The organism is Streptomyces pimonensis (assembly GCF_041380215.1).
GTDB lineage: Bacteria > Actinomycetota > Actinomycetes > Streptomycetales > Streptomycetaceae > Streptomyces > Streptomyces pimonensis.
Genome location: NZ_JAHWZY010000008.1, coordinates 167,656 through 225,326 on the forward strand (window position 1 = coordinate 167,656; position 57,671 = coordinate 225,326).

Genomic DNA, 57,671 nt, shown 5'->3' on the forward strand with positions numbered 1-57,671 from the left:
GTTGATGCAGTACCGCTGGTCCGTGGGCGTCGGGTACCCCTCACCCTCGAACACGTGCCCGAGGTGGGAGCCGCAGCGGGCACAGCGGACCTCGGTGCGCACCATGCCGTGCGAGCGGTCCTCGACCAGCTCCACGGCGTCGGTGTCCTTCGGGTCGTAGAAGGACGGCCAGCCGCAGTGCGACTCGAACTTGGTGGTCGAGGTGAACAGCTCGGCGCCACAGGCGCGACAGGAGTAGACGCCCTGGGTCCTGGTGTCGGTGTACTCGCCGGTGAAGGCGGGTTCCGTGGCCGCCTGGCGCAGGACGGCGTACTCGGACGGGGACAGCTCCGCGCGCCACTGCTCGTCCGGTTTCTCCACGTCGTACGGCATGAAACTCGAGCCCCTTACTTCGACAGACGGTCCAGGATGAGCGGGCCGAGGTCGGTGACGTCGCCCGCTCCCATGGTGAGAACGAGATCACCGGGCTTCGCCATTCCCGCGACCGTCTCGGGGATCTCCGCCTCGTCGTGCACGGCGGCGACGTCCGCGCCGGCCGACCGGGCCGCCTCGACGATCAGCTCGCTGGTGACGCCGGGGATCGGGTCCTCGCGGGCCGGGTAGATGTCCAGCACCACCGAGGCGTCGGCCAGGGACAGGGACCGGCCCATCTCCTCGCCCAGCTCGCGGGTGCGGGAGAACAGGTGCGGCTGGAAGACGACGAGGATGCGGGCGTCACCGGCGGCGGCGCGCATGGCCTCCAGGTCGGCGGTCATCTCGGTCGGGTGGTGCGCGTAGGAGTCGACGACCTGCACGCCGGCGGCCTCGCCCTTGAGCTGGAGGCGCCGCTTCACCCCGGTGTACGCGGCCAGCGCCGGGGCCAGCTCGGCAGCCGGGATGCCGAGCGCCACGCCGGCGGCGAGCGCGGCGACCGCGTTGTGCGCGTAGTGCCGGCCGGGGACCGACACGGTGAAGGTGAGGGGGGCGCCGTCGAGTTCGACGGTCACCTCGCTCCTCAGCCCTTGCGGGACGACCGACAGCACCCGCACGTCGGCGTCGTCCGACTCCCCGTACGTCACGGTCCGCACCGAGCCGTCCAGCCGCCGGGTCAGCTCGCGGGCGCCCTCGTGGTCCGCGGAGATCACCAGGGTGCCACCGGGCACGATCCGGCCGACGAACGTCTCGAAGGACTCGTGGATCTCCTCCATGGACGCGTAGTTGGCGTGGTGGTCCAGCTCCACGTTGAGGATGATCGCGACCTCGGGCGCGTACTTGTGGAAGCTGCGGTCCGACTCGTCGGCCTCGGCCACGAAGATCTCGCCCGTGCCGTGCAGCGCGTTGGAGCCGGGGGCGTCCAGGTCGCCGCCGATGGCGTACGACGGCTCGCGGCCCAGCGCGGTGAGGGAGACGGCCAGCATGGAGGTGGTGGTGGTCTTGCCGTGGGTGCCGGCCACCGCGATCGGGCGCAGACCGTCCATCAGGGCGGCGAGGGCGTCGGAGCGGTGCACCACCGGGACACCCAGCTCGGCCGCCCGGACCAGCTCGGGGTTGTCCTCGCGGATCGCGGAGGAGACGACGACGCAGCTGGCGTCGTCGGCGAGGTGTCCGGCGGCGTGGCCGATGTGCACGGTGGCGCCGAGGGCGCGCAGGGCGTCGGCGGTGGCGGAGTCCCTGGCGTCGCTGCCGGCCACCTTCGCGCCGCGCTGGGCGAGGATCTTGGCGATGCCCGACATCCCGGCGCCGCCGATGCCGATGAAGTGCGGTCGGTCCATGGCGGTAGGAAGGCCGGGTGCCATGCGTGTTCTCCCAGTGGTGCGACGAGCGGGACGACGGTCTTCGCGCCCTCGCGGGGGAGCCGGGAGAGCGCCGCCCCAGCCTATGCCTTGCTGTGGGAGAAGAGTTTCAGCACCGGCACACCGACCTTGTGCCGGGCCCGGGAGGCCCAGTCGCGGTGGAAGAACTCCTCCACGTAGTGCGGGTCGGTCAGGACGATCACCTCGTCCGCCCCGACCTCCTCCACCACGGTCTTCAGCGCGTCCAGCGGGTGGTCCTCGACGAGGCGGCCGTCCGCCGTGTCGCCGGTGGCGCGCAGGGCCTGCAGGGACACCTCCAGGGCCCGCTCCCCCATGCTCCTGGCCTCCTCGCCCTCGGGCGTCTCGTGCTCGCGGACGGCCTCGTCGAGTTCGCCGAGCGCGACGTCGTCGATGGCTCTCAGCAGCCGGTCGGCCTGTTCGCCGCGCGGCTGGAGCAGCACGTGGAAGGAGACCGGCTCGTCGCCGTGCAAGGTGGTGACGAACTCCACGTCGGCGGACGTCAGGGCCTTCTCGATCATCAGTACGCTGGTGAACACCAGGCTCCCCTTCTCCTCGGAGGACCCGAGGGCCCCCTCTGCTCCGTGGACCGGGCCCGGCCCTGCGGAAACCATCCTGCCCCGTGTGCGCACGGGTACCGCCGGATTCAGTGTCGCCTCTTCCCGCATCGGCCGGACGCACGCGTTCCGCCGATCGCCGCACCGGCGGTCACCGTCCGGCGCCCCGGCCGCGACCGGTCAGGACCGCTGGTACCGGGTGAACAGGAAGCCGTCCTCCTCCAACATCGACTTCAGCGCGAAACGCCGCGGAAGTGTTACGGACGGTCCACCGGCGATGCGCTGCGCGTCACCGGCGGTGAGCGTCGGCGAGACGGTCAGGCAGAGCTCGTCCAGCACCCCGGCCGCCACCAGCTGGCCCAGCAGCCGCGGCCCGCCCTCGGTGAGCAGCCGGGTGTGTCCGAGGTCCGCGAGGGCCCGCACCGCCCGCACGGGGTCCACCGCCTCCCCCTCCCCGGCGGCGACCACCCGGGCGCCCGCCCGCTCGGCGGCCGCCACGCGGTCCGGGGCGGCCCCGGCGCCGGTCAGCAGCAGCGTGGGCGCCAGGGGGGAGGTGAACAGCGGCAGCGAGAAGTCCAGGTCCAGGCTCGCCGTCACCACCGCGATCACGGGCGCGGGCCCCTGGCCGGCCGCCTCCCGCGCGGCCGCGAACTCCGCGCGTGCGCGCGACGGGCGGTAGCCCTCCTGCCGTACCGTCTGCGCGCCGACGACCACGACGTCGGCGAGCGCCCGCAGGGTACCGAAGATCCGCATGTCGGCCGGGCAGGAGATGGGCTGCGAGCGGCCGTCGTGCTGGGCGGCCCCGTCGAGGGTGGACACCATGTTGGCGCGCAGCCACGGCTCCCGCCCTCGCGGCCCCGGCTCGGGGTAGGCGTACGCGGCGGCGAGCTCGGCGAGGCTCCACTCGCGGGCGTCGGTCACGTCGGTCACGGGGAACAGGCGTCGCATGCCGAGCAGTGTTCCACGGCCCGTAGCATGGTGAATCGTGTCGTCCTCCTCCCCAGCCCCCCGTCCCGGTCCGATATCCGGCGCGGCCCCGCTGTCGCTGTGCGCCCGTGAGCCGCACGTGCCCGCGGACCGGCTCGTAGCCGAGATGGTGCCGCCGCCGCGGTTCGACTCGGTCCGCTTCTCCACCTACGTCCCGGACCCGGACCAGCCGAGCCAGACCGAGGCCGTGCGCGTCCTCGAGGGCTTCGCGGCCGGTCTCGACGCGGCGGCGGGCGGCTCGGGCCGGCGCAGGCTGTTCGGCTTCGGCACGGCGCGGAAGAAGGCCCCGGCGGGCCCGCGCGGCGTCTACCTCGACGGCGGCTACGGCGTCGGCAAGACCCACCTGCTGGCCTCCCTGTGGCACGCCACCCCGGCCGAGCCCTCCCGCAAGGCGTTCGGCACCTTCGTGGAGCTGACCAACCTGGTCGGCGCCCTCGGCTTCCAGCAGACCGTGAAGACCCTCTCCGGGCACCGCCTGCTGTGCATCGACGAGTTCGAGCTGGACGACCCGGGCGACACCGTGCTCGTCTCCACCCTGCTCGGAAAGCTGGTCGAGGCCGGCGTGGCGCTCGCCGCCACCTCGAACACGCTGCCGGGCAAGCTCGGCGAGGGCCGGTTCGCGGCGGCGGACTTCCTGCGCGAGATCCAGGGCCTGTCGGCCCACTTCCGCGCCCTGCGCATCGACGGCGAGGACTACCGCCACCGGGGCCTGCCCGAGGCGCCGGCGCCGTACTCCGACGAGCTGGTGACACGGACGGCGCACGCGATCGGGGGCGCCTCGCTCGACGCCTTCCCCGACCTGCTGGACCATCTCGCGCGGGTCCACCCCAGCCGCTACGGCGCCCTGACCGACGGACTCCGCGCGGTGTGCCTCACCGGTGTGCGCCCGGTGCCGGACCAGTCGACCGCGCTCCGGCTCGTCGTCCTCGCGGACCGGCTCTACGACCGTGAGGTGCCGGTACTCGCGTCGGGGCTGCCGTTCGACCGGCTGTTCGGCGAGGAGATGCTGAAGGGCGGCTACCGCAAGAAGTACTTCCGGGCGATCTCGCGGCTCACCGCGCTGGCCCGCGACGCGGGACGGCTCACCGGGAACCGGTGAGCCCCACGTCGAACATCCGGTCGGATCACCCCTGATCAAGGGCGGGTTCACGCCAACACACCCTTTCTTTTCAGGCTCTCTCCGCCATGAAACACCGAGTTAACCCTGCAAAGGACTTTGCAGGGTTAATGTGCTTCTTGACCAACCGTTGACCAGGCTTTGGCGTGCGGGTGAGGTGCGAACCACTTTACGAAGCACGCATGTTCCAAGGTCCGGCGACCGCGGCCCCACCCCCGGCCCCTTGTCGTCGCTTTACCTTCGCTTCACCCCTTCGCCCCCCTTCGCCCTTCACACTCGCGCATACATCCCGTGAAGCAAGGGCCATGGGTCAGCGGAGTCCGACCTTTGTCATGCCCGTCCGACGCGTCCCCACGCGCGCCAGGAGGTACAGCCAGATGCAACCCCTCATCGACAACGCCCGTACGTTCGGACAGCGCCCTGAGGAGTTCGCCCACCTCGCCGAGGGCCAGTCCCCCGACGTCCTGTTCATCACCTGCTCCGACTCCAGGGTCGTACCGGCCCTGATCACGGGCGCCCGGCCCGGCGAGCTCTTCGAGCTGCGCACCGCGGGCAACGTCGTCCCGCCGTACGCATCCGGGCGCCCCACCGGCGAAGCCGCCACCATCGAGTACGCCGTGGGGGTCCTCGGCGTCACGGACATCGTGGTCTGCGGCCACTCCCACTGCGGGGCCGTCGGCGCGCTGGTGCGCGGCGACGACCTGGACGCCGTACCCGCCGTGCGCGACTGGCTGGCGCACGCCGCCGACGAGCCCGAGTGCACCGACCCCGGCGACCCGACGGTCGCCGAAGCCGTGCAGAACCACGTGCTGACGCAGTTGCTGCGGCTGCGCTCCTACCCGTGCGTCGAACAGCGCCTCGAGGCCGGCGAACTCCAGCTGCACGGCTGGTACTACGAGATCCATACCGGAACCGTGCACGAACATCACGCCGAGTCCGACACGTTCAAGGCGCTCTGAGGGACCGATGACCATGCTGTCGAAGTTCCCTTACCTGAGGCAGGACTTCCTCGCCTCCATCGTCGTCTTCCTGGTCGCCGTGCCGCTGTGCGTCGGCGTGGCGGTCGCCTCCGGCGTCCCGGCCGAGGTGGGCCTGGTCACCGGTATCGTGGGCGGAATCGTCACCGGGCTCATGCCCGGCAGCAGCCTGCAGGTGTCCGGCCCGGCGGCCGGCCTGACCGTGCTGGTCTTCGAGGCCGTCAGCGAGTTCGGCGTGGGCACGCTCGGCGTGATCGTGCTCATCGCCGGTCTGCTCCAGCTCGCCATGGGCTTCGTCGGGATCGGCCGCTGGTTCAGGGCGATCTCCGTCTCCGTCGTCGAGGGCATGCTCTGCGGCATCGGCCTGGTGATCATCGCCGGCCAGCTCTACGCGGCGGCGGGCCTGAAGGCGCCGGAGACCGGCATCGGCAAGATCGTCGGGCTGCCCGGTGCGTTCGCCGACGCGCTCGGCAGCACACGGGCCCTGGTCTCCCTCGCGATCGGCGCGGGCACCATTGCCGTCATCGTGCTGTGGAAGAAGATACCGAAGGGGGCGCAGGCCGTACCCGGCGCCCTCGCGGCGGTGATCCTGACCACGGCCGCCTCCCTGGCCTTCAGCCTGCCGGTCACCACCGTGCAGGTGGAGGGTCTGCTCGGTGTCATCCAGCCGCCGGGGGCCGAGGCGTTCGGCGAGCTGCTCAGTCCGGCCATCTGGGGCACCATCATCGCGTTCGCGCTGATCGCCTCGGCGGAGAGCCTGTTCAGCGCGGCGGCCGTGGACCGGCTGCATGACGGTCCGCGCACCGAGTACGACAAGGAGATGATCGCGCAGGGCACCGGTAACACGGTGTGCGGTCTGCTCGGCGCGCTGCCGATGACCGCGGTGATCGTGCGCAGCTCCGCCAACGTCGGCGCGGGCGCGAAGACCAAGGCCTCACGTGTGATGCACGGCGTGTGGCTGCTGCTGTTCGCCGCGCTGCTGCCGGCCGCGCTGGCGCTGATCCCGCTGCCCACGCTGGCCGGCATCCTCGTGCACGCGGGCTGGAAGCTCGTCCCGTTCCGCGCCGTCGTCACGCTGTGGCGGGGGCACCGGGGCGAGGCGCTGATCCTCGTGGTCACCGCCGTGTCGATCGTCGTGGTGAACATGTTCGAGGGTGTGCTGATCGGTCTGGCCCTGTCGGTCGTCAAGACGGCCTGGGAAGCCTCGCAGGTGAAGCTGGAGGTCATAGACAAGGGCGCGGGCCCCATCCAGGTGTACCTCTCGGGCAACGCGACCTTCCTGCGTCTCCCGAAGATCCTGGACACCCTGGAGTCCCTCCCCCAGAACCGCCCCGTGGAACTGGACCTCACCGGCCTCCACCACGTGGACCACGCCTGCCACACGGCCCTGAAGAACTGGTCCGAACGGCACAGCACCCCGGGCACCCCCCCGGTGAAACTCACGGAGACGCCGGTCGCGACACATTAGGAGCGCGGCTCCCTGGGCGCGGGGCCGTGCCGGCACACGGCTCCGCCGCGGGAGCGCGGACGGAGGTCCGGGGGCGGGACGGGAAGGGGCGGCGGGGCGATACCACCCCACCCGGCCCGGCCCGTCCCCGCCCTCCGCCCGGGTACGGCCCCCGCACCGAGCACCGGGCACATCGCCACAGGAGCAGACACACCAGGTCTCCGACCGGGAGGCCGGCATGGTCGAGGAGTTCCTCACCGCCACCACAACCGCCGGCGGCACGGTCTGCCTCGGGCGTCACGCGCCGGGGGAGGTCTACGCGATGGCGCGCGGTCGTCAGAGCATCGGGACGGCCGGGAACCCGGAGTGGGACGAGTCCGCCGGGGTCACCTTCTCCCCGGACGGCCGCACCACGTACGTCACCTGCTGCACGCCCGGCACGACGTCCGCCGTGCCGGGCCCCTGCCGCGGCCAGACGTGACACGGACAGCTCACCCCGGACACAGCGACGGAGTACGTCGCGCCGCGTCGCGTCGGCCGGGGCGTGGAGCAGCCGGTCCACGGTTTCGTCGGTCCCGCCCGTCCCACCGTTCCTTTCTGCAACCATGTGGTGGTACGTCAGTCCCGCGCCGTCCGCCGCGCAAGCGGTCCACCCGGACGGTGAACCGGCCGCACCGGGGTACCCGGCGCCGTATGACGGAGAAGCAGCAAGCAGGTGGTTCGTACTGGCTCCAGACCGCGCCGGGCGGTCGGCACGCCCCCCTGGCCGAGGACCTCGACGTCGACGTGGCCGTGATCGGCGGGGGCATCGCCGGTCTGTGCACGGCCCGGGAGCTGGCGCGGGCGGGCAGGAGCGTCGCGGTACTGGAGGCCGGGCGGGTCGCGGCCGGCGTCACCGGGCACACCACGGCCAAGATCTCCGCCCTGCACACGCTGGTCTACGACAAGCTGCGCCGTACCCGGGGCGCCGAGGGCGCGCGTCTGTACGCCCGTTCGCAGTCCGAGGCGATCGAGCACACCGCCCGGGTCGTGGAGGAGCTCGGCGTCGACTGCGAGTGGGAGCGCCGCAGCTCGTACACCTACGTCCGGGACGCGGACCGGGTGGAGGAGCTGCGCGCGGAGGCCCGGGCGGCGCGGGAGGCCGGGCTGCCGGCCTCCTTCGTGACGGAGACCGGCCTGCCGTTCCCGGTGGCGGGCGCCGTCGAGGTGAGGGACCAGGCGCAGTTCCATCCGCGCAAGTACCTGCTGGCCCTCGCGGACGACATCGTCGCGCACGGCGGGCGCATCCACGAGGACACCACCGTCCTCGGTCTGGAGGAGGGCACGCCGAACCGGCTGTCCACGGCGGCCGGGGCGACGGTGACGGCCCGGGACGTCGTGGTCGCCACCCACTACCCGGTCTTCGACCGGGCGCTGCTGTTCACCCGCCTCTCCCCGCGCCGCGAACTGGTCGTCGCCGGGCCGGTCCCGGCCGGTCAGGATCCGGGCGGGATGTACATCACCCCGGAGGAGAACACGCGCTCGGTGCGCACGGCTCCCTACGGCGAGGACGGCACCCGCCGCTTCCTCGTGATCACCGGTGAGCACTTCACGCCGGGCACGGGCGACACGCGGGCCCGCTTCGACCGCCTCTCCGCCTGGGCCCGCGCGCACTTCCCCGGTGTGGAACTCACCCACTCCTGGGCCACCCAGGACAACGACCCCACCGACACCGTGCCGCTGGTCGGTCCGCTGCACCCGGGCGCCCGGCACACCTACGTCGCCACCGGTTTCGGCGGCTGGGGCATGAGCGGCGGCATGATGGCGGGCCTGCTGCTCACCGCGCAGATCACCGGCGGGGAGTGCGCGTGGAGCGAGCTGTACGACCCTCGCCGGCTGGCCTCCGCCGTGCGTGAGGCGCCGTCCTTCCTCAAGCACCAGGCGCAGGTGGCCAGGCACTTCGTCGGCGACCGGCTGCGCCCGGCGCCGCCCGCCGAGGCGCTGCCGCCGGGCGAGGGCGCCGTGGTCCGCACGGAGGGCGGCCGGCTCGCGGTCTACCGCGACGAGGACGGCACCCTGCACGCCGTCTCCGCACGGTGCACCCACATGGGCTGCCTGGTGGACTTCAACGCCGCCGAACGCGCCTGGGAGTGCCCCTGCCACGGCTCCCGCTTCGACACGGACGGCAAGGTCATCCAGGGCCCGGCGACACGACCGCTGGAACGGCGCGACATCTGAGCGGCGGGGGCGGGCACCCACCCGGGTGACGCGGGGGCCGGTTCTCCGGCGCAACGGCAGGAAAGCCGGAACGGCGATCATATTGTCGTACGGTGATCACTCTCGTACGCCGAGCAGCCGCCGTATGCGTGCTGGCCACCTCGCTCGCCGCCTGCGCCACCACCCGCCCCGCCCCGCAGGCGCCCCGCCCCGCGCCCTCCGCGCCCTCCATGCCCTCGGCCCCTGCCACCCTCGTCGCGGGCCCCTCCGGCCTGACCCCGGTCTTCCACCACGGCCCGCGCACCGGTGACCGGACGGTCGCCCTCACCTTCGACGCCGACATGACCGCCGACCAGGGTCCGAGAGCGGCGGCCGGCGAGCGCTTCGACCACCCGCGGCTCATCGCCGCCCTGCGCACGCTGAAGGTGCCGGCCACGGTGTTCGTGACGGGCCGCTGGGCCGAGGAGTACCCGGACCAGGTCCGCTCCCTCGGCCGGGACCCGCTCTTCGAGGTCGCCAACCACTCCTACAGCCACTACGCGTTCACCGGTGACTGCTACGGCCTGCCGACCGTCTCCGCCGACCGGATGCGGGCGGACGTGGAACGGGCGTACGCGGTGTTCCGGAAGGTGGGCGTGCCCGATCCGAAGCCGTACTTCCGCTTCCCCGGCGGCTGCTACGACCGTACGGCGCTCAAGGCGCTGACCCCGGCCGGGGTGACGGCCGTGCAGTGGGACGTGGTGGGCGGCGACGCGTTCGCCACGGACGCGGAGGCGGTGGCCCGGCAGGTGCTGGACGGCGTGCGTCCCGGCTCGGTGGTCGTCCTGCACTGCACCCGCAGCGCGGCCCCGACCACGGAACGGGCCGTACGGAGAATCGTCCCGGAGCTGCGCCGCCGGGGCTACCGCTTCGTGCAGGTGTCCGACATGATCGCGGCGGTGAACGGCCGGGGCTGAGCCGCCCTACGCTGGAGTCATGAGCGACACCGACAACGACTACTGCCTGATCGACGTCGCCCGGCCGCCCCAGGCCGACGGCCCGCCGTACGCGGCGTGCGTGCTCTGCCGGGAGCCGACGGAGCACCCGGAGTCGTACAAGGGCGTCACGCTGTGCCCGGTCTGCGAGTGGCGGGAGGCCGAGCGCACCTCCTGCTCCGGCTGACGGCGCCCCCGCGCGGGTTGGCAGACTGTCCCCCGTGGACAACGACCGAACCCCTTCCGCCGACAGCCCCTTCCGCCCCGACCCGGGCGCCCGCGACGCGGCACCCCAGTACGTCCTGCCCCTGGTGGTCCGCATCGAGCGGGCGGCGCCCCCGGCCCGTACGGACGCCCTGGAGACGGCGGCCCGCGCGGTGCTGGTGATGCTGGCCGACGAGCGTTCGGCCGGCGAGGGCGAGTGGGCGCGGGCGATGCGCGACTGGCAGGACGCCCGCATCCGCAAGGTGGTGCGCCGGGCACGCGGCGCGGAGTGGCGCCGCGCGGAGGCCCTCCCCGGCATCACGGTCACCGGCAGGTCGGCGGAGGTCCGGGTCTTCCCGCCCGTTCCCCTGGACGGCTGGCCCAAGGACCTGGCCCGTCTCCAGGTCTCCGGCACGGACCTGGACGACCTCGCCCCCGTCCCCCCGGCGGACCCGGCGGCCCCCGTCCTGTGGCTGAACCCCGCCCTCGGCATGTCGGCCGGCAAGGCCATGGCCCAGACGGGCCACGCCGCCCAACTGGCCTGGTGGGACCTCCCGGACGAGGCCCGCGCCGCCTGGCGGGCCACCGGCTTCCCCCTGGCGGTCCGCACCGCCGACCCGTCCCACTGGCCCGCCCTGACGGCCGGCGGCCTCCCCACGGTCCGCGACGCGGGCTTCACGGAGATCGCCCCGGGCTCCTGCACGGTGGTGGCGGACCACCCGGCGCTGCGGTGACGGGGACGGATGACGTGCGACCGAGCCGATCACCGGTCGGCTCATGGGGCGCCGCCTGCGCGGCTTCCCCGAACCGCTGCCCCGCCACACCGGACACGCCTTCGACGAAACCGACGGGACAACCGTCGAATCCGGCGTTCAGGACACCGACGACGAAGCTCCCGACGGCCGGTACTCGTACCCCCTCGTCGGCACGGACGCCACCTCGTGGGTCTCCCTCGCCCGGGCCGTCGGCGGCCGGGAAGCGTCCGTGCGCGTCCCGGGCGCCGGGACGCCGGAGCTCCGCACCGACACGCTCCTGTCCGCCTTCGCCGCCGTCCGGTCACCGTCCCGTCCGGCCCCATCCGCATCCGGCCTCACCCGCCTGCCTCCTCCCGCCCCACCGCCGGGCCCCCAGCGCTCCCCCGCCGACCACCGCCGTTCCCACCACCACGCCGGCCGCGATCACCCGTCCCGCCCCGGACTCCAGCACGGGCGCCGGAAACACCGCGGCGGCCGTCACCACCCCGGCCCCCGCACACGCGGCGGCGGCCTCCCCCCACACCCGCGCGGCCCCGCGTCCCCGTCTCCACGGCCATGTCTCACTCGTCACCAGGTACGCGACCAGCAGCACCACCACACCGGCCGCCTCCCACCACGCCGGATCCCCGAACGCCGCGATCACCACCACACCGCCCGCCAGCACGGTCGTCCGGTGCCGCAGCAGGGCGTGGGACCAGCGCGCCGACTCCAGCGACGGCCGCCGGTCCAGCGCCGGCGCCGCCCACGCCGCGAAGACGACCGCGCATCCGAACAGCACCGTCCCGCCCACCGCCGCCCACGGCCGCCACGCCGCCACGACGGCCGCCACCCCGAGCACCCGCACCGGCACGGTCCCGGCCCAGTACCGCGCGTACTCCCGGAGGGCCACCCGCGCGTCGGGCGGCGTCGCCCCGCTCACCCCCGCCCCCCGATCCGCCCCGACAGCAACGGCGCCAACGCCAGGTCCAACGACTCGCCCACGACGTGCCGCAACACCGGCACTCCGCTGTCCCGCAGGGCGAACCGCATCGCGTCCCGGTCCGCGTGCCACAACCGCAGCCCCAACTCGCCGACCGTGTCCCCGGGCTCGATATGCGGATCCCCGCTCGGGATCTCCACGACGACCGGTCGGCGGTCCCGTCCCTGAAGGTCCCGCAGCACCTTCAGCACCCGTGCGTCGCTCAGCGGAGTGAACACGTACACCAGGGCTCCCTGCGGCAGCGCGGGCGGCGGCACCCGCTCGAGTCCGGGCCCGTCGAACCGCCGGTCCTTGCGGACGTCGAGGACGCTCTCGACGATGCGGTGGAACGCCGCGTCCCCGGTCCCCGGCGCCAGCCACCGCGTGGTGCCCCCGGTCGAGACGACCCCCACCCGGTCGTGAGTGCGCAGATAGGCGCGGGCGAGCCCGGTGGCGGCCCGCACCGTCTCGTCCAGGGACGAGACCCCGGTCGCCGGATCGACGACGTCCCCGAACGCGTCGAGCAGCATCACCGTGTCGGCGGCCCGCTCGGCCGCGAACCGGTGCAGTTGCACGGCCCCGCGCCGGGTCGTCGACGGCCAGTGGATGCGCCGCTGCCGTTCCCCGGGCACCCACGGCCCCACCCCGACGACCTCGACACCCTCTCCGGCCTGCGAGGAGGCGTGCTCGCCGAGTCGCTGCGGCAGCCGTACCGGGATCGGCGTGAACCGGGCCTGCGCGGCGTCCGGGAACACCGACACCTCGGTCGCCTCGACCCGCACGGTGCGGCGCACGGTGCCCCCTGCGTCGTACACGTCGAGGTCCACCGGGCCGAGCGACCAGCGCCCCCAGCGCAACGCGGTGTGGCGCAGCGTCACCGTGGACGGGCCGACGACGACCTCGTCGAGCCGCAGGCCCGGGCCGAGGGTGACGCCGGGGTCGAGGCGGACGGCGCCGCCGTCGTGGGCCACCGAGATGCGGAGGGTGACGGTGTCGCCCTCGAAGCAGCGTTTCGGTTCGACGCCCACCGACGTCTCGACGCGACGGACGGACGTACGTGGCAGCGCGAGCGCCAGCAGCACCAGCGGCGCCGCGGCGAGCGCGAGCAGCCACGCCCGGCCGGTGAGCAGGGCGGCGGACAGGGCGACGACGGCGACGGTCAGCAGGCGCAGTGTCCGCTCGCCGGGGCGCGGTCCGCCGGGCGGCGGGGGCGGTGGCTGTGCCGGAGAGGTGCGCCCCTCCAGGGCGCGGACCACCGCGGCGCTCGGCCGCGGCGCGGGTACGGGCGGGGTCACGACCGCAGGGCGGCCGTACGCCGCGTGGACGGCGTGCCGACGCTGTCGACGATCTCCCGCAGCACGTCGTCCGCGGACATCTCGCGCACCCACAACTCCGGCCTCAACGACACCCGGTGGGCCAGAGCGGGCACCGCGAGGTGCTTGAGGTCCTCCGGAACGACATAGTCCCGGCCGTCCAGCACGGCCCGTGCGCGCGCGAGTTGCACCAGGGCGAGACCACCGCGCGGCGAGGCGCCGATGCTGATCTGGGGGTGGTCGCGGGTCGCGCCGACGAGTGCGACGGCGTACTCCAGCAGGTCGTCGTCGATCTCCACGCGCTCCACGACGGCCCGCCACGCCACGACGTCGGCCGGTCCCGCGAGCGCGTCGAGCACGGCCTCGGGCGCGGCCCGGTCGATCCGGGCCCGCAGCATCGCCAGCTCCTCCGAGGCGGCCAGATAACCCATCCGCACCCGCAGCTGGAACCGGTCGAGCTGGGCCTCGGGCAGGGAGTAGGTGCCCTCGTACTCGACCGGGTTGGCGGTCGCGATCACCAGGAACGGGTCGGCGAGCGGCCGGGTCTCGCCGTCCACGGTCACCTGCGACTCGGCCATCGCCTCGAGCAGTGCGGCCTGTGTCTTGGGCGGCGTCCGGTTGATCTCGTCGGCGAGCAGGAGGTGCGTGAAGACCGGGCCGGGATGGAACACCATCTCGCCGGTGCGCCGGTCGTACAGCGGCGTTCCGGTGACGTCCGACGGAAGCAGGTCGGGGGTGAACTGGATCCGGCGGAAGTCCAGGCCGAGCGTGGTGGCGAAGGACCGTGCGAGCAGCGTCTTGCCGAGCCCCGGCAGGTCCTCCACGAGGACGTGTCCGCCGGCCAGCACGGCCAGCATCACGAGTTCGAGGGCGTCCGACTTGCCGACGACGGCACGGCCGATCTCGCGCAGTACGGCACCGGCCTGCTCACCGACCTGCTCCGCGGTGCGGGGCGGGGGCGTGGAGGGACTCGTCACGTGGTCTCTTCCTTACGGGTGCGGAGGGTGCGTGTGCGGGGTGCGCCGAGTGCCTCGAGCCGGTCGACGAGACGGCACAGCACGTCCAGGGGGACGTCGCCGTCGGGTCCGGTCAGGGGCGGTTCGTGCCCCAGCCACGGCCACAGCTCGGGTCCGATCAACTCGGCGGCGCGTCGGGGCTGGTGGTCGAGCGAGACGTGGTGGTGCTCGGCGAGCGCGGCGGCGAACAGGCGGCGCAGTTGGGGCCGGAGCACCGCGCGGTAGTAGAGGGCGCCGTCGGGTCCCGTGGTGGTGCCCACGTTCCGTCGCCACTCGCCCATGCCCGGCGCTCGCGTCCGCAACAGCCGCACCTCGTCCCGCCGTCCGGAGTCGAAGGCGTCCGCCCCTGCGACGTACCGGGCGACGACCAGCGCCGCGACGACGAGCACGGTCACCACGGCGCCGGCCGCCTCGGGCCCGTCGAGGAGCAGGACGAGCAGGACACCGGACCCGGCGACCGCGCCGCCGGACAGCCCGAGCCGGCGCAGCGTGAGCGTGTCCCGCCCCGGAGCCGGGTCCGTGGGCCTGCTCACCGCGCGGCCTCCCGGTCCTGGAGCAGCGCGGCGATCTCCTCCAGGGCGCCGGCCGCGGCCTCGCGGTGCGGGGCGCCCATCGGGTGCGAGGAGTAACGGGCCTCGCGGAACAGCTCAGTGAGACGCGGCGCGGCCGGAGCCGGGGCGAGGCCGGCGTCGGCGGCGCGGGTGAGCAGGTCGGAGGGGCTGTCGGAGGCGCGCCGCTGCACGCCGGACGCGACGAGGGCGTCCTCCATCGCGGCGTAACAGGCGATGACGGCCGCCCGGACGTCACCGGTGTCGGCCAGGGCTCGCCGGCCCGAGCGCACGGCGGACAGGAGCAGACGCGCGTCGTCCTCCTCCGCCGGGGCGCCCGCCGGGCCGGGGCGCGTTGGCGCCGCCAGCCCGCGCCCTCGCAGTCGCCGTACGACGGCCACCGTGACGATCACGAGGACGACCGCGGCCAGCAGGCCGAGCAGGAGGTGCAGCGGCACGGACGGTCCGCTCCCCGCCTCCTCGCCGGGCGTCGGTCCGCCGAGGGCCGGCGGTGCGGGAGGCGGCTGCGACCGGGGGTCCGTCGGCGCGGCCGGCGGTGTGCTGTCGTGGTCGAACCGGTGCAGGACCAGGGCCAGGACGCCGATGACGCCCGGTCCGGCGAGCAGCAGCGGCACGGCGGCCTGCCGCAGCCGCTCCTCGCCCGGCGGCAGCCCGGCCCGGCCGGCGTCGACCCGGCGGCGAAGGCGCTTGGTGGCGTACATGCCCCCCGCCGCCCAGGCGACGGACGCCCCGATCGCGACGAAGCCCCCGTGGCCGAGCGGCCCCTTGCCGGAGTGCAGCAGCCCTTCGGCGGGCCGCAGCACGAGGGCGGCCAGGGTCAGCGCCCCGACGACCCCGGCGGCGACCACCGCCCCGGGCACCGCCCGACGCCCCTCCCTCTGCTCCATGTCGCCCCCGCTGAACGCGCTTTCTCCGAACGTCAGTTCACCACATCCTGACACAGGGCCGGCCGCCTGCCCACGGCGCGCTTCGCCGCTTCCGTGCATCCCGCCGAACGGACACTCGGCAGGCGATCCGTCTCCACTCCGTCATCACCCGCACGCCCTGACGTCGCCCGGTACGGCCGTGTGCTCCGCGGAGGCGGGGGCGCGGGGACGAGAGCGCCGCCGCACAGTGGTACCGGGCACGAAGAGCGCCAACGGGCCGGGCGGGGCCGGGGATCGACCATGAAATCAGTTAGGTCGCCTCTACTCCGTCCGGGGCCGGTGAGGAGACGACAGACGTGAGCCACCCGCAGAAGGCCTTCCACGCCGTCGAGATCGGCGACGGCGGCGACGACCGCTGGGCAGCCTGTGCGCGGCCCCTGTGGCCGCGCGCGCAGGAGTGGATGACCGAGGAGGGGCGGACGGCGGAAGGCGCCGGCCGTGCCCGGGCGCTGTTCGAGACCCACATGCCGGAGCTGGTCCCGGTCCTGGAGCGGCTCGCCCGTCGCCTCGACCGGCCGGGCGGGGAAACCTTCCTCACCCTCGCCGCCGTGCGGCCGTTCTTCTCGGGCTGCACCCAGATCGGCGCGAGCGGCACCCTGCTGCGCAACTACGACTTCGCCCCCGACGAGTGCGAAGGCACCATCGTCTCCTCGCACTTCCTCCGCCCGGTCATCGGAATGCAGGAAGGGGCCTGGGGCCTGCTGGACGGCATGAACGACGCCGGGCTGGCGGTCTCGCTCACCTTCGGCGGCCGCTTCGTCCACGGCCCCGGCTTCGCCGTTCCCATCGTGCTGCGCTATCTGCTGGAGACGTGCGGCACCGTCGACGAGGCGATCGGCGCACTGCGGTCCATACCGGTCGCCATCCCGCAGAACGTCACCCTCGTGGACTCCGGGAAGGCGGCCACGGTGTTCGTGGGACCGGACATCCCGCTGACCGAGGCGCCGGACGCCTGCGCCGCCAACCACCAGCACCTGCCGGTGCCGGACGACCAGGAGCGGTTCTCCCGGACCCAGGAGCGGCTGAGCGCCGTCCGGGCGGCGGGCGAGGACGTCGCGGCGATGCTGAGGCCACCGCTGTACCAGTACGCGTACGACGAAGGGCTGGGGACGGTCTACACGGCCCGCTACCGGCCCGCCGAGGGCCGGGTGACCTACCACTGGCCCGACGAGTCCTGGGGCCAGTCCTTCGCCGCCTTCGCTCCCGGCTCCCGCGTCATCGCGCTCGGTCGGGCCGGCTGAGCACCGGGCCGCGCCCGCACGACCCGCACGTACCCGGCCGGGCCGGGTGCCGCACGCGCCACGGCATCGGCCCGCACGGGCCCGACGTCCCGGCCGGCCGCCCGCAGGAGGAGCAGGCTCGGCACGCCGGCCACGCTCCCGTGCGTGACCGGTGCCGTACGCCGTCCGCCCGGCCGGACCCCCAGCAGCCCGGCCCGAGCTGCCCTTCGCCGCCTTCGGCGGCGCCCTGCTTCCGGAAGCGGCCCGACGGCGTGCACCGGAAGACCGGTCCGCTCGTGGAGTACGCCGACGGGCGTCCGTTCGCCTGGGCGGACGACGAGCAGAGCGAGCGCGGCCGGGCCTATGCGGCCGCCCACCGCCCCGGGGCCGGGCTGCTGCACCGCGTCGATCCGCGGATCGGGCTTGGGGAGGACGACTTCCGCGTGCTCGCCGGCTTCACCCGGCCGGCGCGCGCCCAACCTCAAATGTTCCTCTGAAGGTGGACGGGCGCGGTTCGGGGGTGTGCCGGGAGGCCATATCCCCCTCACCTACGGGGGCCGGACACACCGGTGGAGGGTGGAGGAGGGGACGATGCTGCGGCTGGGGACGGGGATCGGGTGGCGGCCGGAGATCGCGGAGGCCGTCGAGGGCATGCCGGGGATCGACTGGGTCGAGGCCGTGGCCGAGAACGTGTGTCCCGGGCATCTGCCCGAGTCGCTGGTGCGGCTGCGGGAGCGCGGGGTGACCGTCGTGCCGCACGGGGTGTCGCTGGGTCTTGGCGGGGCCGAGCGGCCCGACGAGGGGCGGCTGGCCGCCCTCGCCGAGCGGGCGGAGGCGCTCGGGTCGCCGCTCGTCACCGAGCACATCGCGTTCGTCCGGGCGGGCGGGGCGCTGACCGCCTCGTCGCCGGTCGAGGCCGGGCACCTGCTGCCCGTGCCACGCACCCGGGACGCCCTCGACGTGCTGTGCGAGAACGTCCGCATCGCGCAGGACGCGCTGCCCGTGCCGCTCGCCGTGGAGAACATCGCCGCGCTGTTCTCGTGGCCCGGCGAGGAGATGACCGAGGGGCAGTTCCTGTACGAGCTGGCCGACCGGACCGGCGTACGGCTCCTCATCGACGTCGCCAACCTGCACACCAACCACGTCAACCGGGGCGAGGACCCGGCCGAGGCGCTCGCCGGACTGCCCCTGGAGGCCGTCGCGTACGTCCATGTCGCGGGCGGGTTCGAGCGGGACGGCGTGTGGCACGACAGCCACGCCCACCCCGTTCCGCGGCCCGTGCTCGACGTCCTCACCGACCTCGCCTCCCGAATCTCCCCTCCCGGCGTGCTGCTGGAGCGGGACGAGAACTTCCCGGAAGCGCAGGAGCTGGAACGGGAGCTGGGCGCGGTCCGGCAAGCGGTCGAGGAGGGGGCGCGGCGCCGGGGCGCGGGCGCGGCGCCGGCCGTGGGTGTCCGCCCCGAGCCGCGGCGGGGCTGCCCCGGGGCCGCCCGGGAGCGGCTCGCGCTCGCGCAGACGGCGGTGCTGTCCGCGCTGGTGGCCGGGACGCCCGTGCCGGAGGGGTTCGACCGGGTGCGGATGGGCGTGCAGGCGCGGGCGCTCGCCGCCAAGCGGGCCGACGTCGTCGCCAAGGTCGCGCCCGAACTGCCGGTGATCCTCGGGGACGGATACCGGGCCGCCTTCCTCGCGTACGCGCAGACGCGGCCGATGACCGGCGGCTACCGGCGGGACGCGCTGGACTTCGCCGAGCACGTGCTGGCCGGGCGGCCGCAGGACGCGTCGGCGCGGCGCGCGTTGCGGGAGTGGTGGCTGGAGCGGTCGGGGCCGAAGCCGCGGTCGCACCGGCCGGCGGCGCGGCTGGCGCGGGCCACCCGGCGGGTGCTGCTGCGGCGTTGACCGCCGGCGCCCGGCGATCCGGGCGGGACATCACATACGCACAACACTCCGTCCCGGATCGTGAACAGGGCATGGTGTTGTCGCGGGCACGCGTTTACAAACAACTCATGTTCTGGGTCCCTCTCCTGCTCCTGGCCTGGGCCGTCGCCGGTGCGACGTGTCTGCGGCTGTGCCTGGCCGCCGTGCGCGGCGCCGACGCGGCCGGCTCCGACGCGGGGGCGGAACGCGGTCTGACGCTGTACGAGGCCGCGTTCCTGTCCGGTGGGCCCGGGCGGGTCGCCGACCTCACGCTCGTCGCGATGGCCCGTCAACGACGCCTGCTGCTGGCGCACACCGGCTGGGCCACGGTCGTCGATCCGTGCGGGCGGGACGAGATGGAGCGGTCGGTGATAGGGGCGATAGGGCCTCAGGGGCAGTCGCCCATCGCGCCGGTGCGGGCCGCCGCGGCGACCGCGGACGCCGTGCACGGGATCTCCGAGCGGCTGGTCGGCGCCGGGCTGGCAGTGCCCGACGGCGGCAGGACGACCGTCGCCGAGGCGGTGCGGCAGGTGCGGCTCGCCGTGCCGGCCGTGGGGGGACTGGCGGCGGCCGCCCTGCTCATGCCCGTCCCGTCGGAGATGCCGCGCCTGCTGGTCGCGCTGTGGTTCGCACTGCCGCTGCTCCTCACGCTGGGCTGTCTGGCCATCGCGCGGTTCGAGGTCCACCCGTACTCGCCGTGGGCCTCCCCGGCCGGTCAGCGTCTGCTGGGCACGCTGACCCGCGACGCCGGCGACGCCGGTGACGACCGCGCGTACCTCACCTCCGTCGCGGTGCGCGGCATCCGCGCGGTGGGCGAGCCGGAACTGCGCGCGGCCTTCGCCCACCGGGCGCCTCCTCGGGGGCGTTGACGCCGACACCCCGGCGTACGGTGCTTGCCTCACGCCGACACCGGGCGAAACATCCCTTTTGTCGCCACCGTGCACCGAAGGGATCGTCCGTCGATGAGAACCGCCACCGCCGTCCACGTGGCCGCCGGGTCCTTGCTGCTCACCACCCTGGCCGCCGCCCCGGCCGCCGCGGGACCCGTCGACGCCGAGCTGCGCGGCACCGCGACGGCCGCCGCGCGGGCCGCGGCCGAGGGCATCGACTTCGGCCCGTGCCCCGCCGGGCAGGAGCTGCCGGACACCGTCCGGTGCGGCACGCTGCGCGTCCCGCTCGACTACGCCCGCCCCGACGGGAAGCAGATCGAACTCACCGTCAGCCGCGTCCGGGCCACCGGGAAGGACCCCGACAACAGCAAGCGCAAGGTGCGCCGGCAGGGCTCCCTGGTGCACAACCCTGGCGGGCCGGGCGCCACCGGCATGTACTTCCCCATGATGGGCACGCTGCCCGAGTGGAAGCGCCTCGCGGCGGCGTACGACCTCGTCGGCTACGCCCCGCGCGGGGTGGGCCGTTCGGCGCCGCTGTCCTGCACGGACCCCGGGACGTTCTTCGAGGGCCCCTCGAAGGCGCCGGTCCACCCCTCGCCGGCGGACAAGCGGGAGCGCGTCGCGCGGGCCAAGGCGTACGCGCGGGGCTGCGCCGAGCGGAACGGCGACGCACTGCGGTACTACAACTCCCTCAACAACGCCCGTGACCTGGACGTCCTGCGCGCCGCGCTCGGCGAGGACCGGCTGACGTTCCTGGGCTCGTCGTACGGCACGTACTTCGGGGCGCTGTACGCCACCCTGTTCCCCTCGCACGTACGGCGGATGGTGTTCGACTCGGCGGTGAACCCGGACCCGGAGCGGATCTGGTACCGCAACAACCTCGACCAGTCGGCGGCGTTCGAGGACCGCTGGGCGGACTTCCGGGCCTGGGTCGCCCGGCACGACGGCGTGTACGGGCTGGGGGACACGGCGCGCGAGGTGCAGGCCGGTTACGACCAGGTCCGTGCGCGGCTGGCGGAGGAACCGGCGGGCGGGGAGGTCGGCCCTGAGCAGTTGCAGGCGGCGTTCCTGAAGACCGGGTACTACGACGACCACTGGCCGCACCGGGCACACGCGCTGTCGGCGTACCTGAAGGGCGATCCCGCACCGCTGGTGGAACAGGCCCGGGAGCATCCAGAGGCGGCGGCGGAGGCGGAGAACGCGCGGGCGGTGTACCTCGCCGTGGAGTGCAACGACGCGCCCTGGCCGACGGACTGGGCGGTGTGGGACCGGGACAACACCCGGCTCGCGCGCCGCGCGCCCTTCGAGACCTGGGCCAACGTGTGGACCAATCTGCCGTGCGCCTACTGGCGGGCGCCGCGGCAGCGGCCGCTGGACGTGCGCGCGGACAGCGGTGAGCTGCCGCCGACGCTGATCCTGGCGGCGGAGCGGGACGCGGCCACCCCGTACGACGGCGCCCTGGAGCTGCACCGGCGGCTGGCGGGGTCGGCGCTGGTGACCGAGCGGGACGCCGGCAGCCACGGCCTCGCGGGCGGGGCCAACCCCTGTGTGCACGCCCACCTGGAGGCGTACCTGCTGGACGGCCGCGTCCCGGGGCGGCGCGCCTCGTGCGCACCGCGCCCGGAGCCCGGACCGACGCCGGCCCCGGCGGGCCGGCGGGCCGGGGAGGACCGGCCCGCCGTCTGATCAGGCCAGGCCCGCGACCAGTTCCGCGACGTCCTTGCGGCGGCCCGTGAAGAACGGGACCTCCTCGCGGACGTGCATCCGGGCCTCCGAGCCGCGCAGGTGGCGCATGAGGTCGACGATCCGGTGCAGTTCGTCGGCCTCGAAGGCGAGGATCCACTCGTAGTCGCCCAGCGAGAACGAGGCGACCGTGTTGGCGCGCACGTCCGGGTAGCCGCGGGCCATCTTGCCGTGGTCGGCGAGCATGCGCCGGCGGTCCTCGTCGGGCAGCAGGTACCAGTCGTAGGAGCGCACGAAGGGGTAGACGCTCACATAGTCGCGGGGCGTCTCGTCGGCGAGGAACGCCGGGATGTGCGAGCGGTTGAACTCGGCGGGCCGGTGCAGCGCCATGTTCGACCAGACCGGCTCCAGGGCGCGGCCCAGCCTGGTGCGGCGGAAGAGGTTGTAGGCCTCCTGGAGCTGGTCGGCGGTCTCGGCGTGCCACCAGATCATGAGGTCGGCGTCCGCGCGCAGGCCCGACAGGTCGTAGGTGCCGCGGACGGTGACGTCCTCGGCGGCGAGCCGGTCGAACAGTTCCTGGACCTCGTCGGCGTACCCGGCGCGGTCCTCCGGCAGGACGTCCTTCAGCCTGAAGACGGACCAGAGGGTGTAGCGGATGACCTCGTTGAGGTCCTTGGCCAGCTTGCCCTTGTTCGGGATCCGGTCGGGTGCGGGGGTGGTGGCGTCGTCACTCATGTCCCTCATTCTCCCGCTCCTGCGTGGCAGCTCCGCACCGGGTCGGCGGTGAGCCGCCGCACGCCCGCCCCTCGCCCGCCGCCCCCTCGGCCGAAGCGCTGCGCGCTGCCCCTTTCGTCCTTCATCTCAGGTCGCCGTGGATCCGGTCGGCGGCGGCCTGCGCGCTCGCGATGCACGCGGGGACGCCGACGCCGTCGTAGGCCGCGCCGCACACGGCGAGCCCGGCGAGGCCCGCGAGGTGCTCGCGGACGCGGGCCACGCGCGCGTGGTGGCCGACGGGGTACTGGGGCAGTCCGTCCTGCCAGCGGGTGACGCGGGTGGCGACCGGGGTGGCGTCCAGGCCGACGGCGGCCTTCAGGTCGTGCCGGGAGACCTCCACGAGGCCGTCGTCGTCGCGGTGGAGGATCTCCGTCTCGCCGTGACGGCCCACCGAGGTCCGCAGGACGACCAGGTCCGGGTTCTCCTCGGCGATCCAGCCCCACTTGGCGGAGGCGAAGGTGGACGCCTTGATGGTGTGCCCGTCGACGGGCGGCACCAAAAAGCCGCTGCCCTCGGGCAGAGCGGTCTCCGCGCGGCGGTAGGCGAGGGTGATCAGCGCCATGGAGGCGTACTCGACGCCGGAGAGTTCGGCGGCGGCGCCGGGCGCCTCGGCGCGCAGCAGACCGGCGGCGGCCGGGGCGGGGACGGCGACGACGACCGCGTCGGCGTGCAGGACGCGGCCCCCGGCGACGACCCGCCAGCCGTCCCGCGGTTCCCGGCGCAGCTCCGTGGCCGGCGTGCCGGTGAGGATCTCCGCGCCGCCCGCCCGCAGCGCGTCGGCGACCGCGAGCGGGAGGGTGCCCACTCCGCCGGCGATGCCCGTGAAGACGGGGCCCGTCCGCGGCGCGGCGGCGGACCTGGCCTGGATCCCGCGGACCGCCTCGGTGAGGGAGGCGTGGGTGCGGACGGCCTCGAAGAGCTGCGGGACCGCCGAGCGCATCGAGATGCGGTACGCGTCGCCCGCGTACACCCCGCCGAGCAGGGGCTCCACCAGGCGGTCGACGACCTCGCGGCCGACGCGCGCCGCCACGTACTCGCCGACGGCCACGTCGTCGCCGACCTCCGTGCGGGGCAGCTCGGCGTCGCGCTCGATCCGGGTCAGCCCCTCGTCGGACAGGACGTCGGCGAGGGCTCCGGCGGTGCCGGGCACGCCCATGACGTGCCCCTTGGGCATGGGGCGCAGGGCGCCACGGGTCCACAGCGAGGCGGTGGCGGTGGCCGGCGGCTGGAGCCGGTCGGCGAGGCCCACCGCGCGGGCGAGGTCCACCGCCTCGGGGCGGCGGGCCAGCAACGACTCGGCGCCGAGGTCGACGCGCACGCCCGCGACCTCTCCCGGCAGCAGCTTGCCGCCGACCCGGTCCGACGCCTCCAGCACGGTGACCCGCGCCCCGTGCTCCCGCAGCCGGTGGGCGGCGGCCAGCCCGGCGATTCCGGCCCCGATGACGACGACGTGCCGCCCGGGGCCCGCATGTGATCCGCTCATGCCTCCCACCTTCTCAAACGCCGTCGGTCCTTCCGCCAGGGCCATGTGGCCCTGACGAGTCCCTGCCGTGACCGCGTCGGGACCGTCCGGCGCCGACGTCCCGCGCCCCTCCCGCGTCGAAGGAACGTCGGTCATCACCACGCGGGGGAGTCCCCCTGCGCACACGACGATCCGTACGACCCGCCCATGCCCTGTCCGGGGGGTGCTGGCGGCGGCCCTCGCCGTCGGCGGGTGCAGCGGCGCGAGCGACGACTCCGCCGGGTCCGGGGCGGTGCTGCCGTTCGCGGTGGTGGCGGCGCTGCTCGCCCTGCTGTGGCGGAAGGCCGCACGCCCCCGGCTGCCGCGGCGGCCGGAGCCGTCGTCCGTGACGGGCGCCCCGGGCCCGCTGCCGACGGCTCCGCCGGTGCCGTCGTCGACGCCCCCGCCGGGCGTCCGACGGGGACAAAGGGGTCTGAGGGGACCGGGAGGCCCTCGGGCGGGCCCGAAATCCTCTGTCCCCCGTAGCGTGTTCGCATGAACACGAGCGATGCGCACGGTGCGAGGGAACGCCTGGTGGTGATCGGCGGTGACGCCGCGGGGATGTCCGCGGCGTCACAGGCCCGTCGGCTGAAGGGCCCGGACGAACTGGAGATCGTGGCGTTCGAACGCGGTCACTTCACCTCCTACTCGGCCTGCGGCATCCCCTACTGGGTGGGCGGTGACGTGTCCGACAGGGAGCAGCTGATCGCGCGTACGCCCGAGGAGCACCGCGCGCGGGACATCGATCTGCGGCTGCGCACCGAGGTCACGGAGCTCGACCTCGACCGGGGGCGGGTACGCGCGCGGGACGTCGATTCCGGCGCCGAGTCCTGGACGTCGTACGACAAACTGGTGATCGCGACCGGTGCGCGGCCGATCCGCCCGGAGCTGCCCGGCATGGACGCCCCCGGGGTGCACGGCGTGCAGACCCTGGACGACGGGCAGGCCCTGCTGGACACGCTGTCCCGCACGAGCGGGCGCCGCGCGGTGGTCGTCGGGGCGGGTTACATCGGCGTGGAGATGGCCGAGGCGATGATCAGGCGCGGCTACGAGGTGACGGTCGTCAACCGCGGCGAGGAACCCATGGCGACCCTCGACCCCGACATGGGGCGCCTGGTGCGCGAGGCCATGGAGGGCATGGGCATCACCATGGTGAACGGCGCCGAGGTCACCGGGCTGCCCACGGGGGACGACGGCGGGGTACGGGCGGTCGCCACCGAGGACGCCGAGTACCCGGCGGACGTCGTCGTGCTCGGCATCGGGGTGCGGCCCGAGACATCCCTCGCGCGGGCGGCGGGACTCCCCCTGGGGGAACACGGCGGGCTGCTCACCGACCGGTCGATGCGGGTGCGCGGGCACGAGAACATCTGGGCCGGCGGCGACTGCGTGGAGGTCCTCGACCTGGTCTCCGGACAGCAGCGGCACATCCCGCTGGGCACGCACGCCAACAAGCACGGCCAGATCATCGGCGCGGGCGCCGGCGGCGGCTACGCCACCTTCCCGGGCGTGGTCGGTACGGCGGTCAGCAAGGTGTGCGACCTGGAGATCGCGCGCACCGGACTGCGGGAGAAGGACGCCCGCCGCGTGGGCCTGCGGTTCGAGGCGGTCACCATCGAGTCGACCAGCCGCGCGGGCTACTACCCGAACGCCTCCCCCATGACGGTGAAGATGCTCGCCGAACTGCGCACCGGCCGGCTCCTCGGCGTCCAGATCGTCGGCCGCGAGGGCGCGGGCAAACGCGTCGACATCGCGGCGGTCGCCCTCACGGCCGGCATGACGGTGGACCAGATGACATCCCTGGACCTGGGCTACGCCCCACCGTTCTCCCCGGTCTGGGACCCGGTCCTGGTGGCGGCCAGGAAGGCGGCGACGAAAATCCGGGCGACCTTTTAGCAAGGGTGGTGCAGCGCCCCTCCAAGGGGCGCGGGAACTGCGCGACCAGCCACAGCGGGCCGGCGCTCCGCAACGCAACCGCGCCCCTGCGGCGCCACCCGAAAACCCTCACGCCGTCCCGTTGATCCTCTCGATCGCCTGTCGCGCCTGCTCGGCGGGCGGCCGGGACGGCAGCGAGGCCACCGATGCGCCCGCGGCGCCGGCATCCGGCGCCTGCGCCTGTTCCGTCGGCTTCGCATGCGCGGCCCCCCGCACGGAGCGCAGCCGATGGCTCACCGCCTCGCCCAGCGTCACCGGCCGCCGCATCCGCGAGGCGAGCCGCCCCGCCTTCTGGCCGAGCCGGGCGACGTCCTCCCACGGCAGGCGCACCACGAGCGTGAGTTCGGCCTCGCCGTCGGGCAGCGCGTGCATCGCGGTGGGCACTCGGTCGTTCACCGCCTGTTCCTCCACGTCGGCTCCGCGGCCCCTTCCCCGAGCCGCGGACGGTCGACGAGTCCTACGCACGGCCGGACGACGGTGTGCAGCGGCGCCGTGGATTCGCCGGCCTCCGGCCGGGCACCAGTGAGGACGTGGTCATCCCCGTCCATGACGTGAACCCGGCGCGGCGCACTCCCTGGGCGACGTACGCGCTCCTCGCCGCCAACATCGTCGTCTTCGTCGCCCTCACACCGGGCGTCGTCGGTTCGCTGACCGGCGGGAGCGATCTGGCCGACCTGTGCCGTCTCCGGGCGTTCCTGGACCGCTACGCGGCGGTGCCGCGGGAGCTGATCCACCACCGGATGCCGGACCTGGTGCCCACGGGCGGCACCGGGGTGGGCCCGCAGGGCCCGGGGTGCGTGATCGGCCCGCCGGGCTACGACAAGTCACCGGAGCTGAGCGTCCTGACGGCGATGTTCCTGCACGGCGGCTGGCTGCACCTGCTGGGCAACATGCTGTTCCTGTGGATCTTCGGAAACAACGTCGAGGACCGCATGGGGCACGTCCGCTTCCTGCTCTTCTACACGGTCTGCGGTTACGCCGCCTCGTACGGCTTCGCCCTGCTCAACGCCGGCTCGGGCGAGCCCCTGATCGGCGCCTCCGGGGCCATCGCCGGGGTGCTGGGCGCCTATCTGGTGCTGTATCCGAAGGCGCGCGTCTGGGTGCTGGTGCCGTTCCTGATCTTCCTGCCGCTGCGGCTGCCCGCCTGGATCGTGCTGGGCATGTGGTTCGTGCTCCAGGCGGTGTACTCCGCCGGCCAGGGAGTTTCCGGCGCCGGCACCGTCGCCTACGTGGCCCACGTGGTCGGATTCGCGGCCGGCATGCTCCTCGCCTGGCCGCTCAAGCCCGGCACCTCCCCACCACCGGAGCCGCGCGGCATCCTCCTCGGACGGCAGGCCCGGCGAGCCCGCTAGAGCGGGTTCGAGGTCACGGAGAGGGATCCGGCGGGGTGTCCGGCCCCGCGGGGTCCACCCGGGGCGCGGGCGGAGCCGGCACGACGTCCGTGTGCGGCTGGAGCTGTCCCCGCAGTTCGGCCGCCGCCCGGTGGTGCCGTTCGGAAAGCCGGTGGACGCCGGAGGCGGGGAGGAGGTCGAGGTAGTCGTCGAAGAACCGGTGCCCGATCGTCATGAGTCCGACGGCGGACTCACACGCGTCGGGGACAGCCCGGAACGTCCGGCCGGGCTCCTCCCGGACATCGATCAGGAGCAGTGTGCGCTCGTCGGAGGAGAACGTCACGCGGTCGGCGACCACGAGCACCCGGTAGGCGCTGCCGTCCGGGACGAGCGCCGTCAGTTCCGGCACGGACAGGTCCCGGTGACTCGGATCGGCCAGGGGCGTCACCCAGCCCTTGTCGACCTCGGCCAGCAACGCCTCCCACGCCTCGTCATCGGTGAAATCCGTACGCAGAAAGGGCGGGAAGTCGGTCCCGCGTAACCGTGCGGCGGTCATGTGTCCTCCAGTCACGGGCAGGCCACGGCCCCGGCGACGCCGCGTCGGGGCCCCGTCCCGACTATGCCGCTCCCGAGGTACGCGTCCGTGAACTCTCGTGGAACGCCGGGCAGCCGCGCGGGCATGCCGCTCACCCGGCCGCCGCGTGCCCGTCCGGGTGGGACGCGGGCAGGCGCAGGGCCAGCACGGCCACGTCGTCGTCGTTGTCCACGGTGAGCTGGTGGGTGAGCAGCGCGTCGCAGAAGGCCTCCAGCGGGTGCCCGGCGACGGCCGACGCGTGCAGCCGCAGCCGCTCCAGACCGACGGTGAGGTCCTCCGCGCGGCGCTCCACCAGCCCGTCGGTGTACAGCAGCAGGGTCGAGCCGGGCGGCAGTGGCTGTACGGCGCTGGCGTACTCGGGCTGCGGATCGAGCCCGAGCATCGGGGAGTGGGCCGCGGTCAGGAAGCGCGCGGCGCCGTCCGCCCCGACCAGCAACGGCGGCGGGTGTCCCGCGACGGAGTAGTTGAGCTGGAAGCGGCCGGGGGCGGGGCGCTCGACCCGGGCCAGCACGCAGGTCGCGGTGCACTCCAGGTAGAGGGTCTGCACACAGACGTCCAGCCGGCGCAGGATCGTGCCGGTCGGTTCCTGGCGGTCCAGGGTGAGTCCGCGGAGCATGTTGCGCAGCTGGCTCATGGTGACGGCGGCGGGCAGGTCGTGGCCGGAGACGTCGCCGATGGTGAGGACGGTGGCGCCGTCGCGCAGCACGAACGAGTCGTACCAGTCGCCGCCGACCTCGGCGGCCGCGGTGCTGGGCCGGTAGCGGACGGCGATGCCGAGGTCGGGCACGTCCGGCGGATCGGTGAGCAGGCTGCGCTGGAGGGCCAGTGCCACCTGCCGGGTGCGCTGGTACTCCAGGGCGTTGCTGAGGGGTGTGTGGGCCCGTTCCAGGAGCGTCCGCAGCAGGCCGATCTCGGTCTGGCCGAGGGGCGGACGGTCGCCGCTGACGGACGCGGTGACCAGGGCGGCGGTGGTGCCGTCGACGACGACGGGGAGCAGGACGACGCTGTTCGTCCCGGGGGCCAGCCACGGTTCGGCCTCGGGCAGGCAGAGGTCGGGCGGAGGCTCACCGGGCGGGAAGACCGCGTGAATGGGGCGGCGCCGGTCCGCGGTGCGGGCGAGCGGACTGCCGGACCGCAGGTGCTCCTCGTGGGGCGGAGGCAGGTCCGGCGCTCCCGGGCGGGTGACGGCGGCGACCCGTTCGGCGGCGAGCGGGGCGCCCGGCGGGCGGTGCAGGGCGTGCGGCAGGAGGTAGACGGCGCAGTTGTCGGCGATGTCGGGCACGATCACACCGGCGAGGGCGGCGAGCATCTCCTCCAGCCGCACGATGCCGGCCGTGGCGGTGGCGGCCCGCGCCAGCAGTTCCTCACGACGGGTCTCCTGCCACTCCTGCTCGATGTCCGCGCAGGTGCCCACCCACTCGATCACCGTGTCCCCGTCGCGCACCGGCGCGGCGTCGACGGCGAAGTGACGGTAACCGCCGGTGGCCAGCCTTAGCCGGTAGGTGTGGGTCCAGCGGGGCGCCTGCTCGTCCAGTGCCCGCTGCCACGCCTCGACGGCGGCGGCGCGGTCGTCGGGGTGGACGGCGTCGATCCATCCGTCGCCGCGGAACTCCTCCCAGCTCTGCCCGGTCACCCGCTGCCAGCCGGGGCTCGGCTCGGTCACCCCGCCCCTGGGGCCGGTCACCCACACGATCCGGGATCCGGCGTTCACCAGACTGCGGTAGCGCTGCAGCGCACGGCGACGCTCCTCGGACAGGACACGGATCCGTTCCGCGGCGGTCACCTGTTCGGTTACTTCCACGATCACGCCGAGCACACCGTGCTGGCCGTCGCTCATCGTGGCGTGGGAGATGCTGAACGAGAAGTAGCGGGTCCCGCCGGTCACCGGGCCGGGGTAGGCCAGGTCGACGGGTACGGCGGTGAGCACCTCGGCCGTGCCCGTGGCGAAGACCCGGTCGAAGATGTCGAAGTAGCCGGACTGCGCGAGGTCGGGAAAGGCGTCGCGGATCGCCCGGCCCAGTGGACGGTCGCCGAAGGTGTTCCGGTAGACGGCGTTCATGTACGCGAGCCGGTGCTCCGGCCCCCTCGTGAACACGACGCCGATCGGAGCAGGGTCGAACATCTCGAGCCGCATGAGGCTTTCACCTGCCCGGTCCCGGGAGCGAACGTGGTGGGAAACGTGTGCCCAGTACCCCGCTCCCGGGTTCCGACGCGTGTGCGGCGCGTACGCGGTGGGTCAGCGCGCGGTCCGCGTGTGGACGTACTCCACGAGGCGGGTCAGGGCGTCCGGGTCGGTGGACGGCATGACGCCGTGGCCGAGGTTGAAGACGTGGCCCTCCAGGCCGGCGGCCGTCTCCAGGACCTCCCGCGCCTTCGCCTCGACGGCCTCCCGGCCGGCGAACAGCACGGTCGGGTCCAGGTTGCCCTGGAGCGCCTTGCCGGGGCCGACGCGGCGGGCGGCCTCGTCCATCGGGACGCGCCAGTCGACGCCGACGACGTCCGCGCCGGCCTCCCCCATGAGCCCCAGCAGCTCGCCGGTGCCGACGCCGAAGTGGATGCGCGGCACGCCGTGGCCGGCGACCTTGCGGAAGACCTTCGCCGAGGCGGGCAGCACCGAGCGCCGGTAGTCGGCCGGGGCGAGCGCGCCGGCCCAGGAGTCGAAGAGCTGGACGGCGGAGGCGCCGGCCGCGATCTGCACCTCCAGGAACGCGGCCGTGATGTCGGCGAGGCGGTCGAGCAGGTCGGCCCAGAGCTCGGGGTCGCCGTACATCATCGCCTTGGCGTTCTCGTACGTGCGGGACGGGCCGCCCTCGACGAGGTAGCTCGCGAGGGTGAACGGGGCGCCCGCGAAGCCGATCAGCGGGGTGGACCCGAGCTCACGGGTCAGCATGCCGATCGCCTCGGTGACGTAGGAGACGTCCTCGGGGGTGAGGTCGCGCAGCCGGGCGAGGTCGGCGCGGGTGCGCACGGGCCGCTCGACGACCGGGCCGATGCCGGGCTTGATGTCCAGGTCGATGCCGATGGCCTTGAGCGGGACGACGATGTCGCTGAAGTAGATCGCCGCGTCGACGTGGTGGCGGCGCACCGGCTGGAGCGTGATCTCGGTGACCAGTTCGGGGCGCATGCAGGAGTCGAGCATCCCGATGCCCTCGCGGACCTTGCGGTACTCCGGCAGTGAGCGCCCGGCCTGCCGCATGAACCACACCGGCGTGTGCGGCACGGGCTCGCGCCGGCACGCCTTGAGGAAGGCCGATTCCTGGACTGCGTCGTTCCTGGCGGGCTCGGGGGTCGCGGTCGGCGTCTGGCCCGTCGGGCTTGCGTTGGCACTCACACCGGCAAGTCTCGCACGACCCGCCGGAGCGCCCGGACCCCAGGGCCCGCGGGACGGGATCCGGACACCGCCGGGCGGCTCGGGTGTCCCTCCCTGCGCCGGGGGCTCGTTCCGCTTAATCTTCCCCGCATGGCTGCGGCTCAGGGACGACTGTCGGACGGCGCTGGCGGAATGGACGAACGGAAAGGGACCGGAGGGGATCCCGGGCAGGGGGGAGCGGGGGGTGCGCCCCCGCCGCCCTTCCGGGCCGCTGTCGAGGCGCTGCGCGGCGCGCGGCTGCGGCCGCAGATCGAGGTGGACCCCGCGCCCGCCCCGAAGCGGCTCGCCCCGTACGCGTACGCGTTGGAGGCGGCGGTCGTCGACGGCGAGCAGGATCTGGCCGACGGCCGGCTGGTGCTGCTGCACGACCCGGCCGGACACGACGCCTGGCGTGGCGCCTTCCGCCTGGTGACGCTGGTGCGCGCGGAGCTGGAGCCGGAGATGGCGGCGGATCCGCTGCTGCCGGAGGTGTGCTGGTCCTGGCTGACCGGTGCGCTGGCGGCGCGCGGACTGGCGTGCGGCGAGCCGAGCGGCACGGTGACGCGCGCGAGTTCCCACTACTTCGGCGGGCTGTCCGCGCGGCCCGCCGCCTCGCAGATCGAGATCCGGGCCTCCTGGACGCCCCGGGAGGGCCTGGGCGGAGTGCCGGACACGGCCGCCCACCTGGTCGCGTGGACCGATCTGCTGGCACAGGTCGCGGGGCTGCCGCCGGCCGCTCCGGGGGACGCGTCCGTGGTGACGCTGCCGCAGCGGCGGGGGCCGCAGTCGCGCTGAGCCCCGGCGGGGGCTCCCGACCGCCTCCCGTACCCATCTCTTTGTCGACACGGCCACTTTCGAAAGCGTTGCGACGCGGATCGAAACCGTTCGATCTTCGAATGATCGCTCGCGCGTCCGAATTGCTCGGATTGTTACTCATCACTTCGTGATCATTCGTTAAAGGACACCAGGTTTGTTGCCGAAGACGACTGTGACCTTGAAAGCACGGTTCGTCCCGGCTCCACCCCCCCCACGAGCCGCCCCGTCCCCCAACCCCAGGAGGCCTGGTGTCCGTTCTCCTCGAGCAGCCCGCAAGCCTGGTCGCCTACCGCCCGAACAAGCCGACCGCCATGGTGGTCGTGGCCGACCCGCGCGTCCGTTCCACCGTCACCCGCCATCTGTGGGCGCTCGGTGTGCGCGACGTCATCGAGGCCTCGTCCGTCGCGGAGGCTCGTCCCCGCATCGGCAACCCCCGCGACATCTGCGTCGCCGAAGTCCACCTGCCGGACGGTTCCGGCCTCACCCTCCTCTCCGAGACCCGCGCCGCCGGCTGGCCCAACGGCCTCGCCCTCTCCGCAGCCGACGACATCGGCGCCGTGCGCAACGCCCTCGCCGGCGGAGTGAAGGGCTACGTCGTCACCGGCACCCGCACCAACCTCGGGCTCCCCACCCGGCCCGGTGCCGCGCCCATCGGCGCCGCCGCCGCCCGCCTGCACCGCCGCCCCCCGGGTGCCCCGAGCCACCCGGGCGGCTACCGGGAACTGTCCGGCCGTGAGGTCGAGGTGCTGCGACTGGTGGCGGAGGGCCAGTCGAACAAGGCGATCGGCGTCTCGATGGGCCTGTCCGCACTGACCGTCAAGAGCCACCTCGCCCGCATCGCCCGCAAGCTCGGCACGGGCGACCGCGCCGGCATGGTGGCGGTGGCCCTGCGCACCGGCATCATCCACTGACCGCCCCCGCCCGTCCCCTTCCGTCCCGCCCACGGATTCCGTCCCGCCCACGGACCCGCGAACACCGCCTTCCGCCCTCCTGACCGGAACACGGCCCACCGGCGCCCGTCACGGAACACGACCGTCGACGGGCGCCGTCGTGACACGGATACCCTTGACAGGTGACCGACGCCCACGACACCGCAGCAGACCATTCACTGCGCACCACCGGAGGCGCCCCTCCGGACGACGGCGGATCTTCTGCTACGGAGGCGCCGCTCCCCCTGCTCGAACCGCGTGAGGGCATTCCGCCCGTGATCGCGGACGAGGCCGCCCTCGCCGAGGTGGTCGCCGCCTTCGCCGCGGGCAGCGGCCCCGTAGCCGTGGACGCCGAGCGTGCCTCCGGCTACCGCTACGGCCAGCGCGCCTACCTCGTCCAGCTGCGCCGCGAGGGCGCCGGGAGCGCGTTGATCGACCCCGTCGCCTGCCCCGACCTGTCCGCTCTCGGCGAGGCGCTGTCCGGCGTCGAGTGGGTGCTGCACGCCGCCACCCAGGACCTGCCCTGCCTCCGCGAGATAGGCATGGTGCCCACCCGTCTCTTCGACACCGAACTGGCCGGACGCCTCGCCGGGTTCCCCCGGGTCGGACTCGGCGCGATGGTCGAGAACGTGCTCGGCTTCGTCCTGGAGAAGGGCCACTCCGCCGTCGACTGGTCCACCCGCCCCCTGCCCGAGCCCTGGCTGCGCTACGCCGCCCTCGACGTCGAGCTTCTGGTCGACCTGCGCGACGCGCTGGAGAAGGAGCTGGACCGGCAGGGCAAACTGGACTGGGCCCGGCAGGAGTTCGACGCGATCGCCTCGGCGCCGCCGCCCGAGCCCCGCAAGGACCCCTGGCGGCGCACCTCCGGCATGCACAAGGTGCGCCGGCGCCGGCAGATGGCCGTCGTGCGGGAGCTGTGGCAGACCCGCGACCGGATCGCCCGGCGCCGGGACGTCTCCCCCGGCAAGGTGCTCTCCGACGCGGCGATCGTGGAGGCCGCGCTCGCCCTCCCGGCCGACCTCCACGCCCTCGCCGCGCTCAACGGGTTCGGGCAGCGCGTGGGGCGGCGCCAGCTGGAGCAGTGGCAGGCGGCCGTCGACCGGGCGAAGGCGCTGGGCGAGGACCGGCTGCCCCAGCCCGGCCAGCCGGTGACCGGCCCCCCGCCGCCGCGCGCGTGGGCCGACAAGGACCCGGCGGCGGCGGCACGGCTGTCCGCGGCGCGGGCGGGCGTCACCGCGCTCGCCGAGCGGCTGAACATGCCGCCGGAGAACCTGATCACGCCGGACACGGTGCGGCGGGTGTGCTGGGAGCCGCCGAAGCCGGCCGACGCCCGGACGGTCGCCGCGGCGCTGACCGGGTACGGTGCGCGGGCCTGGCAGGTGGAGCAGGTGACACCGGTGCTGGTCACCGCACTGGCCTCCGGCACCGACCGGGGCGCCTGAGCGTCGCCCCGGCGATCGCGGGCGCCGAGCCGCCGGACGGAGGCGCCGAGCCCGGCCAAGGCGCCGGCCGCGGTGCCGACGGCGCGGGAGCGGCCGGGCCGCCCGCCGTAGCGGGCGGACGCGGTGCCGCGCCCCGGCGGCCCGCGCCTCCCGCCTCCCCGCCTCCCGTCGCACCGCGTCCGGCCCGCGGTGGCGGACCGGACGCCGGGGCGCTTTGCGGCCGTCCGCGCCTCGGGGCCCGGCGCCCTCACTTCGTCGCCCCCCTCATGAAGCCGTTGTAGATGAAGCGCTGGAGGAAGAGGAAGACGAGCAGGGTGGGGAGGATGACCAGGACCGCGCCCGCCGAGATCGTCTCCCAGTGCGCCCCGAACGGGCCCTTGAAGCGGAACAGGGACGTCGAGATCACACCGAGGTCCTCGGAGGGCATGTAGAGGAAGGGGATGTAGAAGTCGTTGTAGACGTTGATCCCCTTCACGATCACCACCGTCGCGATCGCCGGTTTGAGCAGGGGGAGGATCACCCTGCGGTAGACCGTGAAGGCGCCCGCCCCGTCCAGGCGGGCCGCCTCGTCCAGGGAGACCGGGATGGAGCGGATGAACTGCAGGAAGATGTAGATCGACACGATGTCCGTGCCCGTGTAGAGCGCGATCGGCGCCCACAGGCTGTCGAACATGCCGAAGCCGTTGACGATCTGGAAGGTCGCCACCTGGGTGGTCACCCCGGGGACCAGCGCGGCGAGCAGGAACAGGACGACGACCAGTCTCCTGAAGCGGAAGTGGAAGCGGTCGATCGCGTACGCGGTCATCGAGCCGATGAGGATGGTGCCACCGACGGCGACGGCCAGGACGACCGCCGTGTTGCCGAAGGCGGACAGCATCTGGCCCTCCCGGAACGCGGTCACGTAGTTGTCGAAGTTCAGCGGGTCGTCGGGCAGGGCCAGCGCCCCGCTGCCGTCCGCCATCTCACGGGACGACTTCAGCGAGGTCAGGAAGACCACGGTGAGCGGCAGCAGCACGACGAGCACGGCGAGGATCAGGGACGCGTACACGAGGACGCGGGCCAGGCTGCGGCGGGTCATACGAGGTCCACCTTCTCATCGGGGACGATGCGCCGCTGCACCCAGGTGACCGCCAGGACGATCAGCAGCAGGACGACGGCGGCGGCGGAGGCCAGTCCCGTCTTGTTGAACTGGAAGGCCAGCTTCACCGTCTGGATCACGAAGGTCTCGGTGCCGGTGGCACCGCCGGTCATGATGTACGGGATCTCGAAGACCGAGAGCGAGCCGGAGACGGAGAGGACGACGCTCAGACTCAGGACGGGTCTGATGCCGGGCGCGATGATGTGCCGGAACTGGTGCCAGCGGTTCGCCCCGTCGATCTCGGCCGCCTCGTACAGCTCGCCCGGGACGGACTGGATCGCGCCGAGGAAGAGGACGAAGTTCAGGCCCAGGTGGCGCCAGACGGAGACGGCCGCCAGTGCGGTGTTCGCGGAGGACGGCGTGCCCAGCCAGGCGTGGTCGGTCTCGACGCCGAGCAGGAGCAGTACGGAGTCGAGGGTGCCGCCGTCCTGGAAGAAGTAGAGGAAGACGAAGCCGATCGCCACACCGTTGATCAGGTACGGGAAGAACAGCACGCCCTTGAAGAAGTTCCGGAAGCGGACGTCGAAGCTGAGGATCGTGGCGAAGTAGAGGGCGAGGCCGATCTGCACCACGGAGGCGACGAGGTAGTAGCCGCTGACGAAGAAGACCTCGAACAGCTCGGAGCGGGTGAGGAGTTCGGTGTAGTTCTCGGTGCCGGTCCAGTTCAGTTCGGGGCTGATGCCGTCCCAGTCGGTGAAGCTGTACGCGATCATGTTGGCGATCGGCGCGTAGGTGAAGGTCAGGAGCAGGGCCAGCGGGGCGGTCAGGTAGAGCCACGGGGTGAGGCGGCGCGTCAGCCGGGTGCGGCGCGGGGCGGGTGCGGTCCGCCCGGACCCGGCGGGCGCGGCCGGGACGTCCGGCCGCACCGCCTTGCGGGTGGTGTCCGTCATCAGGACCCCAGCGCGTTCCGTGCCTCGGCCCAGCGCTCGCCGAGGCCGCCGAGGTAGTCGTCGAGACCGCCCTCGCGGGCGCCGCGGGCGAGATCGACGAGTTCCTGGCGGTAGTCGGGCTTGTAGATGCCGACCTCGGACTGGTTGTCGATGGACTTCACCTCGGCGCCCCTGCTGTCGTCGAGGTCGATGAGCCTGACGCCCTTCTCCTCGTACGGCTTGAGGATGTCGGGCAGCGGGGCGTCCTTCAGCGGGGACAGGGCGAGGTTGGCCGCCGCGTAGCCGGACTCGTCGGTGAACCAGTCGATCCAGGCGCGGGCGGCCTCCTTGTGGTCGGAGTTGACGTTGACGGCCTGCTGGTAGTCCGGGGAGGTCACGGCGCAGAAGACGCCGTCCTTCTGGGCGGGGAAGGGCATGAAGCCGATGTCGGCGGGGTCGGCGCCGGCCTGCTCCGCGGCGTCCCGCATCTGGACGACGGCCCAGGAGCCGAGCCACATGGTGGCGATCTCACCCTTGGCCAGCTTGGACTTGGAGCCCTCCCAGTTGGTGGTGGTCGGGTCCTTCTCCGCCAGCCCGCCGCTGACGATGTCGTGAAGCAGGGTGTCGCCGACGCGCAGGTCGGCGCCCTCGGCCCACGGGTCGCCCTCGGCGAGCCTCGTGGTGGCGTTCGTGTCGCAGCCGACGGAGCCGTTGACGTTGGTCCACTGGGTCAGCGGCCACATGTCCTTGAAGTTGGTGTAGTACGGCACCGCGTCGGTCCTCGACCTGATCGCCCTCAGGTCGTCGAGGAACTCGGCCGGGGCGGTGGGCCAGTCGGTGACGCCGGCCTCGCTCCACACCTCCTTGTTGTAGATGAAGCCGGGGACGACGCCGATCGAACTCTGCCCGTAGACCTTGCCGTCGACGGTGGAGTAGTCGGTGAAGCGGTACCTGGCCTCGCGTTCCGCCTCGGTGCCGAGGGAGGCGAAGAACCTGGGGTAGTCCTTCTTCTCGATGACCGCCGGGATCATGAGGACGTCGCCGTAGTTCTCCGTGTTCATGCGGATCTTGACCTCACCCTCGTAGTCGGTGAGGCCGTCGAACTCGACCTCCACACCGGGGTAGGTCCTGTTGAACTCGGCGGCGTACTTCTTCATCGTCCCGTCCTGCACCAGGTCGGTCCGGTGGGTGAGGACCGTGATGGAGCCCTTGACCTGGGACGGGTCGTCGGGGGCCTCGGCGTCCGCGCCCTTCGAGGAGCCCCCCGAGCCCGTGCAGGCGGATGCCAGCAGGGCGAGGACGGCGATCGATCCGGCTAGTACCTTGCGGCGGTTCATGTGCACCAGCTCCGTTCACGGGGCGGACGAGCACGAGTGGGTTGGCTGGTTCGGCACTCTGGCAGCCACCTGCTGAACCGGTAAAGTCGCTATTGAGACAACGATGTCAGAACGCTGCCCCGACAGGGCTCGACCGGTTAAGGGAGTGTGCATGCGCCAGGTCACACCGCTCACCGAGGGATGGACCCTGCGACACCCGGACGGCACGGGGGACGCCCTGCCCGCCTCGGTGCCCGGGTGCGTGCACACCGATCTGCTGGCGGCCGGACTGATCCCCGACCCGTTCCTCGGCCGGAACGAGACCGAGGTGGCGTGGGTGGGCCGGCGGGACTGGACGTACGAGACGGAGCTGGCCGCCGGAGCGGGCGCGCACGAGCAGACGGATCTGGTCTTCGACGGACTCGACACCGTCGCCGAGGTCCTGCTCGACGGCCGGACACTGGGACGGACGCGGAACATGCACCGCTCGTACCGTTTCGACGTGACGGGGCTGGGCGGGCGGCTCACCGTGCGGTTCGCCTCCGCGTACGCCGAGGCGGAGGCGGTGCGCGGCACGGTGGGCGAACGGCCGGGGGCGTACGCCGAGCCGTACCAGTACCTGCGGAAGATGGCCTGCTCGTTCGGCTGGGACTGGGGGCCGACACTGGTGACCGCCGGGATCTGGCGGCCGGTGCGGCTGGAGCACTGGTCGACGGCCCGGATCGCCCGGGTGCGCCCGCTGGTGACCGTCGAGGACGGCACGGGACGGGTCGAGCTGGCCGTCGACGTGGAGCGCTCCCGGGTCGAGGCGCCGCTCACCGTGGAGGCGTGCGTCGGCGGGGTGCGCGCCCGCGCGGAGATCGACGGCACGGCGGGGACCGTAGGGCTGCGGGTGCCGGACGCACGGCTGTGGTGGCCCCGGGGGTACGGCGAACAACATCTGTACGACGTGGAGTTGACACTGCTGCACGGCGAGGAGGAGCTGGACTCGTGGCGGCGCCGGATCGGGTTCCGGACGGTGGAGCTGGACACCCCGGCCGACGCCCGCGGCACCGGGTTCACCCTGGCCGTCAACGGGGAGCGGCTGTTCGCGCGGGGCGTCAACTGGATCCCGGACGACGTCCTCCCGTCCCGGGTCACCCGGGAGCGCTACCGGCGGCGGCTGGAGCAGGCGGCCGGCGCGGGCGTGGACCTGGTGCGCGTCTGGGGCGGCGGGATCTACGAGAGCGAGGACTTCTACGACGCCTGCGACGAGTTGGGGCTGCTGGTCTGGCAGGACTTCCCGTTCGCGTGCGCGGCCTATCCCGAGGAGCAGCCGCTGCGCGGGGAGGTGGAGGCGGAGGCCCGGGAGAACGTGGTACGGCTGATGCCGCACCCCTCGCTGGTGCTGTGGAACGGCAACAACGAGAACCTGTGGGGGTTCCGGGACTGGGGCTGGGAGCCGGGGCTGGCCGGGGACTCCTGGGGCGAGGGCTACTACCTGGGCGTGCTGCCGCGGGTCGTCGCGGAGTCGGATCCCACCCGTCCTTACACGGCGGGCAGTCCCTGGTCCGGGTCCTGGCTGCACCACCCGAACGACCCGGCGCACGGCACGCACCACTCGTGGGAGGTGTGGAACCGCACCGACTACGCCGACTACCGCCTCCATGTGCCGCGTTTCGTCGCCGAGTTCGGCTGGCAGGCGCCGCCCGCGTACGCCACGCTGCGCCGGGCGCTGCCCGGGGAGGAGCTCGCGCCGGACTCCCCCGGCATGCTGCACCACCAGAAGGCGGACGACGGCAACGGCAAGCTGGCGCGCGGGCTGGCCCGCCACTTCGCCGTACCGGAGGGGGACTTCGACCGCTGGCACTATCTGACGCAGGTCAACCAGGCGCGCGCGATCGCCACCGGGATCGAGCACTGGCGCTCGCACTGGCCGGTGTGCGCGGGCACGGTGGTGTGGCAGCTCAACGACTGCTGGCCGGTGACCTCGTGGGCGGCGATCGACGGCGACGGCCGGGAGAAGCCGCTCTACCACGAGCTGCGGCGGCTGTACGCGGACCGGCTGCTGACCGTGCGGGGGGACGGTGAGGGTCTGGTGGTGGCGGCGGTCAACCAGTCCGCCGAGGACTGGCGGGGCACGCTGCGGCTGCGCCGGATGTCCGTCGACGGCACGGTGCTCGGGGAGGCCGGCCCGGCGCTGGCCACCGAGGGGCGGACGGTGGCGGTGACCGGGGTCCCGGCCGGTCTGGTTCCGGTCGGCCCGAAGGAGTTCCTGGTCGCCGACGCGGAGGATGTGCGGGCGCTGCACTTCCCCGCGCCGGACCGGGAGATCCCCTACCCGCGGCCCGAGTTCGAGGTCGCCCTCGTGCCGGACGGGATCACGGTCACGGCCCGCACCCTCGTACGGGACCTGCTGCTCCAGGCCGACCGGCTGGACCCGGAGGCGGTGGCCGACCGGGGGCTGGTGACCCTGCTGCCCGGGGAAGAGGTGACCATCGGGGTGCGGGGCTGGAGGACCCCGGACCCGGACACCGCCCGTCGCGCCCTGTACTGCGTGGGGCCCACTCGATGACGGCGGCGCCGACCCCCCGCGTCACCATCAGGGACGTCGCCGCGCGCGCCGGCGTGTCCAAGGGGGCCGTGTCCCTCGCCTTCAACCGGAAACCCGGCCTGTCGGAGGCGACCCGCGACCGGATCTTCCGGGCGGCGCGGGAGCTGGGGTGGGCGCCGAGCCCGACCGCGCGCACGCTGGCCGGTTCACGGGTGGACGTGGTGGGCCTCGCGGTGTGCCGGCCCGCCCGGCTGCTCGGCCTGGAGCCGTTCTACATGGAGTTCATCTCCGGGGTGGAGAGCGTCCTGGTCGAGCGGTCCTGCTCGCTGCTGCTGCGACTGGTGCGCAGCCCCGACGAGGAGGTCGGGCTGATGGAGTCGTGGTGGAGGGGCCGGCAGATCGGCGGGTCCATCCTGGTGGACTTCCGGGCCGACGACCCCCGCCCGGCGGTGGCCGGGCGGCTGGGGCTGCCGGCGGTGGCCGTCGGGCACCCGTCGCTGACGGGCGGGCTGACCTCCGTGTGGACGGACGACGCCACGGCCGTGACGGAGGCGGTGCGGTACCTGGCGGCGCTCGGGCACCGGCGGATCGCCCGGGTGGGCGGCGCGGCGGCGCTCGGGCACACCTCGATCCGTACGACCGCGTTCGACGAGGCGGTGCGGGCGCTGGAGCCGGCCGCGCGGGCGTGGCAGGTGGCGACGGACTTCTCCGGGGACGCGGGGGCGCGGGCGACCCGCTCGCTGCTGGCGGCGGCGCCGGGCGAGCGGCCGACGGCGATCGTGTACGACAACGACATCATGGCGGTGGCGGGGCTGTCGGTGGCGGCGGAGATGGGGCTGCGGGTGCCGGACGACGTGTCGCTGCTGGCGTGGGACGACTCGCAGCTGTGCCGGCTGACGCATCCGACGCTGTCGGCGATGAGCCACGATGTGCACGGGTTCGGTGCGGAGGTGGCACGGACGCTGTTCGGTGTCGTCACCGGGCAGGAGGGGCCGGGGTCGCACCCGGTGCCGACCCCGGTCCTGACCCCCAGGGGCTCCACGGCCCCGCCGTGAGCCCCTGGGGGGCTGGGAGCAGCCCCTCCGGCGTTCGAAGGAGCGGGGATCCGGGGGCGGCGCCCCGGGGGACGGACAGGGGCGGCGGGGCGGGGACCCCTCACCGGACACGGCCGACCGTGTGATGTTCGCCGCTCCGGGCGGCGGGACTGTGCAGTCACGTTACCCACAAGTAGCATGGCCCGTAAGCAAGCGCTCAGCATCCCGCACCCTGGAGGAGAGCCATCGTGCCTCGTACCGTCAGGGACGTCGTCTTCGTCGACGGCGTCCGTACCCCGTTCGGCAAGGCGGGCCCGAAGGGCATCTACCACGAGACCCGTGCCGACGACCTCGTCGTGAAGGCGATCCGGGAGCTGCTGCGCCGCAACCCCGGTCTCGACCCGAAGAGGATCGACGAGGTCGCCATCGCCGCGACCACGCAGATCGGCGACCAGGGCCTGACCATCGGCCGCACGGCCGGCATCCTCGCGGGCCTGCCCACCTCGGTCCCGGGCTACTCCATCGACCGCATGTGCGCCGGCGCCCTGACCGCCGTCACCACGGTGGCCGGCTCCGTCGCCTTCGGCGCCTACGACGTCGCCGTCGCGGGCGGCGTGGAGCACATGGGCCGCCACCCGATGGGCGAGGGCGTGGACCCGAACCCGCGCTTCGTGAGCGAGAAGCTGGTCGACGAGTCCGCCCTGTTCATGGGCATGACCGCGGAGAACCTGCACGACCGCTACCCGCGGATCACCAAGCTGCGCGCCGACGAGTACGCGGTCCGCTCCCAGGAGAAGGCCGCCAAGGCGTACGCCGACGGCAAGATCCAGGCCGACCTGGTGCCGGTCTCGGTGCGCCGCACCAACGAAGAGGCCGGCGAGACCGGCTGGGGCCTGGTCACCGCCGACGAGCCGATGCGTCCGGGCACCACCCTGGAGAACCTGGCGAACCTCAAGACGCCGTTCCGCGTGCACGGCCGGGTCACCGCCGGCAACGCGGCCGGCCTGAACGACGGCGCCACCGCCTCGGTCATCGCGAGCGAGGACTTCGCCCGCGAGAACGGCCTGCCCGTCAAGATGCGCCTGGTCTCCTACTCCTTCGCGGGCGTGGAGCCCGAGGTCATGGGCTACGGCCCGATCCCGGCCACGGAGAAGGCCCTGGCCCAGGCCGGCCTGTCCATCTCCGACATCGGTCTGTTCGAGATCAACGAGGCCTTCGCCGTCCAGGTCCTCGCCTTCCTGGACCACTACGGCATCGCCGACGACGACGCGCGCGTCAACCAGTACGGCGGCGCCATCGCCTTCGGCCACCCGCTGGCCTCCTCCGGCGTCCGTCTGATGACGCAGCTGGCCCGCCAGTTCGAGGAGCAGCGACACGTCCGCTACGGCCTGACCACCATGTGCGTCGGCTTCGGCATGGGCGCGACGGTCATCTGGGAGAACCCGCACTTCGAGGGGGACAAGTGAGCACCACCGCAGAGCTTCTGAAGGGTGCGGCCGAGCTGTTCCCCGGCGAGGTCGTCACCAGCGCGCACGTACGCCACTTCGACCTGCCGCTGGGGGCCGGGCGCTTCGCGCTCATCACCCTCGACAACGGCCACGACCATACCAAGCCGACCACCCTCGGCCCGCAGTCGCTGGCGAACATCGACGCCGCGATCGACCAGGTCGAGAAGGAGGCCGCGGACGGCGGGATCGTCGGCGTCGGCGTCACCGGCAAGCCGTTCGTCTTCGCGGTCGGCGCCGACCTCAAGGGCGTCGAGCTGCTGAAGCGGCACGAGGACGCGCTGGCCATCGGCAAGGGCGGCCACGACGTCTTCAAGCGGCTGTCGAAACTGGCCGTGCCGACCTTCGCGTACTACAACGGCGCCGCGATGGGCGGCGGCGTGGAGATCGGCCTGCACTGCACCTACCGCACGGTGTCGGCGGCCGTCCCGGCGTTCTCCCTGCCCGAGGTCTTCCTCGGCCTGGTCCCCGGCTGGGGCGGCTGCACCCTGCTGCCGAACCTGATCGGCGCCGAGAAGGCCGTCTCGGTCATCATCGAGAACAGCCTCAACCAGAACAAGCAGCTCAAGGGCGCGCAGGTCCACGAGCTCGGCATCGCGGACGCGATCTTCGAGGGCGCGGACTTCCTGGAGCAGTCGCTGATCTGGACCGCGGCCGTCCTCAAGGGCGAGATCGTCGTCGAGCGCCCGGTGATCGACCGCGGTGAGGCCTGGGAGCAGGCCGTCGCCAAGGGCCGCTCCGTCGCGGACGGCAAGGTGCACGGCGCCGCCCCGGCCGCCTACCGCGCCCTCGACATCATCGCCGCCGCCAGGAACGGCGACCTCCAGCAGGGCTACGACGCCGAGGACCAGGCGCTCGCCGACCTGATCATGGGCGGCGAACTGCGCTCCGGCATCTACGCGTTCAACCTGGTGCAGAAGCGCGGCAAGCGCCCGGCCGGCGCCCCGGACAAGTCGCTGGCCCGCCCGGTCACCAAGGTCGGCGTCGTCGGCGCCGGTCTGATGGCCTCGCAGCTGGCCCTGCTCTTCCTGCGCCGCCTGGAGGTGCCGGTCGTGCTGACCGACATCGACCAGGAGCGCGTCGACAAGGGCGTGGGTTACGTCCGCGCCGAGATCGACAAGCTGCTCGGCAAGGGCCGGATCAACCAGGACAAGGCCAACCGCCTCAAGGCGCTGGTCTCCGGCGTGCTGGACAAGGCCGAGGGCTTCGCGGACGCCGACTTCGTCATCGAGGCCGTCTTCGAGGAGATGGGCGTCAAGCAGAAGGTGTTCGCCGAGGTCGAGGCGGTCGCCCCGGCGCACGCGATCCTGGCGACGAACACCTCCTCCCTCTCCGTGACGGAGATGGCGTCGAAGCTGAGGCACCCCGAGCGGGTCGTCGGCTTCCACTTCTTCAACCCGGTCGCGGTCCTCCCGCTGCTCGAGATCGTCCGCGGCGAGCGGACCGACGACGCCGCGCTGGCCACGGCGTTCGGTGTCGCCAAGAAGCTGAGGAAGACCGCGGTGCTGGTCAAGGACGCCCCGGCGTTCGTGGTCAACCGCATCCTGACCCGCTTCATGGGCGAGATCCAGAACGTCATCGACGAGGGCACCCCGGTCGAGGTCGCGGAGAAGGCGGTGGAGCCGCTCGGCCTGCCGATGTCCCCGCTGGTCCTGCTGGAGCTGGTCGGCCCCGCGATCGGCCTGCACGTCTCGGAGACCCTGAACCGGGCCTTCCCGGACCGCTTCACGGTCTCCCCGAACCTCGCGGCCGTCGTCAAGGCGGGCAAGCGCGGCTTCTACGTCCACGACAGCGGCAAGCCCGAGCTGGACCCGGAGGTCGCCGCGCTGCTGGAGCAGGGCGACACCGTCCTCACCGAGGAGCAGGTGCGGACGCGGGTGCTGGACGCGGTGGCGCAGGAGATCGGCCTGATGCTCGACGAGGGCGTCGTCGCCGAGGCCCAGGACATCGACCTCTGCCTGATCACGGGCGCCGGCTGGCCCTTCCACCTGGGCGGCATCACGCCGTACCTGGACCGCGAGGGCGTCTCCGAGCGGGTGAACGGGAAGCGGTTCCTGGAGCCCGGGGTGGCTTCGGTTCCGGCGTGACGGTCGTACGCGGCTGAAGAGGGCCTCCGCCCCAGGCGGAGGCCCTGTCGTTTCCTGTCCTCGGCGAGCCCCGTCGTGGGAACGGCGTCGTCCGGCGGCAGGCGGCCGGCGCGGCAGCGGAGGAGCCGGTCGCCTCGCGCGAGGTGGTTCGCGGGGCACGGGCGGCGCGCCCCGCGTGGGACGCTGACCGTATGAACGACACCGCCGCCCTGCTCGTGATCGTCGACGCCGCGAACGTCGTCGGGTCGGTGCCCGACGGATGGTGGCGGGACCGCCGGGGCGCGGCGGAACGCCTGCGCGACCGGCTGGCCGCGGACGGCCTGCCCGGCCGTCCCGGTCCGGTGGAGATCGTCCTGGTGGTCGAGGGTGCGGCACGCGGGGTGGAGGGGGTGCCCGGGGTCCGTGTGGAGTCCGCCCCGGGCAGCGGCGACGACCACGTGGTCGCGCTGGTGGCCGGTGCGGGGGACCGCCCGGTCCTGGTCGTCACGGCCGACCGCGAGCTGCGCCGCAGGGTGGCCGCCCTGGGTGCGGAGGTCGCCGGTCCGCGGTCCGTGCCCCGCTGAGACCGGCGACGCCCGATGCCCTCTACGTGCCGGCGTGCAGGTCAAGCCGCTGGTGGATCAGGCGGGCGAAGTGGGCCAGGGTGCGCCCGGTGGCCAGGTCGGCCGGGCCGAGCCGGACGTCGAACAGATCCCGCGCCTGCACCAGGAACTGCATCCCCAGCAACGAGTCCAGCCCGAAGTCGGTGACGTTGAGCGTGGGTTCGAGGTCGGCCGGGTCGGCCTGCAGGACACCGGCGAGGAGCTGGGTGACCGTGTCGGTGATCCTGCGCACCGCCTCGTCCGCCGGGAGGTCCGCCAGCGCGTTCAGGAGCTCGTTGCGGGTGTCCGGGGAGGCCGCGGAGGACGCCGGGGCCAGCGGGGCGAGCCGGGGGGTGGCCAGGGCGGGCAGCAGATGACGTGCGGCTGCCCACCGGTAGCGGCCCGCTCCGGCGACGTCGGTGCCGGCGGCCAGGAGGTGGTCGGCGGTGGCCAGGACCTCGGCGGGGGTGAGCAGTTCGAGGCCGCGTCCGGCCATGGCGGCCTCCATGCCGCTGCGGGCGACATAGCCGGTTTCGCCGACCGGCCCCCAGGCCAGTGCCGTGCCCGCCCGGCCGGCACCGCGCCGGGCCCGGGTGAGGGCTTCCAGGTAGGCGTTGGCCGCCGCGTAGGCGGACTGGCCCGGGTTGCCGATGCCGGCGGAGACGGACGAGTAGGTGAGGAACAGGTCCGGGTCGCGGTCGGCGGTGAGGCGGTCCAGCAGGGCCGCGCCCGCCACCTTGGGCGCCAGTACGGCGGCGAACCGGTCGTCGGTGAGGTCGGCCAGCACCGCGTCGTCCATGTGCATCGCCGCGTGCACCACGCCGCGCAGGGGGTGCCCGGTGGCGTCGATGGCGTCGAGGACCCGGCGCAGCGCGGCTTCGTCGGTGACGTCGGCGGCGTGGGCGGTGACGTGCGCGCCGCGGTCGCCGAGTTCCCGCAGCAGGGCGGGCGCCCCGGGGGCGCCGGGTCCGCTGCGGGAGAGCAGGGCCAGGTGCCGGGCCCCGCGGTCGGCCAGCAGGCGGGCGGTGGCGGCGCCGAGCCCGCTCAGTCCACCGGTGATCAGGTAGGTGCCCTCGCCGTCGAGGCGGAGGGTGCCGGGTGCGGGTTCCACGGGGACGGGTTCGTCCAGCGGGTCGAAGGTGACGACGACCTTGCCGGTGTGCCGGGAGTGCTGCAGGAGGTGGAAGGCCTCGTCGACACGGGCGGCGGGGTAGACCGTGTGGGGCAGGGGCCGGTAGGCGCCGGAGAGGGCCTCCGCCTCGAAGTCCGCGAGAAGCCGGGAGGACGGCTCCGGGGATTCGATGACGGCGTCGAGGTTGAAGCCGATGAACGTGAGGCTGTGGTGGAAGGGGCGCAGGGTGATCGGGTTGTTGAGGAAGATGTCCTTCTTGCCGAGCTCGATGAAGCGGCCGTTGGGCCGCAACAGGTCCAGGCCCCGGGCGACGGCCTCGCCGCTGAGGCTGTTCACCACGACGTCCACCCCCCGGCCGCCGGTCAGCTCCCGCACGTGGGGGACGAAGTCCAGGCTGCGGGAGTCGAGCACGTGCTCGACTCCGAGCGTACGCAGCAGGTCCCGTTTGGTCTCCGTGCCGGCGGTGGCGATGACGCGGGCGCCCTGACGGCGGGCGCACTGCAGGACGGCCAGGCCCACCGCCCCGGCCCCGCCGTGCACCAGCACGGTCTCCCCGGCACCGAGGCGGGCCTGGTTGACCAGGGTCTGGTGGACGGTCAGGAAGGCGACGGGGAAGGTCGCCGCTTCCGTGAAGCTCATCCCGTCGGGGATGCGGAGGACGACGGTGGCGGGGGTCGTCGCGTGGGAGGCGAGGGCGGCGGGCACGATGCCGCAGACCCGGTCGCCCGGCTTCAGGCCCCGTACCCCCTCCCCCACGGCGCGTACGACGCCGGCGCCGTCGGTGCCCAGTCCGCGGCCGAGCGGGCTGTTCTCCACCGCCTCGGGCGGCAGCAGGCCGTTGGCTCGCATGGGGTCGCGGTAGTTCAGGGCCACGGCCCGCATCTCGAGGGCCACCTCGCCCGGCCCGGGCTCGGGGAGGCCGGTCTGCCGCCAGACCAGTCGCCGGCGCAGGCCGGGGTCGCGGGCTTCCAGGACGTACGGCGTGCCGGCGGGGGCGGGGGGCGGTTCGTCCGCCGGATGCTGGACCTGCCGGGGGACGAACCGGCCCCGGGCGGTCAGGACGATCTCGTCCTCCTGAGTGCTCGGGTCGTCGTCGGGGGCGAGGAGTTCTCCGGCCAGGCGGCGGGCGTCGGCGTCGGCGTCGGCGGTGCGGTGGCAGGACAGGCGTCGCAGGGCCAGGTCGGGACGCTCGTTGGCGAGACTGCGGCAGGCCGCCCAGACGGCGGCGTCGTCCGGATGGGGCGGCTGTTCCGGGACGGGGAAGAGGCCGGTCGGGCGTGTGACGAGCCATACCCGGGGGCTGGTACGGCCGCTGAGGCCCTCGCAGGCGGCGGCCAGGGAGCGCAGGAGGGCGGCGCGTCGGGTGGTCCGCGTGACGGTGTCGTGCGGGCCGGGTCCGGCGAGCAGCAGGACGACGTGCGGATCGGGGTCCGTGGGCAGGACCGCGCTCCAGGCGGCGGCCCCCTCCGGTGCGGTGACGACGGTGGCCTTCCCGAGGCGGGCGGCCAGGGCCCGCGCGGTCGGCGTCTCGGTGTCGTCCTCGACGGCGATCACCCAGGAGGTGCCGGCGACCGTCCGCGGCGGCTCGGCGTCCGGCCCGTGCTCGTGGTCCGCCGCGGCCAGGAGGACGGAACGGTCCTCGGGCCCGGTCTGTGTCACACCGGAGAAGCCGCACCGGTGCAGCAGCGGTGCCCACTGGTCGCGGGGAAGGATGCGGGAGGCGGGGCGCAGGGCGTGGTCGCCGCGCTCCCAGAAGTCGTTCGACGCGCCGGACAGCAGGGCCTGGAGCGGGGCGTGGTGCGGTTCGGTGGCCAGCAGGTGTCCGCCGGGGGCCAGCAGGGTGTGCAGCCGGCGCAGGGTCACGCCGAGGTCGGTGGTGGCGTGCAGGGCGTCGCCCGCCAGGACGAGGTCGAAGCCGCCCCGGGACAGGCCCTGGCCGATCAGGTCGGCGTTCGGGTCCAGGACGCGGCGGTCGACGAAGTCGTGGGCGGGGAAGCGGTGTTCGACGCGGGTGAGCACGCTTCCGGTGGTGGCCGTGCAGGTGTAGCGGGTCCGGTCGGCCGGCAGCACGGGGAGGGCCGCGGCCGTCAGGGCGGTGGTGGCCGCGCCGAACTCCAGGACGCGCAGCGGACGGTCGGCGGGCCAGCGGGCGACGATGTCACCGAGCAGCGCCTGCACCGAGCGGTGGGCGAAGCGGTGGGCCGGGTCCGTCTCGTGGAGTTGCTCGTGGGCGCTGTCCCCGGCCGGCAGGAGCTCGCGTGCGTCGGCGCGTCCCCGCACCACGTCGGGCAGCCGGCGCAGCTGCCGGTTGAGGAGCAGCGTCCGGGCGCCGTACGCGGGATGGTCCTCGACCAGGCCGCGCAGCAGCGCCTCGGCCCGGGTCTCCGCATCGGTCAGCCGCCAGGTCTCCCCCGCCGGCCGGGCGAGGCCGTGCTCGGCCAGCAGGGGCAGCATCAGCCGTACGAGCCGCCGGTGTCGGGGCTGCAGACCTCCGGCCACCAGGTCGCCCATCGAGAACGGGGCCGCGGGGTCGGTGAGAAGACCGCGCAGCGTCTCCGCCCAGCGGTGGGCGCCCGCCCGTTCGGCGGCGGCGGTGAACCGGCGGTGACCGCTGTCGTCCAGGGCGGCGCGTGCGGCGGTGACGCGCGGCTCGGCTGCGCGGGCCACCTCGGCGGGTGCGGGAAGCGGAGAGGACGCGGCAGCGGTTCCCGGACGGGGGGCGGCCCTCAGGAGGGTGCGCTGGACGGTCAGCGGAGTGCGCCCGGTCAGGTGGCTGCGACGGGTGCGGCAGCCGTCGATCTCGGCGGTGACCGTGCCGTCCGGGTCGGCGTAGGTGATGTCCCAGCACATCTCGTTGGCGCTGCGGCTGCGGCGCCGCAGGTGCACGACGCCGGTGGAGGCGGGGGTGCGCCACACGCGTACGGACCCGAACACGGTCGGCAGGAACGCGGCGGACTCCGTCTCCGCCCCGGCGAGGGCCACGGTGGCCTGCAGCGGCGCGTCGAGCAGGACCGGGTGGGCGGTGTAGGCGTCGGCGGGGTGCTCCAGCCGGTAGGTGAGCAGCACCTCCTCGTCGCCGGTGTCGATGCGGTCGATGAGCTGGAAGTCCGGCCCGCAGTTCAGTCCGATGCCGTGGCACGTCCGGTAGAAGTCGGGACCGTCGACGCGCCGGTCGCAGCGCGTCCGGAGCGCGGTGAGGTCGAGCGGGTCCGGTGCCGTGCCGAGCAGGGTGCGGACCTGGGCGCGCACGACGGGCAGGCACTCCCCGCCGTGTTCCTCGCGGACGCTGATGGTCACGGCGCCGTCGTCGGGGGTGACCGCGGTCTGCAGGGCGACCGGTGTCGGGTCCGGCCACGGCACGGACAGCGGGCGGCCGATCTCCAGGTGCCGTACCTCGACCGGGCGGTCCAGGGCCCGGCGGCCGGCGCTCAGGGTCATCTCCACGTAGGCGGCGGCCGGCATGAGGACGTCGTCCCCGATCCTGTGGTCGCCCAGCCAGGGCACCAGTTGCGGCTCGACGGTGCCGTGCCACACGGGGTGCGGGGCGGGCATCCGCTCGCCCACCAGCGGATGGTCCAGCAGGCCGCTGCCGCTGGTGTGCGGGACCAGGTCCTGCGCGGTGCCGTGCCAGTACCGTTCGCGCTGCCACGCGTAGGCGGGCAGGTCGGTCACCCGGCCGGGGCGGGGGAAGTGGTGCCGCCAGTCGGTGGCGGTGTCGGCGGCGAGTACGGCGGCGACGGCCGCCGCGGTCTCACGGAGGCCGTCTCCGTCGCGGTGCAGGGTGGGGACGCAGGTGGCGCCGGTGCGGCGCAGATAGGGGCGCAGCACCGGGTGCGGGCCGATCTCGACCAGGACGCCGGCGTGCTCGGCGGCGAGCCGGCCGGCCGCCTCGGCGAACCGGACGGGCTCACGGACGTTGCGCCACCAGTACTCGGCGTCGAGCTCGGGCCCGCTCAGTGGGGTGCCGGTGACGGTGGAGACGAACGGGACGCGGGCCCGGGCGGGTTCGAGCCCGTCGAGCGCGTCGAGCAGCGGCTGCCTGATGGGGTCCATGGCCCGGCTGTGGAAAGCGTAGTCCAGGTCCAGTTCGCGGAAGAAGACGCCGCGTCCGGTCAGTTCGGCACCCCAGGCCGCCAGTGCGTCGGCGTCCCCGGCGACGGTCACGTCACGGTCGCTGTTGATCCCGGCGATCTCCAACGCCCCGTCGTGGCGGATCAGTTCCTCGCGTGCCTGCGCCTCGGGCAGGCCGACGGCGGCCATGCGGCCCCGGCCCGCCGTGACGCCCTGGGCGCGGCTGCGCCCGGCGATCACCAGCGCCGCCTGTTCCAGGGTGAGGACCCCGGCGGCGTGGGCGGCGGCGACCTCGCCGACGCTGTGTCCGGTCACCGCCCGCGGGCGCACCCCGTGCGAGGCGAGCAGCGCCGTCAGGCCCGCCTGCACGGCGAACAAGGCCGGCTGGGCCACTTCCGTGCGCTGCCAGTTCCGGAGGGACGGGCGGACCAGTTCCTTGGTCACCGACCAGCCCAGGTGGGGTGCCAGGGCCGCGTCGGCCTCCTCGACGGCCCGGCGGAAGGCCGGTTCGCCCTCCAGCAGGTCGGCGGCCATGCCCGGCCACTGGGAGGCGTTGCCGGAGAACACGAACGCGATCCCGTCCCGCTCGCCCGTACGCACGAGGGCCCCGCGGGCGGGCTCCGCGGCCGTCAGCCGGTCCAGCTGTCGGGCGGCGTCCCGCGGATCGGCGGCCAGCACGGCGGCGCGGTGCGGGTGCGCGGTGCGCCGTACGGTACTGGTGTGGGCCAGGTCGTAGAACTCCCCGGGCTCCGTGTCCCGCAGTCGCTCCGCCATGCGGGCGGTCAGCTGCTTCAGCGCCTTGGAGGACCGCGCGGAGACGACCAGCGGCAGCGGGCGCCCGTCCGGCACCGGGCTCGGCCCGGTCCGCCGGGCGGCGGGCGGCAGGGTGACGACGGCGTGGGCGTTGGCCCCGCCGAAGCCGAAGGCGCTCACTCCGACGGCCGCCCGCTCCCTGGGGTCCAGCGGGACGGGTTCGACGGCCGGGGCCAGTCCCAGGCCGTCGAAGTCGATCCGGGGGTTGAGGGGGAGGGCGTGCAGGGACGCCGGCACCAGCCGGTGGCGCAGCACCAGGATCGCCTTGAGCAGGCCCGCCATCCCGGCGGCGGGTTCCAGGTGGCCGAGGTTCGTCTTCACCGAGCCGATCGGCAGCGGGCCGCCGCGGCGGCGCCGGCCCAGCGCCCGGCCGATGGCCTCGGCCTCCGCCGGATCACCGACCTGGGTGCCGGTGCCGTGGGCCTCGACGTAGACCAGGTCGTCCGCGTCGATCCCGGCCTCTGCGTAGACCGTGTGCAGCAGCGCCTCCTGGGCCTCGGCGCTGGGCACGATCATGCCGGTGCTGCGGCCGTCGGTGTTGTTGCCGGTGGCGGCCAGTACGGCGTGGACGCGGTCGCCGTCGGCCACCGCGTCCGCGAGGCGCTTGAGGACGAGCACCGCGCCGCCCTCCGCGCGGACGAAGCCGTCGGCGTCGGCGGAGAACGCCGCGCAGCGTCCGCGCCGCGACAGCATGCCGGCGTAGGAGAAGCCGGCGAAGGAGTAGGGGCTGGACAGCACGTTGACGCCGCCGACCAGGGCGACGCGGCCGGGGCCCTCGCGCAGGGTGCGGCAGGCCCGGTCCAGGGCGACCAGGGCGGAGGAGCAGGCCGTGTCGACGGCCATGCTCGGCCCGCGCAGGTCGAAGGCGTACGACATCCGGTTCGCCGTGATGGAGAGGGTGGCGCCGGGCATGGTGTGCGGACTCATGTGGTCCTGCATCATCGACAGGTTCACGCCGTAACCGGGGTCGGAGACGCCCACGTACACGCAGGTGTCCGATCCGGCCAGTGACTCGGCGGGGATGGCGGCGTCGTCCAGTGCCTCGGCGGCCATCTCCAGCAGCAACCGCTGCTGCGGGTCGATGTGCCGGGCCTCCGCGGGGGACATGCCGAAGTAGGCGGCGTCGAACGAGGCGACGTCCTCGAGGAAGCCCCCGGCGGCGGTGTAGCTGCGGCCGGGGCGCACGGTCCCCGGGTCGACCATGCGGTCGCGGGGCAGCCGGTCGGCGGGCATCTCGCCGACCATGTCGCGCCCGTCGCGCAACACGGACCACAGGCCGTCCAGATCGGTGATGCCTCCGGGGAGCCGGCAACCCACGCCCACCACCGCCACGGCCCGTTCATGCTGCTGCATCGCCAAGTCCCCGCTCTCTCACGCCGATTACTGGCCCTCGTGCGGATTGAAGGGGACAAGCGGCCGGGAATCCAGCGCACATCACTCGTTAGGGTGGAGAGCGCGATGTAATTGTCATTCCGGTCGGACGGCTGGCTACGGTGACGCGGTGCCCGAAGCCCTCCGTGCCCGTATCGCCGCCGTTTCCGCTCACCTTCCGTCCCGATACCGGACCCTGGACGAGATCCGCGTCAGGATCGCCGAGACGGGTGGCTACTCCCCGCCGCCCGGTCTGCTGGAGGATCTCACCGGAGTGCGCGGGGTCCATGTCCACGAGGACGGCGAGAACGCCTCCGACCTCGCCGTGGCGGCCGCCCGCAGCGCGCTCGACGAGGCCGGGCTGGAGATCGGCGGCGTGGACCTGCTGCTGTTCGCCTCGACCTCGCAGGACCTGATCGAACCCGCGACCGCCCACCTCGTGGCCACCAAACTGGGTGCCTCCTGCCCGGTGTTCGACGTCAAGAACGCCTGCAACAGCTTCCTCAACGGCATGGAGGTGGCCGCGTCGTTCATCGGGACCGGCCGCTACCGCACGGTCCTCATCGCCTGCGGCGAGTCCTCCACCCTGGCCACCCGCTGGCACCTCCCCGGCCGGGAGGACCTGCTCAGGGCCCTGCCCGGCTACACCGCCTCCGACGCCGGCGCCGCGATGGTGCTCACCGCCGGCCCCGCGGGCGACGGCGATCCCGGCATCCTGTCCCTGCGGTTCGTCAGCAACTCCGCCGCCTGGGAAGCCTGCACGGTGGCCGGCGGCGGGAGCATGCACCACCTCTCCGTCCACGACGACCACACCACCCTGCGGCTGAACGGGGACCTGCGGCAGAGCGCGCTCGACGTGCTCCCCCGGATCCTGGACACCGCCGGGGAGGGACTCCGGGCGGCGCAGGCCGGCGCCTTCTCCTTCATCGCCTTCCACCAGATCGCCATGCCGCAGTACCGCGAGGTGATCGACGCCTTCTCCCTCCCCGAGGACCGGTGCATGCCCGCGGTGGCCGAGCACGGGAACTGCGCGGCGGCCTCCCTCCCCCTGCAACTGGTCAAGGCGCGGGAGGCCGACCGCGTCGAGAGCGGGGACCTGGTGGCGATGATCGGCCTGGCCAGTGGTTTCAGCTTCGGTCTGGCGCTCGTCCGGTGGTGACCGAACGAGCCGGGCGGGCCCCGGCGCCGAACCCCGCCACGCTGGAACGGCTGATGCCGGGCTACCCCGCGCCCCGGCACTGGCGGCGGGTGCCGGTCACCGGACAGCACTACCTCGACCTCGGCTCCGGGCAGCCGGTGCTGTTCCTGCACGGCAACCCGTCGTGGAGCTACGTCTGGCGCGGACTGCTGCGCCGGCTCTCCCCGCACGCCCGCTGCCTGGCACCGGACCTGCCGGGCTTCGGACTGTCCCGGCACCTGCGGCCGGCGGACGGGGTCCCGGACCCCTACGAGGCCCAGCTGGAAGGCCTGGACGGCCTCCACCGCCACCTGGTGCGGGACGCGGGCCTGCCCGAGCGGGGCTGGACGTTCGTCCTGCACGACTGGGGCGGCCCGCTCGGTGCCGCCTGGGCGCTGCGCAACCCGGGGGTCGTGGCCCGGCTGGTCGTCTGCAACACCGTGGCCTTCCCCTTCCCGGACGGCTTCCGGCTGCCGGCCTCCCTGCGCTGGATCCGTGACCACCGGCCGGTCGCCGAACTCGTCCATGCCACCAACGCGTTCGCCCGCGTCGCCGTACGCGCCGGGGTCCACCGTCCGCTGCTCCGGGCCGAACGGCGGGCCTACCTGCGGCCCTACGCCCGCCGCGCGGAACGCCGGGCGGTCACCGACGCCGTGCGCGCGATCCCCCGCGGCCCCGCGGACCCCGCGTGGCGGCTGCTCGAACCCGCCGGCAGTGGGACGGACCTGACGGACCTGCCCCTGCTCGTCGGGTGGGGCATGCGCGATCCCGTCTTCACTCCGGACCTGCTGGCGGAGTGGACGCGCAGGTACCCCCACGCCGTCGTCCACCGCTTCCCCGACGCCGGGCACTTCGTGATGGAGGACGCCACGGCCGAACTGGGCGACCGCATCCACGACTTCCTCCAGGGAGCCCCATGACCACGACCACTGCGGACATCGCCGCGCTGCTGGAGGGGCGGCCCGACGCCGTCGCCCTCGTCGAAAGCCGCGGAGGAGCCTCCCGGACGACCCGTCGCGGCGAGCTGGTGCGACGCTGCCACCGCATCGCCCGGTCCCTGTACGACGCGGGGGTCCGGCCCGGCCACAAGGCCGTCGTGATGACCCGTGACGCCCACGACCTCACCGCCGTCTCGTACGCCCTCGTTCTCCTCGGCGCCGTGCCCGTGCTGATCGAACCGCGCGCCGAGGTGGGCCGCTGCCTTCGGGACGTCGCCCCGGACGTCTTCGTCGGAGAGCCGCTGGCCCACCTGGGGCGCCGGGCGCTGGGGTGGGGCCGCCCCCACGTCCGGACCGCCCTGGTCACCGGTCCCGCGCCGCTCCCCCTGGGACGGCGGCTGATCACCCGGACGCCGGCCGACGGCGCCCCGCTCCCGCACGTGCGGGAACCCGGCGGCGACGAACCGGCCCTCATCGCCTTCACCTCCGGTTCCACCGGACGGCCCAAGGGCGCCGAGTACCGCCGCACCACCCTGGCCGGGCAGCTCGACACGCTGACGGCGCTGATGGACCTCCGGCCCGACGACGTCCTCCTCGCCGGATTCCTGCCGGTCGCGCTGCTCGGTCCGCTGCTGGGTGTGACCACCGTCGTCCCGGCGGTGAACCACCTGGCCCCGGCCCGCACCTCGCCGGAGGAGCTCGTCGGGCCCCTTGTGGAACACCGGGTGAGCATCGTCCTGGCCTCCCCCGCCGTCCTCACCCTGATCGCCCGCCACTGCGCCCGCCACGGCGTCGCCCTGCCCTCGGTCCGGCAGGTCCTGTCCTTCGGCGCCCCGCTGCGCATCGGTCTCGCCGACGCCCTGCGCCGGGCCGTGCCGGAGGACGCCGAGATCCTCAGCGTCTACGGCGCCACGGAGTGCCTGCCCGTCTCCGCGATCGGCGACCACGACCTGCGCGCCTCGCGCGTCGCGCCGCCCGCCGGGCACGCGGGCACCTGTCTGGGCCGGCCGCTGCCCGGCATCCGCGCCCGGATCCTGGACGCCGACGCCACCGGGCTCGGCGAGATCGCCGTCGCCGGCCCCACCGTCAGCCCCGCCTACCACGCGCGTCCCGACGCCGACGCCGCCACCAAGAGCGACAGCGACCACGGTGTGCTGCACCGCACCGGAGACCTCGGCCGACTCGACGACGAGGGCCGGCTGTGGTTCCTCGGCCGCAAGGCCCACCTGGTCACCGGCGCCGGCTTCACCCTGGCCACCGAGGACGTCGAGGCGGCGGCGGACACCGCCCCCGGCGTCCGCCGCACCGCACTGGTCGGGGTCGGCCCGGCCGTGTGCCAGCTGCCCGTGCTGTGCGTGGAACCCCTGCCCTCCACTCCGCACGCCGCCGCCCTGGCAGCCGTGCGCGCCGTCCTGGAGGACCATCCGGACGGGCACCGCGTCGGCGCCCTGCTGATCCGTCCCGGCTTCCCCACCGACCCCCGGCACAACTCCAAGATCGACCGCATGCGGCTGGCCGGCTGGGCCGCGAAGCGCCTGCGCGGGAGGGTCCGGTGAAGGTACTGGTCACCGGTGGAAGCGGCTTCCTCGGCCTGGAGATCTGCCGACGGCTGAACGCACGCGGCGACACCGTCTCCTCCCTGGGCCGCCGCCCCAGCAGCGCACTGGAACGGCTGGGCGTCCACCAGCACCTGGGGGACCTCGCCGACGCCGACGCGGTCTCCCGCGCCGTCGCCGAGTGCGACGCCGTCGTCCACAACGCCGCCCTGGCCGGCGTCAGCGGACCACCGAGGCCCTACTGGGCCACCAATGTCGTCGGCACCCGCCATGTGATCGAGCAGTGCCGCGCCCACCGCGTGCGCACGCTCCTCTACACCTCGACCGCCAGCGTCGTCTTCCGGCCCGGCGGTCTGGAGGGCGTCACCGAGAGCCTTCCCGTCGCCCCCTGCCACCTGGCCGCCTACCCCGCCACCAAGGCCCGCGCCGAGGCCCTGGTACTGGCCGCCCACGGCCCAGAGCTGGCCACCGTCTCGCTGCGCCCCCACATCATCTGGGGGCCGGGCGACCCCCATTTCGCCCCCGCTCTCGCGCGCACCGTGCGGGCCGGCCTTCTGCCGATGCCCGGTGACGGCGGCAACCTCATCGACACCACCCATGTCCGTACCGCCGCCCACGCCCATCTGCTCGCCCTGGACCGGCTGCGGCGGTCACCGGAGACGGTGGGCGGCCGTGCCTACTTCATCGGCCAGGACGATCCGCGTCCACTGCGCGAGATCACCCGGCACTTCCTGCGGGCCGCCGGCATCGACGCCCGCTGGTGCGCCGTACCGCCCCGGCTCGCCACCGCCGGGGCGGCGGTCGGTGACGCCTTCCTCCGCGTGGTCCGCAGCACCCGTACCCACGCCCTGAGCCGCTTCCTGGTCGCGGAACTGCTGCACCCGCACCACTTCGACCTCACCGCGGCCCGCCGCGACCTCGGTTTCGAGCCACCGGTCGGATTCGACGCCGGTGTCGCGGAGCTCGCTCGCTCCACCCGGGACGACAGCGAGGAAGCACTGTGCCGGGCACCCACGACACCGTCCGTTCCCTCCTGACCGGCGTCTTCCGCGTCCCCGGGGACGAGATCCGGCCCGCGCTCACGCCGGAGCGACCGGGCCCGGCCGCCCTGGCCCCGACGGAGCCGGTGCTCGTCCCGCACGAGCGCTACGGCGTGAAGGTCGACAGCGCGTCCGCCTCCCGGGACACGCCCCTCCCGACCGGCTCGGCGACCGGGCGGAAGCGGTCGGCCGGAGCGGGGACGACGGGCCCGCTCCGGTTCAGCGGGAGCCGGGGCCGCCGGGCGGTCCGAGGGGCGTCCCGGGTTCCGTCTCCTCACCCCGGGCCAGACGGCTGTGGGTGCGGCTGTAGAGGAAGTAGACGACGACGCCGATCGCCATCCAGACGCC

The 57,671-nt window shown here is 73.9% G+C and carries 44 protein-coding genes and 3 pseudogenes (2 of these 47 only partly in view); 27 read left to right on the forward strand and 20 right to left on the reverse strand.

The features are described from left to right. From msrB to KYY02_RS11050, 4 genes are all read right to left on the reverse strand, one after another. Window positions 1-372 carry the 5' portion of a peptide-methionine (R)-S-oxide reductase MsrB gene (gene msrB, locus KYY02_RS11035; protein WP_371237630.1) on the reverse strand. The gene continues 36 nt to the left of window position 1, outside the view, so the window shows 372 of its 408 coding nt (coding positions 1-372); it begins with the start codon at window positions 370-372; the stop codon falls past the left edge of the window. A 14-nt stretch (window positions 373-386) separates the two neighbouring features. Further along, on the reverse strand, window positions 387-1,775 hold the full coding sequence (gene murC, locus KYY02_RS11040; RefSeq protein ID WP_371237632.1) for a UDP-N-acetylmuramate--L-alanine ligase: 1,389 nt from the start codon (window positions 1,773-1,775) through the stop codon (window positions 387-389). 80 nt (window positions 1,776-1,855) lie between these two features. Further along, on the reverse strand, window positions 1,856-2,329 hold the full coding sequence (locus KYY02_RS11045; protein ID WP_371237634.1) for an indole-3-glycerol phosphate synthase: 474 nt from the start codon (window positions 2,327-2,329) through the stop codon (window positions 1,856-1,858). Window positions 2,330-2,527: 198 nt separating this feature from the next. Further along, window positions 2,528-3,295 carry a pyrimidine reductase family protein gene (locus tag KYY02_RS11050; RefSeq protein ID WP_371237635.1) on the reverse strand — a complete coding sequence of 256 codons (768 nt, stop codon included), beginning with the start codon at window positions 3,293-3,295 and terminating at the stop codon, window positions 2,528-2,530. A 37-nt stretch (window positions 3,296-3,332) separates the two neighbouring features. On the opposite strand from KYY02_RS11050, the gene zapE reads away from it, so the two are divergent. The 8 genes and pseudogenes from zapE (at window position 3,333) to KYY02_RS11090 (ending at window position 10,983) form a co-directional block, all read left to right on the forward strand. Then, a complete protein-coding gene (gene zapE, locus KYY02_RS11055; protein WP_371237636.1) occupies window positions 3,333-4,433 on the forward strand; it encodes a cell division protein ZapE in 1,101 nt (366 codons plus the stop codon). A 395-nt stretch (window positions 4,434-4,828) separates the two neighbouring features. Next, entirely contained in the window at window positions 4,829-5,410 is a 582-nt protein-coding gene (locus KYY02_RS11060) for a carbonic anhydrase (protein WP_371237637.1), read from the forward strand. 13 nt (window positions 5,411-5,423) lie between these two features. Continuing rightward, window positions 5,424-6,896 (forward strand): SulP family inorganic anion transporter, encoded by a 1,473-nt coding sequence (locus KYY02_RS11065; RefSeq protein WP_371237725.1) that lies wholly within the window; start codon window positions 5,424-5,426, stop codon window positions 6,894-6,896. A 280-nt stretch (window positions 6,897-7,176) separates the two neighbouring features. Next, a pseudogene (locus tag KYY02_RS11070) lies at window positions 7,177-7,356 on the forward strand (alkaline phosphatase PhoX); the annotation flags it as partial. A 212-nt stretch (window positions 7,357-7,568) separates the two neighbouring features. Next, window positions 7,569-9,092, forward strand: coding sequence for an FAD-dependent oxidoreductase (locus KYY02_RS11075; RefSeq protein WP_371237639.1), 1,524 nt, complete (start codon window positions 7,569-7,571; stop codon window positions 9,090-9,092). Window positions 9,093-9,184: 92 nt separating this feature from the next. Further along, window positions 9,185-10,027, forward strand: coding sequence for a polysaccharide deacetylase family protein (locus tag KYY02_RS11080; protein ID WP_371237640.1), 843 nt, complete (start codon window positions 9,185-9,187; stop codon window positions 10,025-10,027). A gap of 19 nt (window positions 10,028-10,046) precedes the next feature. After that, entirely contained in the window at window positions 10,047-10,232 is a 186-nt protein-coding gene (locus tag KYY02_RS11085; protein ID WP_371237641.1) for a hypothetical protein, read from the forward strand. Window positions 10,233-10,266: 34 nt separating this feature from the next. After that, window positions 10,267-10,983 carry a peptidyl-tRNA hydrolase gene (locus KYY02_RS11090; RefSeq protein WP_371237642.1) on the forward strand — a complete coding sequence of 239 codons (717 nt, stop codon included), beginning with the start codon at window positions 10,267-10,269 and terminating at the stop codon, window positions 10,981-10,983. Window positions 10,984-11,305: 322 nt separating this feature from the next. Here the strand turns inward: KYY02_RS11090 and KYY02_RS11095 are convergent, their stop codons facing one another. Genes KYY02_RS11095 through KYY02_RS11115 form a run of 5 tightly spaced genes read right to left on the reverse strand, consistent with a single transcriptional unit; the run spans window position 11,306 to window position 15,747 of the window. Then, on the reverse strand, window positions 11,306-11,923 hold the full coding sequence (locus tag KYY02_RS11095) for a hypothetical protein (RefSeq protein WP_371237644.1): 618 nt from the start codon (window positions 11,921-11,923) through the stop codon (window positions 11,306-11,308). Continuing rightward, window positions 11,920-13,257 (reverse strand): DUF58 domain-containing protein, encoded by a 1,338-nt coding sequence (locus KYY02_RS11100; RefSeq protein WP_371237645.1) that lies wholly within the window; start codon window positions 13,255-13,257, stop codon window positions 11,920-11,922. The genes KYY02_RS11095 and KYY02_RS11100 overlap by 4 nt, the downstream gene beginning before the upstream one ends. After that, complete coding sequence (locus tag KYY02_RS11105) at window positions 13,254-14,252, reverse strand: AAA family ATPase (RefSeq protein ID WP_371237646.1); 999 nt, start codon at window positions 14,250-14,252, stop codon at window positions 13,254-13,256. Before KYY02_RS11105 ends, KYY02_RS11100 begins: the two co-directional genes overlap by 4 nt. Further along, window positions 14,249-14,824 (reverse strand): hypothetical protein, encoded by a 576-nt coding sequence (locus KYY02_RS11110; RefSeq protein WP_371237647.1) that lies wholly within the window; start codon window positions 14,822-14,824, stop codon window positions 14,249-14,251. The genes KYY02_RS11105 and KYY02_RS11110 overlap by 4 nt, the downstream gene beginning before the upstream one ends. After that, on the reverse strand, window positions 14,821-15,747 hold the full coding sequence (locus KYY02_RS11115) for a DUF4129 domain-containing protein (RefSeq protein ID WP_371237649.1): 927 nt from the start codon (window positions 15,745-15,747) through the stop codon (window positions 14,821-14,823). The genes KYY02_RS11110 and KYY02_RS11115 overlap by 4 nt, the downstream gene beginning before the upstream one ends. A gap of 335 nt (window positions 15,748-16,082) precedes the next feature. Here KYY02_RS11115 and KYY02_RS11120 point away from each other — a divergent pair, with 335 nt between their 5' ends. The 5 genes and pseudogenes from KYY02_RS11120 to KYY02_RS11140 all read left to right on the forward strand — a co-directional run bounded on the left by KYY02_RS11120 (window position 16,083) and on the right by KYY02_RS11140 (window position 21,496). Then, on the forward strand, window positions 16,083-17,027 hold the full coding sequence (locus KYY02_RS11120; protein WP_371237650.1) for a C45 family autoproteolytic acyltransferase/hydrolase: 945 nt from the start codon (window positions 16,083-16,085) through the stop codon (window positions 17,025-17,027). 160 nt (window positions 17,028-17,187) lie between these two features. Continuing rightward, window positions 17,188-17,503: pseudogene (locus tag KYY02_RS11125) on the forward strand (hypothetical protein); the annotation flags it as partial. A 94-nt stretch (window positions 17,504-17,597) separates the two neighbouring features. Next, window positions 17,598-18,902: an MbnB/TglH/ChrH family RiPP precursor modification enzyme gene (locus KYY02_RS11130; protein WP_371237652.1), complete on the forward strand. Its 1,305-nt coding sequence runs from the start codon at window positions 17,598-17,600 to the stop codon at window positions 18,900-18,902. Between the two features lie 107 nt (window positions 18,903-19,009). Continuing rightward, window positions 19,010-19,789, forward strand: coding sequence for a TIGR04222 domain-containing membrane protein (locus KYY02_RS11135; protein WP_371237653.1), 780 nt, complete (start codon window positions 19,010-19,012; stop codon window positions 19,787-19,789). Between the two features lie 93 nt (window positions 19,790-19,882). Beyond that, window positions 19,883-21,496 carry an alpha/beta hydrolase gene (locus KYY02_RS11140; RefSeq protein WP_371237654.1) on the forward strand — a complete coding sequence of 538 codons (1,614 nt, stop codon included), beginning with the start codon at window positions 19,883-19,885 and terminating at the stop codon, window positions 21,494-21,496. On the opposite strand, the gene hemQ is transcribed toward KYY02_RS11140, so the two are convergent. After that, a complete protein-coding gene (hemQ, locus tag KYY02_RS11145) occupies window positions 21,497-22,228 on the reverse strand; it encodes a hydrogen peroxide-dependent heme synthase (RefSeq protein WP_371237655.1) in 732 nt (243 codons plus the stop codon). It abuts the gene before it with no gap. Between the two features lie 5 nt (window positions 22,229-22,233). Beyond that, window positions 22,234-23,750: pseudogene (hemG, locus tag KYY02_RS11150) on the reverse strand (protoporphyrinogen oxidase). A gap of 513 nt (window positions 23,751-24,263) precedes the next feature. Here hemG and KYY02_RS11155 point away from each other — a divergent pair. Continuing rightward, entirely contained in the window at window positions 24,264-25,661 is a 1,398-nt protein-coding gene (locus KYY02_RS11155; RefSeq protein WP_371237656.1) for an FAD-dependent oxidoreductase, read from the forward strand. Between the two features lie 108 nt (window positions 25,662-25,769). Here the strand turns inward: KYY02_RS11155 and KYY02_RS11160 are convergent, their stop codons facing one another. Next, window positions 25,770-26,096, reverse strand: a complete 327-nt coding sequence (locus KYY02_RS11160) for a hypothetical protein (RefSeq protein ID WP_371237657.1) — start codon at window positions 26,094-26,096, stop codon at window positions 25,770-25,772. 134 nt (window positions 26,097-26,230) lie between these two features. Here KYY02_RS11160 and KYY02_RS11165 point away from each other — a divergent pair, with 134 nt between their 5' ends. Beyond that, window positions 26,231-27,052, forward strand: coding sequence for a rhomboid family intramembrane serine protease (locus KYY02_RS11165; protein ID WP_371237659.1), 822 nt, complete (start codon window positions 26,231-26,233; stop codon window positions 27,050-27,052). A gap of 13 nt (window positions 27,053-27,065) precedes the next feature. Here the strand turns inward: KYY02_RS11165 and KYY02_RS11170 are convergent, their stop codons facing one another. The 3 genes from KYY02_RS11170 to hemE form a co-directional block, all read right to left on the reverse strand. Beyond that, the gene (locus tag KYY02_RS11170; protein ID WP_371237660.1) at window positions 27,066-27,587 is read right to left on the reverse strand and encodes a DUF6924 domain-containing protein; all 522 of its coding nucleotides are present in this window, start codon (window positions 27,585-27,587) and stop codon (window positions 27,066-27,068) included. Window positions 27,588-27,717: 130 nt separating this feature from the next. Continuing rightward, window positions 27,718-29,760: a SpoIIE family protein phosphatase gene (locus tag KYY02_RS11175; RefSeq protein ID WP_371237662.1), complete on the reverse strand. Its 2,043-nt coding sequence runs from the start codon at window positions 29,758-29,760 to the stop codon at window positions 27,718-27,720. A gap of 102 nt (window positions 29,761-29,862) precedes the next feature. Next, entirely contained in the window at window positions 29,863-30,957 is a 1,095-nt protein-coding gene (gene hemE / locus KYY02_RS11180) for a uroporphyrinogen decarboxylase (RefSeq protein WP_371237663.1), read from the reverse strand. A gap of 129 nt (window positions 30,958-31,086) precedes the next feature. Here hemE and KYY02_RS11185 point away from each other — a divergent pair, with 129 nt between their 5' ends. The 3 genes from KYY02_RS11185 (at window position 31,087) to KYY02_RS11195 (ending at window position 34,162) form a co-directional block, all read left to right on the forward strand. Then, window positions 31,087-31,770: a DUF3000 domain-containing protein gene (locus tag KYY02_RS11185; protein WP_371237664.1), complete on the forward strand. Its 684-nt coding sequence runs from the start codon at window positions 31,087-31,089 to the stop codon at window positions 31,768-31,770. A 269-nt stretch (window positions 31,771-32,039) separates the two neighbouring features. Continuing rightward, complete coding sequence (locus KYY02_RS11190; protein WP_004923664.1) at window positions 32,040-32,702, forward strand: helix-turn-helix transcriptional regulator; 663 nt, start codon at window positions 32,040-32,042, stop codon at window positions 32,700-32,702. 161 nt (window positions 32,703-32,863) lie between these two features. After that, a complete protein-coding gene (locus tag KYY02_RS11195) occupies window positions 32,864-34,162 on the forward strand; it encodes a ribonuclease D (protein ID WP_371237665.1) in 1,299 nt (432 codons plus the stop codon). Window positions 34,163-34,409: 247 nt separating this feature from the next. Here the strand turns inward: KYY02_RS11195 and KYY02_RS11200 are convergent, their stop codons facing one another. From KYY02_RS11200 to KYY02_RS11210, 3 genes are read right to left on the reverse strand one after another with little or no spacing between them, the layout of a single operon-like run. After that, window positions 34,410-35,240 carry a carbohydrate ABC transporter permease gene (locus KYY02_RS11200; protein ID WP_371237666.1) on the reverse strand — a complete coding sequence of 277 codons (831 nt, stop codon included), beginning with the start codon at window positions 35,238-35,240 and terminating at the stop codon, window positions 34,410-34,412. Next, entirely contained in the window at window positions 35,237-36,190 is a 954-nt protein-coding gene (locus tag KYY02_RS11205) for a carbohydrate ABC transporter permease (RefSeq protein WP_371237669.1), read from the reverse strand. Before KYY02_RS11205 ends, KYY02_RS11200 begins: the two co-directional genes overlap by 4 nt. After that, a complete protein-coding gene (locus KYY02_RS11210; RefSeq protein WP_371237670.1) occupies window positions 36,190-37,506 on the reverse strand; it encodes an ABC transporter substrate-binding protein in 1,317 nt (438 codons plus the stop codon). The genes KYY02_RS11205 and KYY02_RS11210 overlap by 1 nt, the downstream gene beginning before the upstream one ends. Before the next feature lie 151 nt (window positions 37,507-37,657). Here KYY02_RS11210 and KYY02_RS11215 point away from each other — a divergent pair, with 151 nt between their 5' ends. The 5 genes from KYY02_RS11215 to KYY02_RS11235 all read left to right on the forward strand — a co-directional run bounded on the left by KYY02_RS11215 (window position 37,658) and on the right by KYY02_RS11235 (window position 45,207). Beyond that, complete coding sequence (locus tag KYY02_RS11215; RefSeq protein WP_371237673.1) at window positions 37,658-40,039, forward strand: glycoside hydrolase family 2 protein; 2,382 nt, start codon at window positions 37,658-37,660, stop codon at window positions 40,037-40,039. After that, window positions 40,036-41,073, forward strand: coding sequence for a LacI family DNA-binding transcriptional regulator (locus tag KYY02_RS11220; RefSeq protein WP_371237674.1), 1,038 nt, complete (start codon window positions 40,036-40,038; stop codon window positions 41,071-41,073). Before KYY02_RS11215 ends, KYY02_RS11220 begins: the two co-directional genes overlap by 4 nt. A 227-nt stretch (window positions 41,074-41,300) precedes the next feature. Further along, window positions 41,301-42,518: a thiolase family protein gene (locus KYY02_RS11225; RefSeq protein ID WP_371237675.1), complete on the forward strand. Its 1,218-nt coding sequence runs from the start codon at window positions 41,301-41,303 to the stop codon at window positions 42,516-42,518. Further along, window positions 42,515-44,644 (forward strand): 3-hydroxyacyl-CoA dehydrogenase NAD-binding domain-containing protein, encoded by a 2,130-nt coding sequence (locus KYY02_RS11230; RefSeq protein WP_371237677.1) that lies wholly within the window; start codon window positions 42,515-42,517, stop codon window positions 44,642-44,644. The genes KYY02_RS11225 and KYY02_RS11230 overlap by 4 nt, the downstream gene beginning before the upstream one ends. Before the next feature lie 191 nt (window positions 44,645-44,835). Next, window positions 44,836-45,207, forward strand: coding sequence for a PIN domain-containing protein (locus KYY02_RS11235; protein WP_371237681.1), 372 nt, complete (start codon window positions 44,836-44,838; stop codon window positions 45,205-45,207). Window positions 45,208-45,229: 22 nt separating this feature from the next. On the opposite strand, the gene KYY02_RS11240 is transcribed toward KYY02_RS11235, so the two are convergent. After that, window positions 45,230-52,594: an SDR family NAD(P)-dependent oxidoreductase gene (locus tag KYY02_RS11240; protein WP_371237683.1), complete on the reverse strand. Its 7,365-nt coding sequence runs from the start codon at window positions 52,592-52,594 to the stop codon at window positions 45,230-45,232. 148 nt (window positions 52,595-52,742) lie between these two features. On the opposite strand from KYY02_RS11240, the gene KYY02_RS11245 reads away from it, so the two are divergent. Genes KYY02_RS11245 through KYY02_RS11260 form a run of 4 tightly spaced genes read left to right on the forward strand, consistent with a single transcriptional unit; the run spans window position 52,743 to window position 57,320 of the window. Beyond that, complete coding sequence (locus KYY02_RS11245) at window positions 52,743-53,771, forward strand: 3-oxoacyl-ACP synthase III family protein (protein ID WP_371237686.1); 1,029 nt, start codon at window positions 52,743-52,745, stop codon at window positions 53,769-53,771. After that, complete coding sequence (locus KYY02_RS11250) at window positions 53,768-54,709, forward strand: alpha/beta fold hydrolase (RefSeq protein ID WP_371237687.1); 942 nt, start codon at window positions 53,768-53,770, stop codon at window positions 54,707-54,709. The genes KYY02_RS11245 and KYY02_RS11250 overlap by 4 nt, the downstream gene beginning before the upstream one ends. Continuing rightward, complete coding sequence (locus KYY02_RS11255; RefSeq protein WP_371237688.1) at window positions 54,706-56,283, forward strand: AMP-binding protein; 1,578 nt, start codon at window positions 54,706-54,708, stop codon at window positions 56,281-56,283. The genes KYY02_RS11250 and KYY02_RS11255 overlap by 4 nt, the downstream gene beginning before the upstream one ends. Further along, window positions 56,280-57,320: an NAD-dependent epimerase/dehydratase family protein gene (locus tag KYY02_RS11260; RefSeq protein ID WP_371237689.1), complete on the forward strand. Its 1,041-nt coding sequence runs from the start codon at window positions 56,280-56,282 to the stop codon at window positions 57,318-57,320. The genes KYY02_RS11255 and KYY02_RS11260 overlap by 4 nt, the downstream gene beginning before the upstream one ends. 222 nt (window positions 57,321-57,542) lie before the next feature. Here the strand turns inward: KYY02_RS11260 and KYY02_RS11265 are convergent, their stop codons facing one another. Further along, on the reverse strand, window positions 57,543-57,671 hold the 3' portion of the coding sequence (locus tag KYY02_RS11265; RefSeq protein ID WP_371237691.1) for an amino acid permease. Its footprint extends 1,398 nt past the window's final position; the window shows 129 of its 1,527 coding nt (coding positions 1,399-1,527); its start codon lies beyond the right edge, outside the window; the stop codon is at window positions 57,543-57,545.

What these genes read in the sequence shown, in the direction of transcription:
- murC (WP_371237632.1), bottom strand. Translation starts at nt 1,775, where the DNA reads ATGGCACCCGGCCTTCCTACCGCCATGGACCGACCGCACTTCATCGGC.
- KYY02_RS11050 (WP_371237635.1), bottom strand. Translation starts at nt 3,295, where the DNA reads ATGCGACGCCTGTTCCCCGTGACCGACGTGACCGACGCCCGCGAGTGG.
- KYY02_RS11060 (WP_371237637.1), top strand. Translation starts at nt 4,829, where the DNA reads ATGCAACCCCTCATCGACAACGCCCGTACGTTCGGACAGCGCCCTGAG.
- KYY02_RS11065 (WP_371237725.1), top strand. Translation starts at nt 5,424, where the DNA reads ATGCTGTCGAAGTTCCCTTACCTGAGGCAGGACTTCCTCGCCTCCATC.
- KYY02_RS11075 (WP_371237639.1), top strand. Translation starts at nt 7,569, where the DNA reads ATGACGGAGAAGCAGCAAGCAGGTGGTTCGTACTGGCTCCAGACCGCG.
- KYY02_RS11085 (WP_371237641.1), top strand. Translation starts at nt 10,047, where the DNA reads ATGAGCGACACCGACAACGACTACTGCCTGATCGACGTCGCCCGGCCG.
- KYY02_RS11115 (WP_371237649.1), bottom strand. Translation starts at nt 15,747, where the DNA reads ATGGAGCAGAGGGAGGGGCGTCGGGCGGTGCCCGGGGCGGTGGTCGCC.
- KYY02_RS11130 (WP_371237652.1), top strand. Translation starts at nt 17,598, where the DNA reads ATGCTGCGGCTGGGGACGGGGATCGGGTGGCGGCCGGAGATCGCGGAG.
- KYY02_RS11135 (WP_371237653.1), top strand. Translation starts at nt 19,010, where the DNA reads ATGTTCTGGGTCCCTCTCCTGCTCCTGGCCTGGGCCGTCGCCGGTGCG.
- KYY02_RS11140 (WP_371237654.1), top strand. Translation starts at nt 19,883, where the DNA reads ATGAGAACCGCCACCGCCGTCCACGTGGCCGCCGGGTCCTTGCTGCTC.
- hemQ (WP_371237655.1), bottom strand. Translation starts at nt 22,228, where the DNA reads ATGAGTGACGACGCCACCACCCCCGCACCCGACCGGATCCCGAACAAG.
- KYY02_RS11155 (WP_371237656.1), top strand. Translation starts at nt 24,264, where the DNA reads ATGAACACGAGCGATGCGCACGGTGCGAGGGAACGCCTGGTGGTGATC.
- KYY02_RS11170 (WP_371237660.1), bottom strand. Translation starts at nt 27,587, where the DNA reads ATGACCGCCGCACGGTTACGCGGGACCGACTTCCCGCCCTTTCTGCGT.
- KYY02_RS11175 (WP_371237662.1), bottom strand. Translation starts at nt 29,760, where the DNA reads ATGCGGCTCGAGATGTTCGACCCTGCTCCGATCGGCGTCGTGTTCACG.
- KYY02_RS11185 (WP_371237664.1), top strand. Translation starts at nt 31,087, where the DNA reads ATGGCTGCGGCTCAGGGACGACTGTCGGACGGCGCTGGCGGAATGGAC.
- KYY02_RS11200 (WP_371237666.1), bottom strand. Translation starts at nt 35,240, where the DNA reads ATGACCCGCCGCAGCCTGGCCCGCGTCCTCGTGTACGCGTCCCTGATC.
- KYY02_RS11205 (WP_371237669.1), bottom strand. Translation starts at nt 36,190, where the DNA reads ATGACGGACACCACCCGCAAGGCGGTGCGGCCGGACGTCCCGGCCGCG.
- KYY02_RS11210 (WP_371237670.1), bottom strand. Translation starts at nt 37,506, where the DNA reads ATGAACCGCCGCAAGGTACTAGCCGGATCGATCGCCGTCCTCGCCCTG.
- KYY02_RS11215 (WP_371237673.1), top strand. Translation starts at nt 37,658, where the DNA reads ATGCGCCAGGTCACACCGCTCACCGAGGGATGGACCCTGCGACACCCG.
- KYY02_RS11220 (WP_371237674.1), top strand. Translation starts at nt 40,036, where the DNA reads ATGACGGCGGCGCCGACCCCCCGCGTCACCATCAGGGACGTCGCCGCG.
- KYY02_RS11235 (WP_371237681.1), top strand. Translation starts at nt 44,836, where the DNA reads ATGAACGACACCGCCGCCCTGCTCGTGATCGTCGACGCCGCGAACGTC.
- KYY02_RS11240 (WP_371237683.1), bottom strand. Translation starts at nt 52,594, where the DNA reads ATGCAGCAGCATGAACGGGCCGTGGCGGTGGTGGGCGTGGGTTGCCGG.
- KYY02_RS11255 (WP_371237688.1), top strand. Translation starts at nt 54,706, where the DNA reads ATGACCACGACCACTGCGGACATCGCCGCGCTGCTGGAGGGGCGGCCC.